Source organism: Caldimonas caldifontis, assembly GCF_002930615.1.
Taxonomy (GTDB): domain Bacteria; phylum Pseudomonadota; class Gammaproteobacteria; order Burkholderiales; family Burkholderiaceae_C; genus Caldimonas; species Caldimonas caldifontis.
Window position 1 is genome coordinate 1 of the sequence record NZ_PSNX01000008.1, and the last position, 55,447, is coordinate 55,447.

Genomic DNA, 55,447 nt, shown 5'->3' on the forward strand with positions numbered 1-55,447 from the left:
GCATCACCCTGCAGGCCTCAGGCCTCACCGTGGAGTGCCCCGGCACGATCCGGGTGCAGGCGGGGAGCAGGAGGATGGTGGGGGCGGAGAGGGTGAGCTATGGGCTGCAGCAGATGCCGAAGTACGCTTGCGTTTCGTGCCTCCTCGCCGCATTGAAGTCAGGTTCAGCCCTTGCATCGATCTGAAAAACACTACTACGCTGTAGACGCGATCGACAAGCAGGTCCTAGTCGATCAAGTGCTGATGGCAATTTCAGCTGCCACCGGTTCTGTGGCGAGCGGCGAGACCATTTGTGCCTTGGTCGACGAAGCGTTCGACTACGGCAGCAGACGACTTCAGATCCACTATCCCTGCGTGCGTCTGTACTCGGAAGGCCGTTGGGAACAATTCTCAGAGGTGAGCCCGCTTTTGATTCGGTTGCCAGTTGAGCGCATCGAAGAACTTCGTCAAGCAGTCTGGCGGTTGGTGCACCATTGCTCTGGGCGCCCAATGTTCAGCATTGTCGTGACCCGTTGGTCGCTTCCTGACCTGGCTTGCCACTTGCGTCAGTGCATGGCGCCGAAAGTGGAGGGGATGGGGTCGTTGCTGCTGAGGTTTGCCGACACGAGGGTCGCGGCGACCCTCCCTCTGCATCTCAAGCCAGCAAACTGGTCCCGGCTAACTGATCCGATAGACCGATGGTGGATTGTTGATCGCACGGGGTCCCTCATCGAACTCCATAAACCCGAAGCGTTCCAGGAACACGAATCGCGCGAAGTTCGTGAATTTGCTTTGAGCGATGATGAAGTGAATGGTCTCGTTCATGCAGGCATGCCTGACGCTTTGATACAGACCATGTCGGACCAGCTACCGGAACTCCTCCCGAAAGACGGACGCGTGCTCTTCTACGGATCGATGGTAGAGGTTGTGGAACTGGCGCGTCGCTGCCGAATTGATGCCTATCCGGACATCTATGCACTCGCGGTATTCCGCCGCGTGACGGGGCGTGAAGCGCTTCTTGAAGCATCGACCGTGGCGATGTTGAATGCCAGAGACTGGCCGCAAGGACAGCTCGCCAGCAAACTGATGGAGAAGGTGTGATTGGCGGAAAGACAATCAAGAAGCTATGCGCTCTTCGCGCTAACCGAGGACTGCATCGGTCGGATCAAGGAGCATAGCGATGAGCGTAGAGCGAACCGGCACCTTGCTGGCGATGGCACAACGAGTTCACCGAGGCTTAGGTATGGTTTCCGGCATCGGTGTGCTGGTAGGCGCACTATCGGCGTGTGCAAAGGATGACAAGGTCTCCACAAACTACACGGTGGTCAACCACACACGCGGTGGAGTCGTCTACATCACTGTCGATCAGCAAGGCGGGATCCTGGTTGCGGGGCCGCACAGCCAAAGCGGTGATGCATGTTGCGTCACTATTCCCAAGCAGTGGAGACCTGATTTCAGGGTGACTATCGGCTGGCAGGATGACAGCACTGAACAGCTTGATGCCGATGGAAAGCCAATATTGCGGGACGGAAGGCCCGTGCTCGTTCCGGGCGAGAAGTACCTCCGAACAGTACCTATTGAGGAGTACGCCTCAAACAACCTCGGCACCATGAAGATTCACATCCTGCCAGACAAGAATGTGATCGTTGTAGTCAGCTTGCTTGCGCCCTTTCACCCAGATTACCTGCCAAAGAACCCTTTGCAGGGTCCGAGACAGCCATGACGACCCAAGCCGCCAAACCCTTTCCCAGCCGAGGATTGCGTAGCCTGAGCCCGCGTGAAGCGCTACAAAGAACAGCAGCGCTTGCCTGTACTCTTCCGCAAGACGGGCAGCCCCGCTGTTCGGGCCAGGTGCACGTGGGCATCTTCTTTGACGGCACTGGGAACAATTTGGCCAACGATTTTGATGGGCCGCCCCCGGAGCAACGCAAGCACAGCAACGTGGTGCGTCTTTTTCAGGCGCATCGAGTCAACCCAAGCGAAGGCTTTTTCGCCTACTACGCGCCTGGTGTTGGAACCCCGTTCCCGGACATTGGTGACGATGGGCAGTACTGGGGGCCCAATCGCGGTTCGGCTTTCGCTTCGCGCGGTGAGCGGAGAATCACCTGGGCCTTCATGCAGCTGCTGAATGCGCCGCACGTGTATGTCAAGGGTACGGCGCTGCTTCCCGCCGAGCGTGCCAACCACATTGCAAGGACGCTGGGTTCTACGGGCAGCCCAGCGATGCAACGCCGGTCTGCGCTTCGCTACTGGCAAGACCAACTCAGTGCGGCATTAAAAGGCCAGAAGCCAACGGTGACGCAAATCAATGTATCGGTCTTCGGGTTTTCGCGCGGTGCGGCGCAGGCGCGTGCGTTCGTGAATTGGTTGTTTGAGAGCTGCGAACAGCAAGGTGGTGGCTACACCTTTGCCGGAATGCCGATAAGGCTGCATTTTCTGGGCATCTTCGACACCGTGGCCTCTGTGGGAATTGCGAACCTCTACGAGAACGAGGTGTTCACCGGTCACCAGGCCTGGGCCGACCGCAACATGCGCATTAATCCCGGTGTTGAGCAGTGTGTGCACTTTGTAGCCGGGCATGAAGTAAGGGCGTGCTTTCCCTTGGACTCCGTGCGGGTGGATGGTACCTACCCGGACAATGCCATTGAGATCATGTACCCAGGTGCGCATTCAGACATTGGCGGCGGCTACGCTCCGGGCGATCTGGGTGTTTCGCCCGTGCAAGGGGATTTCATCAGCGTCATCACTGGCCAACACATGTACCACGAGGCCCGCAAGGCCGGCGTACCTTTGCTAGCTTGGGAACAGTTGAGTGCGGTCGTGAGGGACAGCCTAACGCCCTCTGAAAAGGCTATCGCTACGTTCAACAACTACGTCACAGCATCCGCACACGGTAGCGGCTCTGTTGAAGCCCTGCACAAGGCGCACTGGAAGCAGTATCTCAGCTGGAGATTCAAGCATCGCATAGCGTATGCATCGCGCGCCCCTGTGACTTCGGCCAACGGCGCGCAACGCGAGCACATGTGCAAATCTCAGTCTGATTTCATGCTTCGACTGCGCAGACTGGGAGTGGGAGGTAATCCCGAAGATCCCACTTACGACCCGAAACGGGCCGCTCGGCTATTCAAGGAGATGCACCGTGCTTCAGGACTGCCCATCAGCAGGGGCGAACAAGAGCTCCTCGATATTCTCGAGTTGATCGAACCTAACGAACTGCTGCCCAACGTGGAGAAACTGTTCGAGTCATACGTTCATGATTCGGTCGCTGGGTTCATGAGTCAGCTGGACGAGTTCGATCGCAACGGGCTGGGCATTGGGAAGTTGCGAACTGTGTTCAAGGGCCAGCACTGAGAGGCTGAAGGGTGCAGCGCATCCCCCGGGTTGTACAGGTGAGTCCAGAGACCTACATACACCCCACCACCTCCCGATGCCCCACCTGCAACGACAGCCCCTCGACCTGTGATTGCCTCCGCGCCGCCCAGGCGCGGAAGGTGGTGGCCTGGTCGGGTTGCTGCTCGCAGGCGGCGATGCTGATGCCATCGATCAGGGCCTGACGCAGGGGTGCGGCGGTGGGGCCGTCGAGTTGCCAATCCGAGTGGGCGGTATTGACGCGGTAGCCGACTGAGGCCAGGCGTTGTTCCAGCACGGCTGGGGCCTGCGGGCCCAGGGCGGGGCCGAAGCCTTTGTTGCGGTGCTGGTGGGCCTGGAAGGCGGCCTGCACCGCGGCGTCGGCGGGATCGCTGGGGGCCCAGCGGTCGCGGCCGTCCACGCTGAGGGCCATCCACACGGCGGCGCCGTGGGTGCGGCAGGCCTCCACCAGGCGCTGCAGCCAGGTGTCGGAGACGAGGTCGATCAGGGCCGAGGCCGTGAGGAGCTGCACGCCCTCCCACGGCAGGCGGTCGAGCTCGGTGACGAGGTCCAGGCGCCGGGCCTGCCAGTGCACCTGCCAGCCGCCCTCGGTGCTGCGCAGGGTGCCGCTGCGCCCGCTGGGGTCGATCTGGCATTGATGGCCGTGCGTGTGCGCCCAGTGCTGCAGCTTCAGGGGCAGGGCCTCCAGCAGGGCCGGGTCGTGGTCGATGAGGGTCCAGCGTTGCTCGCCGCCCAGGCGGACGCTGAGGTCGCGCAGGTTGGCGCCCGTGCCGCAGGCGAGGTCGAGCACGCCCAGGGGGCCGCCAGGGGCGCGCAGGCCGCTGGCCAGGGCGGCGGCGTCGAGGCTGCGCGCGGCGGCGTTGCGGGCGGCGTGGTCCCAGGGTTCGCGCAGGCTCAGCCAGTCGGCGGAAAAGCCGCTCATGGCCGGGGGCCCACGTCGAGCAGCAGCCGGGCCATCTGTTCGACGGACTGCTCCCAGCGAGGCAAGCGGTCGCGCACCTGGAGGGCACCCTTGGCCAGCTTGGCGCGCAGCCGTGAGCCGGTGAGCCAGCGCTGCAGGGCCTCGCGCAGGGCGCGCACGTCGCCGGGCGGCACCATCAGGCGGGCGGCTTCGGGCACGGTCTCGGGGCTGGCGCCGCCGCTGGTGCACACCACCGGCAAACCACGCGCCAGGGCTTCGGTGTAGACCATGCCATAGCCTTCGTACCACGAGGGCAGCACGAAGAGGTCGGCGCCGGCGTAGAGCGCATCGAGGTCGGTGTCGTCGACCACCCCGGTGAGCCGCACGCGGCTGGCCAGGGCATGCCGTTCGATGGCGGCCAGCACGGCCTGCGTGGCTTCGGGGTCGCGCGTCATGCTGCCCGCGCACACCAGGCGCCAGGGCAGGTCGGTGAGGCCGGCCAGGGCTTCGATGAGTTCGGCCTGGCCCTTGCGCACGCTCACGCTGCCCACGCACAACAGCTGCGGCACGCCGCCTTGTGCGAGGCTGCCGGTGGCCACGGGGGCGGGGGTCACACCGGGTTCGATCACCTGGATGCGGCTGGGTGGCACGCCCCAGCCCTGGCGGCCAGGGGCGCTGAGGGTGCGGGCGGTGGTGGGGCTGGTCACGACGACGCGCCGCGCGTGCGAAAGCGCCCGCGATTCGCTGTCGCGCAAGACGGTCTGGAGGTCTGGCTGCAGGCCGGTTTCCAGCGCGAGCGGATGATGGACCAGCGCCACCCAGCGCAGCCGGGCCGCATGGTCGGCCGCAAGGCAGGGCAGGGCGCCAAAGGCCAGGCCGTCGGCCACCACGCACTCGCCATCAGGCAGGGCGGCCACGGCGTCCGCGGCGGCCTGCACGGCCTCATCGGTGGGCCAGGGGTAGGTGCCGGGCAGGCTGATGGTGTCCACACGCCAACCCGCCTCGCGCAGTCCATGCACCAGGGCGCGGTCGTAGCGATAGCCGCCGGTGGGCGTGTCGAGGTCGCCGGGGAAGAGGAAGGTGCAGCCGGGCACGATCAGGCCTGCAGCGGGGGACGGGGCACGGGCAGTGCAGCCTCGTAGGCCGCCCAGGCGACGTGCGATTCGTGCAGCGTCACCTTGGCATGGGTGAGCCCTGCGGCGCTCGCGCCGAGGTCGCCCCGGGCGATGCGCTCGGCCACGCGGTCGAAGATCACGCGGGCGAGAAATTCGGTGGTGGTGTTGCGGCCGCGGAAGACGGCCTCCTCGTCGAGGTTGCGGAAGTTCAGCGCAGAGAGGATCTCGCGCAGCACCTCGGTGGCGCGGCCGATGTCGACCACGATGCCGTCGGCATCGAGTTCGGGGCGGCGCAGTTCCAGGTCGACCACGTAGGTGGCGCCATGCAGGCGCTGGGCGGGGCCGAAGACGGCGCCCTGGAAGCTGTGGGCGATCATGAAGTGATCGCGGACGTTGACGCTGTACATGGACAAGAGAGCTTTCGTGGGTCAGTCGTAATCGATGCGGTGGCACAGCACACCGCGGGCGTCGTGCGCGAGCTGCTTCAGCACCTCGGGCAATTCAACGAAAGGAGCGTGGTGGGTGATCAGGGCCTCCAGGCGGTCGTCGGCCAGCAGCGCCAGCGCCCGCTCGAGGCGCCGACGGTGGGTCCAGCGTGCCCGCATGGGCGCCGCCACCTGGCCCACCTGCGAGCTGCGCAGCACCAGCCGTTGGGCATGGAAGGCCTGGCCGAGCGGAAGTTCCACCGCGCGGGTGCCGTACCAGCTCAGTTCCAGCACGGTAGCCTCGAAGCCGGCCAGGGCGAGGGCGGTGCGCAGGCCGGCCGGCTGGCCGCTCGCATGCACCACCAGGTCTGCATCGCCGCGCGCGACGTCGGGCGAGGCAAAGCCCAGGCCCAGGCGGGCGGCCACACCGGCGCGTGCCGGGTCGGTGTCCACCAGCTCCACCTCGCAGCCGGGCGTGCGTGCGGCCAGCCAGGCCACCAGCAGGCCCACCACGCCGCCGCCCACCACGCTGACGCGCCCGCCAGGCGGCGCGGGCGCATCCCACAGCGCGTTCAGGGCGGTTTCCATGTTGGCGGCCAGCACCGCGCGCGCCGGGGGCAGGCCTGCGGGCAAGGGCACCACGGTGTCGGCCGGCACCACATAGCGGCTCTGGTGCGGATACAGGCAGAACACCGTGTGCCCGATCAGGGCTTGTGCGCCGGCCTCCACCACGCCGACACTGGCATAGCCATACTTGAGCGGCGCCGGGAAGTCGCCGGCCTGGAAGGGCGCGCGCATGCGATCGTGCTCAGAGGCCGGCACCTCGCCGCGGAACACCAGCGTCTCGGTGCCGCGGCTGATGCCGCTGTGCAGGGTGCGCACCTGAACCTCCGTGGCCCCGGGCGCTCGAAGGGGTTCGGGCCGCAACTCGGCGCGCCCCGGCTCGGCCAGCCAGCAGGCCCAGGCCTGGGGGGTGTCGAGGGGGGGCGGTGACGAAGGATGGGAAGAAGGCATAGCCGCGAGCATCTTATGTCGGAGACGATGGACACAGGCACACCAGGGACGTCGGCACCCGCAAGCGCGGGGGCTGCGGCCTTGCGGCGCGACGCCCATCGCTCGCTGCTGGCCGGCGCGGTGCTGGTGGTTGCGGCGGGCTGGGGTCTGCATGCGGCCTGGCCCGCGCTTTTTGGTGCGGGCTATGCCGGCAAGGCCATTGCCCTGTACGGGATGGCGGCCGGCTTGCTGCTGCACGGCCTGCGGCACCACCGCAATGCCCGAGGTGAGCTGCACCCTCGCTTCGGTGCGGCCAACCAGGTGAGCCTGCTGCGGCTGGGCATGCTGGCGATGCTGGCCGCCCTGGTCGGCGAGGGGGCGGCGCGTGCCGGCCAACCGGGCGCGGCGGTGCTGGGCTGGGCCATCGTCGTGTGGGCCACGGTCGGGGCGGTGCTCGATGCGGTCGATGGGCCGCTCGCGCGCCGCAGCGGCCTGGCCAGCGACTTCGGCGCGCGCTTCGACATGGAGACCGATGCGGCCCTGATGCTGGTGCTGTGCCTGTTGATCGTGCAGTTCGGCCAGGCCGGGCCCTGGGTGCTGGCCGTGGGCCTCATGCGCTATGCCTTCGTGGCGGCCAGCTGGGCCTGGCGCTGGCTCGCACGGCCCCTGCCGCCCAGCACACGCCGCAAGACGGTGTGCGTGGTGCAGATCGTCACCCTGATCACGGCCCTGGGCCCCATCATTCCCCCGGCCGGGGCCGCCCTCATCGCCGGCGCGGGCCTGGTCCTGCTCGTGTATTCCTTTGCTGTGGACGTGCGATGGCTGGCTCAGCGACGTCACCTTCCCCTGGAGAACGCACCATGACCCTCACTCCCCTGCATCGGCGTGCCTGGATGCTGGCCGCCTCGCTGTTGTTCCTCACCGGGGGCGCCGCGGCCCAGGCCCCCCGCTACGTGCTCGACGCCGAGCACCTGTCCATCGGCTTCATGGTCGACCACATCGGCTACGCCAAGGTGCTGGGCATGTTCCTCGAGGGCAAGGGCTCCTACCGTTTCGACGAAGCCACCGGCACGCTCAGCGATGTGCGCATCGAGGTGGCCACCAACAGCGTCTTCACCAACCATCGCGCGCGTGACAACCACCTCAAGGGGGCGCAGTTCCTGAACGTGAAGGAGTTCCCGGCCATGGTCTTCACGGCCGACAGCGCCAAGCGCGTGGGCGACCGCCAGTACGAGATCACCGGCCAGCTCGAATTGCTGGGCCAGCGCCAGCCGCTCACGCTGCGTGCCACCTGGAACAAGAGCAACACCTACGAGATCCCCGGCCAGGGCCGGCCCTATGTGATGGGTGTGTCGGCCCGCGGCAGCTTCAAGCGCAGCGCCTACGGCATGAACTATGCCGTGGCCAACGGCTGGGTGGGTGACGAGGTCGAGCTGATCCTCGAGTTCGAGGCGCGTCGCCAATGACGGTGCAGCGCGAGTCCAGCACCCTGCCCTGGGTGTGGCGCACGGGGGCGGCGTTTCTGCTGCTCAATGCACTGATCACCTTCGAGACCCTGTGGCCCGGCCCTTGGGTGCGCCCGGGCCTGCGCCTGTCGTTCGAGCTGTGCCTGGGCGTGCTTGTGCTGATGGCCTTCGTCGCCTGGCGAGGCCGTGCACCGGGCCCGCGGGCGCTGGCGACGCTCGCCGCGGGCTACACCGTGCTGGTGCTGATGCGCTATGCCGACGTCACGGCCCCGGCGGTGTTCGGCCGCGACGTGAACCTCTACTGGGACGGACCGCATGTCGTCGAGGTCCTGCGCCTGGCGGCGCAGTCCTTGGGATGGCTGCCCGTGGTCGGCGCGCTGCTGGCCCTGGCCCTGGGGCTGGGCCTCGTCTGGCTGCTGTCGCGCTGGGCCCTCGGGCAACTCGCGCACAGCCTGCTCTGGCACCGTCCACGCCCCTGGCTGCTGGCCGTGGGATTGGGCTTGAGCGCCAGCTGGACCGTGCACCCCCATGTGCCCCAGGACACACGCTGGTTCTTTTCGTTGCCCGTGAGCCCGACGCTGGCCCGCCAGGCGGCCCTGCTGCCGGCGGCCTGGTCCACCCAGACCACCGAGACGCGCCTGTCACCCAGTCCGGCCTTCGACACCGACGTGATGCGCCTGCGCGGCGCGCCGGTGCTGCTGCTGTTTGCCGAAGCCTACGGTGCCACCACCTTCGACCACCCCCAGCATCGCGAGGCCCTGGCGCCCGCGCGCGAGGCGCTGGCCGACGCGCTGGCGGCGAGCGGCCGCCACGTGGTGTCGGCGCGCTACCGCTCGCCCACCTTCGGGGGCTCGTCCTGGCTGGCCCACGGGGCGCTGCTCACCGGCGTGGACACCCACAACCCGCGCGATCACGACCTGCTGCTCACCAGCCGCCGGCCGCACCTTGTGCAGCACTTCGCCCGCCACGGCTACCGTACGGTGGGCTGGATGCCGGGCCTGCAACGCCCCTGGCCCGAGGGGCGCTACTGGGGCTATGAACGCTATGCCGATGCCGATGGCGTGGGCTACACCGGCCCCCACTTCGGCTACTGGCGCATCCCCGACCAGGCCGCGATGGCGCTGCTGCACACCCAGGAACTGGCCACCGAGGGCCCCGCGCGCTTCGTGGTCTTCCCCACCGTGACGAGCCATGCCCCGTTCCGGCCCGTGGCCCCGCTGCGCGACGACTGGACCGGGCTGCTGCAACCCACCGCCTACCGCGACGACGAACTCCAGGCCGCACTGGCCGAGCCCGTGTCGTGGACACGCCCGACCGAGGCCTACCTGCAAAGCATGCGCTACACCCTGGGCTGGCTCGCGAGCTACCTGCGCGACCACGCGCCGGACGACCTGCTCACTCTCGTGGTGGGCGACCACCAGCCCATCGCCAGCGTGACCGGCCCGAATGCGTCCTGGGACGTGCCGGTGCACATCATCAGCCGCGATGCCGCTCTGCTGCAGCGCTTCGAGGCCGCAGGCTTCACGGCGGGCCTGGAGCCCTCGCCCCACAGCCTCGGGCCGCTGCACGCCTTGACGCCCCTGCTGCTGTCAGCCTTTGATGGCTGCGGCGGTCAGGCCGCCTGCCTGAGCGCCGGCCTCGCCGTCGAGCCGGGCGAGGATGTCGCCGGAGGGCGCGTCGTCCGGTAGGCCGCGCAGCCAGGCCCGCATTGCATCGGCATCGAGCGCCACCTCGGGCTGCAGCCGCAGCTGCTCGCCCACGCTCCACTGGTAGCGGTAGCGCCCCAGGGCTTCCAGCCGGTCGATGCAGCCCAGGGCCAGGTCGCGCACGGGAGCCAGGAACTCGAAGGACAGCGCCGGCACCGGCTGGCTCAGGCCCTGCAGCACCTCCAGTTCGAAGCCTTCGACGTCGATCTTGATGAAGTCGGGCCGGCCATGCTGCGCCATCAGCGCATCGAGCGTGGTCACCGGCACCACCGGCCCGGGCGACCAGCGCACGCCCTGGAACGAGGCGGTGGCCCCCGCGCGCTGCGCCCAGTCGGCCGACAGCGTGCTCACCGTGGGCGTGGCCTCGCTGGCCAGCAACTGCGCCTGACCGGCTTCGCGCCCCAGGGCCACCGGCAGCACCGTGACACCCGCATCGCGCGCAAACCAGCGCGACAGCAAGGCCACGAAATCGGGCTGCGGCTCCACCGCCACCACCCGCGCGCCCAGTGCGCGAAAGGCGCGCACCCGGTTGCCCGCATGCGCCCCCACATCGAAGGCCAGCCCACCGGCCGGCACCACGGGCGCATAGAAGCGCCGCAATTGCGCCGCACGCCACGGGATGCCGTGGTAGATGGCCAGCGATCGCAGGAGGCCCCAGGTGCGAGAAAAGAAAGGCATGCGGCGATTGTGCTCGGCCGCCCGGCACAATCCCTCCATGCCCCCATCACCTGCCGGCCTTGCGCCCGTCCCCGGCCATTTCCAGCCCCGCCTCACCCTCCAGACCCTGGGCCAGGGTGACGGCCTGCTGGGCCTGAGGCCCGAAGGGCCCTTCGGGCCGCGCGGTGAGCAGGTGACGGTGGCCTGGGTGGATTGGACCTACACGGTGGAGCCGCCCGGGGGGGGTGCGCCTTTGCGCTGGGAAGCGCCAGCGCCGACGCGGGCCCTGGGCCGGCGGGCCGAGCCGGTGGAGGTGCTGCGCGGTGCCTGGGGCGTGCAGGTGGCGATGGCGCGCGATGCCGTGGCCGAGGCCGATGCCATCGACGTGGTGCGCACCCTGGGCCTGCGGCCGCTGCCCGAGCAGGCGCTGCAATGGCGGCACCGCGAGGCGGCCGCGGGCGTGAGCGGGCCGCTGTGGAGCCTCGTGCAGGAAGCCCACTTCGCCGACCTGTGGGCCGACGAGGTGCCGCGCCTGCAGGCGATGGGTTGGCGGGTGGTGGTGCGGCCCGGCTTTGCGCACGAGAGCGTGCCTGTCACTGCGTGGCGCATGGTGATGGCGCCGGGCTCGGGTGAGCCCGCCCGCGAGCCGAAGGATTTTGCGCCGCAGGTGCCTTCGCTCGATCCGCTGGGCCTGCCGCGGCGCGAAGGCTCGTGGCTGCTGAGCCTGGGCGTGGAGGTCGATGGCCAGACGCTGGACCTGGCCCCCCTGGTGGCCGACCTGCTGCGCCGCGACAAGCGCTGGCTGCATGCCGAGGAGATCGCCGCGATCGACGACGCAGCGCGCATCCGGCTGCGCGCGCCCGGAGGCCGGCGCATCGAGATGCCGGCCGCGCCGCTGAAGGCCATCGTGGGGGCCATGGTGGACCTGTTGGTGGACCGCGATGTGGAAGAGGGCCCGCTGGTGCTGTCGGCCTGGGACGCCCACCGCATCGAGTCCCTGCAGGCGCAGCGTGCGGGCGCAGACGGGGCCTGGGCGCTGCAGGGCGACACGGGCCTGGCGCAACTGGCCCAGCGCCTGCGCGACAGCGGCGGCCTGCGTCCCGTGCCGCCGCCCACGGGCCTGGGCCTCACATTGCGGCCCTATCAGCTGCAGGGCCTGGCCTGGCTGCAATACCTGCGCGAGCAGCGCCTGGCGGGCATCCTGGCCGACGACATGGGCCTGGGCAAGACGGCACAGACCCTCGCCCACCTGCTGGTCGAGCAACAGGCCGGGCGGCTGGACGTGCCCGCGCTCGTGGTGCTGCCCACCTCGCTGCTCTTCAACTGGCGCGCCGAGGCGCGGCGCATCGCGCCCGCCTTGCGGGTGCTGGTGCTGCACGGCGCACAGCGCCACCGCCACTTCGAGCGCTTGGCCGACCACGACCTGGTGCTCACCACCTACCCCCTGCTGTGGCGCGACATCGACACGCTCGCCGGGCAGGCGTTCCACACCGTGATCCTCGACGAGGCCCAGACGGTGAAGAACGCCGGCAGCCGCGCCGCACGCGCGCTGCGCCGCCTGCGCTCGCGCCACCGCCTGGCGCTCACCGGCACGCCGCTGGAAAACCACCTGGGCGATCTCTGGGCGCATTTCGATTTCCTGATGCCCGGCTTCCTGGGCGACGCACGCCATTTCGTGCGGCACTGGCGCAAGCCCATCGAGACCCACGGCGAGACGCTGCGCGCCCAGTTGCTGGCCCAGCGCGTGCGGCCCTTCATCCTGCGCCGCCGCAAGGACGACGTGGCGCCCGAGCTGCCGCCCAAGACCGAGGTGATCCGCCGCGTGGCGCTGCAGGGCCGCCAGCGCGAGCTGTACGAAAGCGTGCGCGTGGCGGCCGACGAGCAGGTGCGTCGCGCACTCAAGCGCAGCGGCTTCGACGGCGCACAGATCAGCATCCTCGATGCCCTGCTCAAGCTGCGCCAGGCCTGCAACGACCCGCGTCTGCTCAAGCGCGTACACCCCGGGGAGGTGCCGCCGGAGAGCGCCAAGCGCGAATGGCTGCGCGAAATGCTGCCCGAGCTGATCGACGAAGGGCGCCGCGTGCTGCTGTTCTCGCAGTTCACCGAGATGCTGGGCCTGATCGAGGAAGACCTGGCCGCGCTGCACCTGCCCTGGGTGAGCCTGACCGGCGACACCCCACCCGCGCAGCGCGGCGAGGTGGTGCGCCGCTTCCAGGACCGCGAGGTGCCGCTGATGCTGCTCAGCCTCAAGGCCGGCGGCGTGGGCCTGAACCTCACCGCGGCCGACACGGTGATCCATGTGGACCCGTGGTGGAACCCGGCCGTGGAAGAGCAGGCCACGGCGCGCGCCCACCGCATCGGCCAGGACCAGCCGGTGTTCGTCTACAAGCTCGTGGCCGAGGGCAGCATCGAGGAGCGCATGCTCGCCTTGCAGGCGCGCAAGACGGCGCTCGCCGAAGGCGTGCTGGGGCGTGATGCCGCCGAGGCCGCCAAGTTCGGCCCTGACGACCTCGAAGGTTTGCTGGCGCCTCTTCCCGCGGACCTCTGAGTAGACTGCCGCGATGCGATTGCAACTGCTGTCCGACCTTCACCTCGAGAACGACCCGGGCTTTGTGCCGCAAGCTGCGCCGGGCGCCGACCTGCTCGTGCTGGCCGGCGACGTGGGCTCCTACCAGGCCGGCTCGCGCCTGGACGAACCCGACTTCGGGCTGCGGCGCTTTTCGCCGCGCCACGGCCCCTGGGGCACGGTGCTCTACGTGCCGGGCAACCACGAATACGACGGCCTGGAACACGACGAGGCCCACGCCCGGCTGCAGGAGGCCTGCGCGCGGCTGGGCCTCACCTGGCTGGAACGCGAGACGGTGGTGATCGATGGCGTGCGTTTCGTGGGCACCACGCTGTGGACCGATTTCGAAGCCCTGGTGGACCCGCTGGCCGACGTGACACGCCAGCACCAGCAGCGCGAGAAGGCCCACCGCGCCGCGAACTTCTACCTGCGCAAGAACACCAGCCTGCGCGGCGGCCAGCCCCGCCTCGCCGAGGACCTCGCCGAACTCGGGCGCGAGTGCCAGCACTGGCTGCGAGACGCCCTGGCCACGCCCTTCGACGGCCCCACGGTGGCGGTGACGCACTTTGCGCCCTCGCTGCGCAGCGCCGACCCACGCTATGGCCTCGTGCCGGGCACGGCGGGCTTCTGCAATGCGCTGGATGACCTGCTGCCCCACGCCCAGCTCTGGATGCACGGCCATCTGCACTGCCCGGTCGACTACACGGTCGAGGGCACGCACGGCGGGCGGGCGTGGCGCTGCCGCGTGGTGGCCAACCCGCTGGGCTATGCCCACAAGGGCGAACAGGCGGGGTTCCGGGCGGGCTGGACCGTGGAGGTGCCGGCTGCCGCTATACTTTGAGGCATAGCGCCGATTTGTTCCGGCTTGCGGGCGCTCTAGAAATGCAGCTAAAGGGGGCACGGCGACCCGGCCTCACCTTCAGCGTGACGCCGGGTTTGTTGTTCTGGGCCCCATGACATCCATATCGATCGGACACGTCGTCCCGCAGTCCCTGCACTTCGCCGAGCCGCTGCCGCTGCGCAGCGGGGCGGTGCTGGCCGACTACACCCTCGTCTACGAAACCTACGGCACGCTCAACGCCAGCAAGAGCAATGCCGTGCTCGTGTGCCATGCGCTCAATGCCTCGCACCACGTGGCCGGCACCTACGAAGGCCAGGAGCGCAGCGAAGGCTGGTGGGACAACCTCGTGGGCCCCGGCAAGCCGCTGGACACCGACCGCTTCTTCGTGATCGGCGTGAACAACCCCGGCTCCTGCTTCGGCTCCACCGGACCGATGCACACCAACCCCGCGACCGGCCAGCCCTATGGCGCCGACTTCCCCGTGGTGACGGTGGAGGACTGGGTCGATGCGCAGGCCCGGCTGCTCGACCGCCTGGGCATCGAGCAACTGGCCGCGGTGATGGGCGGCAGCCTGGGCGGCATGCAGGCCCTGGCCTGGACGCTGCGCTATCCGCAGCGCGTGCGTCACTGCATCGCGGTGGCCACCGCGCCCAACCTGTCGGCGCAGAACATCGCCTTCAACGAGGTCGCCCGCCGCGCCATCATTTCCGACCCCGACTTCCACGACGGCCACTACCAGCGCCACGGCGTGATCCCCAGGCGCGGCCTGCGCGTGGCACGCATGATCGGCCACATCACCTACCTCAGCGACGACGTGATGGAGCAGAAGTTCGGCCGCCAGCTGCGGGCTGCCGAACTGGGCTACAGCACGCAGGACATCGAGTTCCAGATCGAGAGCTACCTGCGCTACCAGGGCGACAAGTTCAGCGAATACTTCGACGCCAACACCTACCTGCTCATCACCCGCGCGCTCGACTACTTCGACCCGGCCCGCGACCACGGCGGTGACCTCACCCGCACGATGGCCGCGGCGACGGCGAAGTTCCTCGTGGTGAGCTTCACCACCGACTGGCGCTTCTCGCCTGCGCGCTCGCGCGAGATTGTCAAGGCGCTGGTGGACAACCGCCACGAGGTGAGCTACGCGGAGATCGATGCCCCCCATGGCCACGATGCCTTCCTGCTCGACGACGCGCGCTACCACGGGGTGGTGCGCGCCTACTACGAGCGCATCGCGAAGGAGCTGGCATGAGCGAAAGGAAAGACCTGGAGCTGATCGCCGAGCTGGTGCCCGCGGGCTCGCGCGTGCTCGACCTGGGCTGCGGCGGCGGCGAGCTGCTGGCGCTGCTGCGCGACCGCAAGGGCTGCACCGGCTATGGTGTGGAGATCGATGACACCAAGCTGCTGGCCTGCGTGCAGCGTGGCGTGAACGTCCTCCAGCTCAACCTCGAGGAGGGGCTGGCAATGTTCGAGGATGCGAGCTTCGACGTGGTGCTCCAGCTCGACAGCCTGCAGCACATCCGCAACACCGAGACCATGCTGCGCGAGACCGCGCGCGTGGGCCGCATCGGCATCGTGAGCTTCCCCAACTTCGCGCACTGGCCCAACCGCCTGCAGGTGGCCCTGGGCCGCATGCCGGTCACGCGCGTGCTGCCCTACGAGTGGTACGACACGCCCAACATCCGCGTGGGCACCTATGCCGACTTCGAGGTGCTGGCGCGCAAGAACGGCCTGCAGGTGCTGGACGCTTTCGGCATCCAGGGCGGGCGCGTGGTGCGACGCCGGCCCAACCTGATGGCCAGCGTCGCGGTGTTCAAGTTCACGCGCGGGTGAACGTCGGCCTCAGTCCACCGTGGCGCCCGAGGCCTTCACGACCGGCGCCCACTTGGCCACTTCGGCCTTGATGAACTTGTCGTAGGCCGCCGGCGACATCGGGCTGGCCACGGCGCCCAGTTCGGCCAGGCGCTTTTGCACGTCGGGCAGGGCCAGGGCCTTGTTCACCTCGGCGTTGAGCTTGTCGACGATGGCCTTGGGCGTGCCCTTGGGGGCATTCAGGCCGAACCACGACTGCACGTCATAGCCCGGCACGCCGGCTTCGGCCAGGGTGGGCACGTCGGGTGCGGCGGCCGAGCGTTGCGCGCTGGTCACGGCCAGGGCACGCAGCTTGCCGCCTTGCACGTGGGGCAGGGCCGAGGGCATGTTGTCGAACATGCTCTGCACCTGGCCGCCGATCAGGTCGGAGATGGCCGGCGCGCTGCCGCGGTAGGGCACGTGGGTCATGTCCACGCCAGTCATCTGCTTGAAGAGTTCGCCCGACAGGTGGATGGACGAGCCGTTGCCCGACGAGGCAAAGGTGACCTTGCCCGGGTTGGCCTTGGCGTAGGCGATGTACTCCTGCACGTTCTTCACCGGCACGCTGGGATGCACCACCAGCAGGTTGGGCACCTTGGCGAACAGGGCCACGGCGTCCATGCCGTTGGCGAAGTCGTAGCCCGGCTTGGCGAACAGGCTCATGTTGATGGTGTTGGCCACCGAGCTCGCGTAGAGCGTGTAGCCGTCGGCATCGGCCCGGGCCACGGCCTGGGCGCCCAGGTTGCTGCCGGCGCCGGCCCGGTTCTCGATGATGAACTGCTGGCCCATCGACTCGGACAGCTTCTGGGCCACCAGGCGGGCGATCACGTCGGTGGTGCCGCCGGCGGCAAAGCCCACCACCACGCGCACGGGCTTGGTGGGGTAATTGGCTTGGGCGAAGAGGCCACCAGAGACGGCCAGCAGCGCGGCGCCAGCCAGGAGCTTGAGGGTGGGACGCTTGGACAGGGAGGGTTTCATGGACGGCTTTCCTCTCGGGTTCACACAGGGAAGACAGGTGGAAACCCTGATTGGAGGGGCTGCACGTCGGGTTGCTGCTAAGTAATTCCCGAACAATTGGGCGTTAATCGCGCAAACGGCGTGTGCCGGCCCGCTGTGCAGGCCGGACGGGAGGAGGAACGGGGGTCAGCGCCGCAGGAGCGTGACCAGTTCGTCCGCCCCGATTACGCGAATGCCCTGGACGCGGGCGTGGTCCTGGGCGGCTTCGCTGAGTTCGCCCAGGCTCAGGTACCAGGCCTGCTGGGCCTCGCGGGCCTCGGCGGCAGCCTGCAGTTCGCGCAGCGGCTCGATGCCGGTGCGAGCGGCCTTCCAGCGGCGCGCGGCCAGCACGATCTTGCGGTGGCCTTCGGTCCATTCGAAATCGGCGCCGGGCGTCTTCAGTTCGGTCACGGCCACGCCCTGCTTTTCCAGCGCGGCGCGCAGGCGCTGCGAAAACACGGGCCAGCTCAGCCGGCCCAGTTCCTCCACCGCCTGGGCCAGTTGGGCGGCGCTCGGGCGGTGGCGCTGCTGCCAGGCGGCCATGCCGGCAATCACCCAGAAGGGCATGGGCATGAAGATCGCCATCAGCGCCAGGTCGCGTGGCAGCAGGGCGCCGCTGACCAGGGCGATGGCCACGCCCACGCCAAAGCTCACCCACCAGCGCTGGCGCAGCAGGATGGCGAAGAGGGAATTGCGGGCCATGCGCAACTTCATGCAGAACTCCGGGGATCAGGACAAGGGCAGCGGGACGGGAGGATACTCCCCGTCATGAAGATCGATTTTGTCTCCGACATCGTCTGCCCCTGGTGTGCCATCGGCCTGAGCGCCCTGGAACAGGCGATCGAGCGTGTGGGCCCCAGCGTGCCGGTGAGCCTGCATTTCCAGCCTTTCGAGCTGAACCCCGACATGCCACCCGAAGGCCAGGACATCGGCGAGCACCTTGCGCAGAAGTATGGCCTCACGCCCGAGCAGGTGGCGGCCAACCGCGAGATGATCCGCCAGCGCGGCGAGGGCGTGGGTTTCACCTTCCGCATGGAGCAGCGTGGCCGCATCGTCAACACCTTCAACGCCCACCGCCTGCTGCACTGGGCGGGCGAACGGGGCGGCGACGCCCAGCACCGCCTGAAGAAGGCCCTGCTGGGCGCCTACTTCACCGAGGGCCAGGACCCGAGCGATGCGGCGGTGCTGCTGCGTGTGGTGGCCTCGGTGGGCCTGGACGAAGGCCGTGCGCGCCAGATCCTGGAAGGCGATGACTACGCCGAAGCGGTGCGCGAGCGCCAGCGCTTCTACGGCCAGCACGGCATCCGTGCGGTGCCCTCGGTCATCCTCAACGACCGCCACCTGATCCAGGGCGGCCAGCCGGTCGAGGTGTTCGAACAGGCCCTGCGGCAGGTGGCGGCGGCCGAGGTCTGAGCCCTTGCGTGGACAATGCGCCCTTTGCCCCGACCTTGGGGCGCCAGAGGGTTGTCCTTGTTCAAGAACCTGAGCTTGTTTCGCATCGGGGCCGCGTGGTCGGCCTCGTCCTCGCAGGTGGAAGACCTGCTGCAGAAGGATGTGTTCCTGCCCTGCGGGGCGTCGCAGCCGCAGTCGGCCGGCTGGGTGCCGCCCCGCGGCGAGGCCCATGGGCCGCTGCTGGAGGTGGTGGATGGCCAATGGGTGCTGCGCCTGAAGGTCGAGCGCAAGCTGCTGCCCGCCTCGGTGGTGCGTGAGCGCGCCGACGAGATCGCCGAGGGCATCGAGCACAGCACCGGCCGCAAGCCGGGGCGCAAGCAGATGAAGGAGCTGCGCGAGCAGGCCGCACTGGAGCTGCTGCCGCAGGCCTTCGCGCGGGCCTCGGCGCTGTGGGTGTGGATCGATCCGGCGCGGCACCTGCTGGCGATCGACACGTCGAGCGCCGCTCGTGCCGAAGAAGTCATCACCCTGCTGGTGAAGGCCCTGCCCGGTTTCGAAGTCCGCCAGATCCACACGGCGCAATCGCCCCAGGCGCTGATGTCGGACTGGCTGGTGAGCGGCGAGCCGGCGGCCGGGTTCACCGTGGACCGCGAATGCGAGCTGAAGTCGGCCGACGAGATGAAGTCGGTGGTGCGTTATGCCCGCCACCCGCTCGACACCGATGAGGTGCGTGGGCACATCCAGGCCGGCAAGCAGCCCACAAGGCTGGCACTGACCTGGGCCGAACGCGTGTCCTTCGTGCTCACCGAAGGCCTGCAGCTCAAGCGGCTGGATTTCCTGGACGGTGTGTACGAAGGCCGCCCCAGCGTGGGGGCTGACGAGGCCTTCGATGCCGATGTGGCGATTGCCACCGGCGAGCTGCGCCGCCTCATTCCCGACCTGATCGAGGCGCTGGGCGGCGAACAGGAGCCTGGTGTGACGGCGGCGGCCCCGGCCCCCGTGCTCGACACCACGCCGGTGGAGGCCGACGCGGCGCCCTGGTGAGCGCTCAGCCCTGCTGGGCCTCTTCCTCGCCGTGGTGGAGCATCTCGGTGAGCTTCAGCCCGGTGAGCGCCTTGGCGCCGTGCACCAGGTAGTACAGCACGCCGGCCATCATCAGCATCGAGGGCAGGGCGATCATCGGGTAGCTCACGAGCGTGAGCCGCCCGAGTTCCTCGTTGAAGGCCTCGGTGCCTGAGGGGCTGGTGACGATCCAGCGCGCGAGGATGTAGTTCATTGCCGACGAGAACGCGAAGGTGCCGGCCACCAGCAGCGTGCCGGTGCGCAGTCGCGCTTCGAAGGCGTTCACATTGCCGCGCTCTTCCAGGTGGCGATGCACGCGGTGCACGTCGAGCACGGTGTCGTTGTAGACCAGGGCTCGGATCAGCGGCGTGCGCGTGAAGGCCGAAGCGAACACCACCAGGCCGATGATGCCGGGTACGGCGGCTTCCTTGACGGCCAGCCACTGGGTGTCGAGCTGCATCACGCCGATGCCGCCGGTGAGCAGCGTGCTCACCAGGCCCAGCGCCGCAATCCAGCTCAGATGCCGGTTGCGGATGCCGTCGTACAGGCCCCAGCCCAGCGGAAAGGCCAGGGCCAGCAGCAGGGCACGCACGGGGCCCAGGTGCTCGGCCCCGCTGAGCTTCATCAGGATCACTGCCGGGATCACGATCGCGATCACGACTTCGAGCAGCGGGTTGTTCTGGCGCTTGGGTTTCATCGGACGGACTTCAGGACACAAACCCCGTAGCTTAGCCGCCGGGACGGGATGACCCAGCGTCTTGCAGGGCGATCACCCCTGCCTCGCGCAGCGCCTCGATCTCGCCGTTGCGGTAGCCCAGCTCGTGCAGCAGCTCGTCGCTGTGTTCGCCGATGGACGGTGGCGCGCGCCGCAAGGGCAGGCGCTGTCCGTCGAGGGTGAGCGGGAGCAGGGGCACGGCGGTGTCCACGGCGTGGCCGCCGCCGTGGGTGTCGCCGGCCAGGTGCACCGGGGCCAGGCCGCCCGTGGCGCGCAGGTGGGGGTCGTCAAAGAGCTCGTGCGGGCGCGTGATGGGCGCAAACGGCAGGCCGTGGGCCTCGAAGCGGCGGGCGATCTCGTCAGCCGGCAGGTCGGCCAGGTGCTCGCGCAATCGTGGGATCAGCCAGTCGCGCGCGCGCACGCGGTCGTTGTTGCTGCGCAGCCGCTCGTCAGCCGCCAGCGTCTCCAGGCCGAAGGCGGCGCAGAAGGTGGCCCACTGCGTATCGGACACCACGGCCAGGAAGATCTGCCCGCCGTCCCGCACGGTGAAGACGTCGTAGAGGCCCCAGGCCGAGATGCGCGCGGGCATGGGGGCGGCGGGGCGGCCCGTCACCGCGAACTGCATCATGTGCTGGGCCACGAGGAAGACGTTGTTCTCGAAGAGCGCGGCCTGTACCTCCTGGCCGCGGCCGGTCTTCTCGCGCCGGGCCAGCGCCGCCATCGCGCCCAGCGCCCCGAAGAGGCCGCCCATGATGTCGTTCACGCTGCTGCCCGCGCGCAGCGGCTGGCCCGGCGGGCCGGTCATGTAGGCCAGCCCGCCCATCATCTGCACCACCTCGTCCAGCGCGGTGCGGTGTTCGTAGGGGCCGGGCAGGAAGCCCTTGTGCGACACATACACCAGCCGGGGGTTCAGGGCCGAGAGCGAGGGGTAGTCGAGCCCCAGTGCCGCCATGGCGCCGGGCTTGAAGTTTTCGCAGAACACGTCGGCCGTGGCCACCAGCCGCAGCAGCACCTCGCGCCCGCGCGCATCCTTCAGGTCCACCGCAAGGCTGCGCTTGTTGCGGTTGAACATCGCAAAGAAGCCCGCACCCGAGCCCAGCAGCCGGCGCGTGGGGTCGCCGCCGGGCGGTTCGATCTTGATGACATCGGCGCCCAGGTCGCCCAGCAGCAGGCCGCAGCTCGGGCCCATCACCATGTGCGTGAGCTCGACCACCCGCAGGCCGGCATACGGCAGGTGATCGTCGGAGGACGCCGTCGGGTTCATGGGGCTGGACAGTACGGTGGCATGCAAGCATAGTCCAGCCGGTTCCATTGAATGTGCACACCATGACGAAAGCCTCCACCGCCACCGTGTCCACACTGTCCGCCTACGACGGCACCCTGCTGAGCCTGCGCACCTGGCCGGCCCCTGAGGGCCGCGTGCGTGCCACCGTGCTGATCGTGCACGGGCTGGGCGAGCACAGTGCGCGCTACGAGCACGTGGCCACGCGTCTGCGCGAGTGGGGCTTCCAGGTGGTGGGCTACGACCATCGGGGCCATGGCCTGTCGCTGGGGCCGCGTGGCAGCCTGCAGAAGGACGACGACCTGCTCACCGACCTGGCCACCGTCATCGACCTTGTGCGCGAGCAGCATCCGGGGCCTCTTGTGCTGTTCGGCCACAGCATGGGCGGGCTCACCGTGGCGCGCTTCGTGGCGGGCGAACTGCGCCCGGTGGACGCCGTGATGCTGTCCTCGCCAGCGCTGGACATCGGCCTGTCCACGCTGCAGCGCGGGGCGCTCAAGGCCAGCTACAGTCTCACGCCCACGCTGCAACTGCCCAACGGCCTGGACGCGAACGGCGTTTCGCGCGATGCCGACGAGGTGATCGCCTACAAGAACGACCCGCTGGTGCACGACAAGATCACCCCGCGCCTGGTGAACTTCCTGCTGCAAGGCGGCGAGTTCGTGCGCGCCCGGGCTGCACAGTGGAAACACCCCACGCTGCTGATGTGGGCCGGGGCCGACCGCCTGGTGCGCCCCGCCGGCAGCGCCACCTTTGCGGCCCTCGCACCGAAGCATCTGGTGCAGGCGCACCCCTTCGAGGGCTACTTCCACGAGCTGGTGAACGAGCCGCTGGAGGCCCGCGAGAAGGTCTTCGACACGATGCGCGGCTGGCTGGACGAGCGCTTCCCGCGCACCCAGGGATAGTTCACACCTGAAACATCCCCGGATAGGCACATCCGGGGTTGCCGGCCTACACTGTGCGGATTCCTCCTGACGTCGTTCCAAGGAGTACCGCATGAACGCCCCCGACCGCCTGCCGCTCAACCCCCTGGCCGACCCCGACGGCCTGCAAGCCTTCGTCAACGAGACCTGGGACCGCGAGATCGTCCCGCTGCTGTCCGACTACATCGCGATCCCCGCGAAGTCGCCGGCCTTCGACCCGCAGTGGGTGCAGAACGATCATCTCGAGACCGTGGTGCGCAACGCGGCGGCCTGGGTGGAAAGCAAGAAGGTCGCGGGCCTCACGCTGGAGGTGGTGCGCCTCGCCGACGCCGCCGGGCGGCCGCGCACGCCGGTGATCTTCTTCGAGGTGCCCGCCACGAAGACGGGCAGCACCGACACCGTGCTGATGTACGGCCACCTCGACAAGCAGCCCGAATTCAGCGGCTGGCGTTCCGATCTCGGCCCCTGGACGCCCAAGTACGAGGACGGCAAGCTCTATGGTCGCGGCGGGGCCGATGACGGGTATGCCGTCTATGCCTCCATCACCGCGCTGCTGGCCCTGCAGCGCCAGGGCATCCCGCACCCGCGCGTGGTGGGGATCATCGAGACCTGCGAGGAAAGCGGCTCCTACGACCTGCCGGCCTACATCGACGCCTTGCGCCCACGCCTGGGCGAGGTGAGCCTGGTGGTGTGCCTCGACTCCGGCGCCGGCAACTACGACCAGCTGTGGCTCACCACCTCGCTGCGCGGCATGGTCAGCGGCGTGCTCAAGGTGGAGGTGCTCACCGAAGGCGTGCACTCGGGCGATGCCAGCGGCCTGGTGCCCTCGAGCTTCCGCATCCTGCGCCGCCTGCTCGACCGGCTCGAGGACAGCGCCACCGGCCGCCTGTTGCCCGAGAGCTTCCACTGCGAGATCCCGGCCGAACGCATCGACCAGGCCCGGGCCACCGCGCAGATCCTGGGCGATGAAGTGTGGAAGCGCTTCCCCTGGGCCTGCGGCGCGGATGGCGCCTTCACCCTGCCCACCACCACCGACCCCGCCGAAGCCCTGCTGCGCCGCACCTGGAAGCCCACGCTCAGCGTGACCGGCGCCGAAGGCTTCCCCGCTCTGGGCAATGCCGGCAACGTGCTGCGCCCCTACACGGCCTTCAAGCTCTCGCTGCGCCTGCCTCCCCTGGTGGATGGCGCCAAGGCCGCGCAGGAACTCAAAGCCCTGCTCGAAGCCGACCCGCCGTACCAGGCCAAGGTCACCTTCCACAGCGACCACGGCGCGGCCACTGGCTGGAACGCGCCCACGCTCGCGCCCTGGCTGCACCAGGCGCTCGATTCGGCCTCGCAGTCCTTCTACGGTGCGCCGGTGGGCTTCATCGGCCAGGGCGGCACCATTCCCCTGATGAGCTTGCTGCAGCAGGGCTTCCCCAAGGCGCAGATGATGGTCTGCGGTGTGCTGGGCCCCAAGAGCAATGCCCACGGGCCCAACGAATTCCTGCACGTGCCCTACGGCAAGAAGCTCACCGCGGCCGTGGCCGGCGTGATCGCGGCCATGCCTTGAGGGGGTGGCGATGAAGCTGATGCGCTACGGCGAACCCGGCCGCGAACGCCCGGCCCTGGTCGATGCACAGGGCCAGGTGCGCGACCTCTCCGGGGTGATCCCCGACATCACCGCGCAGACGCTCACGCCCGAAGGGTTGGGCCGGCTGCGACAGGTCGATCCCTCCACGCTGCCGCTCGTCGCCTCGCCCGGGCGCATCGCTCCGCCCTGGTCGGGCCTGGGCAAGTTCGTCTGCGTGGGCCTGAACTACAGCGACCACGCGGCCGAGGCCGGCATGCCTGTGCCCAAGGAGCCCATCCTCTTCCTCAAGCCCAACGACTGCGTGGTGGGCGCGAACGACACCGTCGTGCTGCCGCAGGGCTCGCTCAAGGGCGACTGGGAGGTGGAGCTGGGCGTCGTGATCGGCCGCACGGCGCGCTACGTGAGCGAAAGCGACGCGCTGCAATTCGTGGCCGGCTACTGCGTGGTGAACGACGTGTCCGAACGCGAGTACCAGCTCGAACGCGGCGGCCAGTGGGACAAGGGCAAGGGCTGCGACACCTTCGGCCCGGTGGGCCCCTGGCTCGTCACCGCCGACGAGGTGGGCGACCCTCAGGCCCTGGACCTCTGGCTCGACCTCAACGGCGAGCCGCGCCAGCGCGGCAGCACCCGCACCATGGTCTTTGGCGTGGCCCCGCTCGTGAGCTACATCAGCCGCTTCATGACCCTGCGCCCCGGCGACCTCATCAGCACCGGCACGCCCCCCGGCGTGGGCATGGGCGCCAAGCCTCCGCGCTTCCTGCGCGACGGCGACGAACTGCGCCTGGGCATCACCGGCCTGGGCGAGCAGCACCAGCGCGTGCGCGCCTGGGACGCCGCGCTGCTGCGCGACTGAAGCGCAAGATCAGGCCGCGGCCACGCGCCGCTGCGCCGTCAGCCACACGATGCCGCCGGCCACCAGGGCCACGGGCAGCAGCGAGCCCCAGTTCAGCCAGCTCCAGCCCTGCGAGGTGATGAGCGCACCCGAGGCAAAGGAGGTGACGGCCATCGTGCTCATCACCCAGAAGTCCATCGCGGCCTGGGCGGTGGTGCGTTCCTCGGGGCGGTAGGCCTCGGTGAAGAGGGTCGTGCCCCCCACGTAGAGGAAGTTCCAGCCCACGCCCAGCAGCAGCAGCGCGATGAGGAACTGCATCAGGTCCACCCCCGACAGGGCCACGGCGATGCAGCCCAGGTTGAGGGCCACGCCGGCCCACAGCACTTTCACCGCACCGAAGCGCTTGATCAGGTGACCCGTGAAGAAGCTGGGCACGAACATGCCCAGCACATGCCACTCCAGCACCAGCGCGGTGTGGCGGAACTCGTGGTGGTGGTGCTGCATGGCGATCGGCGTGGCGGCCATCAGCAGGTTCATCACGCCAAAGCCCAGCGCGGCACACATCACCGCCACGATGAAGACCGGCTGGCGCGCGATCTCGCGCAGGGGGCGTCCGGGGTGGGCCGGGTCGGCCTGGGGCAGGGCGGGGAAGTGGATGAAGCTCAGCACGGCGAGCGACAGCAGCGCCACACCGGCCAGCGCGGCATAGGCGCCGGCAAAGGGCACGCTGAACCAGTCGCGGGTGTGATGAGCGAGGTTGGGGCCGATCACCGCGCCCAGGATCCCACCGGCCAGCACCCAGGAGATGGCTTTTTCCTTCGCGGCCGGTGGCACCAGCTCGACGGCCGCAAAGCGGTAGAGCGCGGCATTGGCGTTGTAGTAGCCGGCCATCACCGTGGCGGCCACCAGCAGCCAGAACTGGCTTGTGGCCGCTGCATAGGCGCACAGCGCGGCCGCGCCGATGGCCACCAGGAGCCCAGCCTGGAAGGAACGCTTGCGGCCCCAGGCCCGCTGCGTGCGGGCCACCACCCCGGTGGCCAGGGCCCCGCCCACCACATAGCCCATCACCGGCAGGGTGGCCATCCAGGCCACCGGCGCCAGCGCCAGCCCCACCAGCCCGTTGATGGCGATGAAGGTGACGTTGTTGGTCATGAAAAAGCCCTGACACAGCGTCAGGAGCCAGAGATGGTGGTTCATGGCGGCGGTTGGAGATGGGGAGCCCCAAGTGTCGCCGCAAACGTGAACGGCCGTCAGACCACGGCAAGGGCCGCCAGCACGGCCAGTGGCGCGGTTTCGGCGCGCAGCACGCGCGGGCCCAGGTTCACGGGGCGATGGCCGAGCGAGCGGGCCAGGTCTTCCTCGGCGGGGCTCAGGCCGCCTTCGGGGCCGCTCAGCAGGACCAGGGAGCCCTCGGCCGGCAGTTCGCGCAGCGCCTGCGGCAGCGGCAAGGCATCGTCCCGCAGGCTGAGCACCCAGCGCGTGGCACCGGCATCGAGGGCCGCCAGGCCCTCCCGCAGGGGCTGCACCCCATGCACGGCGGGCACGCGGGTGCGTCCGCTCTGTTCGGCCGCAGCCACGGCCACGCCCTGCCAGTGGGCCTGCTTCTTCTGCGCGCGCTCGCCGGCCAGGCGCAGCACCGAGCGCTCGCACACCAGGGGCGCGAAGGCGGCCGCCCCAAGTTCGGTGGCCTTCTCCACGAGCCAGTCCATGCGCTCGTTGGCGGGCATGCCTGCGGCCAGAGTCACCCGTCGCGGCAACTCTCGATCGGTGCGCAGGTGTAGATCGACGCGGACGTCCACGTCCTGGCGACCCATGCGGGTGACGGTGGCGGCCCATTCGCCCCCCTGACCGTTGAAAAGCACAAGACCGTCACCGGGCTGCAGGCGAAGCACCTGCACATGCCGGGACGGTCCGGGAGGGAGGGTGAGGAGAAGGTCCCGAGCGAGGGGGGCATCCACGAAGAGGCGGGGCATGGGCACACAGTGTGCCAAAACCCCTGCCCCCCGGCTCGGGCGGGACTGGGCGATCAGCTGCCGGCGCGCTGGCTGCGCAGGTGCTGGATGGCCTCGGCGCGCACTTCCTCGCGGGTACGCACGCTGGCGAACTGCTCTTCGGGGAAGTAGGTGGCTTCACCGCCGAAGCTGAAGCCGTCGCGCAGGGCCTGGCGAGCCTCGGCACGCACTTCGGCGCGGCTGCGGGGCTGGGCCGCCACGGTGGTTTGCGGGAACACGGTGGCTTCACCGGCAAACACCACGGCGCGGTCGGCGGCATCGGCCTGGGCCTTGACTTCGGCGCGGGTCAGCTGGGACGTGGTGGGAATCTCGAAGATCGTGGCTTCCTGGGCGAAGGCACCGGCAGCGAAACCAGCGGAGAGGACGGCGGCGATCAGGGTCTTGGCGTTCATGATGAGGGCTCCATAGTGAGGGTTTCCGAATCGGGCCGACCGGGCTCATCCTGAGCGGCCCCTCGGTGAACCGACCGTCTTGCGGAGGGCATCGGTTCATCGATGGGATGAACTTTAGGTGTTAACCCTGAGCCGAAAAACGTCTTGGACTTCAATGAACAATTGCGAAATCTGCAAGGAACTCAGGACTTGAAATGGATCGATTGCATTCCATGCGCATATTCGCGAAGGTGATCGAGGTCGGCGGCTTTGCCGCTGCAGCGCGAGCCCTGGACCTCTCGGCCGCCGTGGTGACCCGGGCGGTGGCCGATCTGGAGGCTCACCTGGGCGCCCGGCTGATCCAGCGTACCACGCGCCGCCTGAGCCTGACCGACACCGGTGAGGCCTACCTCGAACGGGTGCGCCAGATCCTCGCTGACGTGGAGGAGGCGGAGGCACTGGCCCAGGCCGCCGTGCGGGAGCCGGCCGGTCACCTGCGCGTGGTGTGCCCGCCCGCTTTCGCGGTGCACCAGCTGGCCAAGCACCTGCCACGGTTTCGGGCGCGGTATCCGCAGGTGTCGCTCGAACTCACCGTGCCCGGGCCGGTGGAAACCGTCCACGAATCCCACGACGTGAGCATCCTGATGCTGGGCTCCAAGCCGCTGGACGGTCATTTCGTCGCCCGGCGTCTGGCCCGCTCCGAGGTCATCACCTGTGCCTCTCCCGACTATCTCGAGCGCCGTGGCCGACCCCGGCATCCGTCGGAGCTGATGGGTCACGATTCGCTTCTGCCACCGTCGAGCATTCTGCAAGGCGGCATCAGTTTCCAGCGCGGGATCGATGCCCGAGGGCATGCCGAGGAAACCGTGGTGCATGAACCGCAGGCCACCGTGCTGAGCACCGCCCACCTGGACACCACCTATGCTGCGGCCCTGGCCGGCATGGGCATCGCCGGCTTGCCCTCCTTCGTGGTCGCCGACGCCCTCCTGGAGCATGCCCTCGAGCGGGTGCTGCCCGAGTGGCAGGTCCTCACGACGCAGATCTATGCGGCCATCCCCACGCGCAAGCACCTGCCGGCCCGCACGCGGGCCTTTCTGGATTTCCTGGTCGAGACCTTCGGCGGGGAGGACCACGATCCCTGGCTCGCCGCAGCGGGCTGCGAGACCCCGGGGTATGGCTGCGGCCCGGCGGTGGGCGACATGGCGCTGAGAGCCGCGATGGCCTGACTCAGAAGGTGTAGCCCACCCGACGCTGTTCGCCCGCCACCTTCTCGAGCAGCTGGGCCAGCGCTGCGAACTCGCGGTAACGGCTGGCCACACGGTGGGCATGGCGCCACACCAGCGGCAGATCCTTCAGGTAGCCCTCCTTGCCGTCACGGTGATAGAGGCGGCAGAAGATGCCCAGCACCTTGAGGTGGCGTTGCAGGCCCATCCACTCCAAGTCGCGCCAGAACTCGCCGAAATCGGAGCGCACCGGCAGGCCGGCGTGGCGGGCACCTTCCCAGTAGCGGACGGCCCAGTCGATCTGCTGGGCTTCGTCCCATTCGACATAGGCGTCGCGCAGCAGCGAGACCAGGTCGTAGGTGATGGGGCCCCAGACGGCGTCCTGGAAGTCGAGCACGCCGGGATTGCTCGCGCTGCCGGGTTCGCCGCACAGCATCAGGTTGCGGCAGTGGTAGTCGCGGTGCACCAGCACGGCCGGCTGGTCCAGGGCGTTGGCCAGGAGGTGCTCGAAGCTGCGTTCGAGCACGGCCTGTTCCTTCTCGCTCAGCACCAGGCCCTGATGGCGGGTGATGTACCAGTCGGGGAAGAGCTGCATCTCGCGCAGCAGCAATGCGCGGTCATAGGCCGGAACCTGCGTGCGGACCTCGAGGCCTTGCAGCCGCACCAGGGCGGCCAGGGCGTCGCGGTAGAGCGCGTCGGCCTGGTCGGGGCGGTCGGTGAGCGCCTGCAGGTAGGTGGTGGAACCGAGATCGGACAGCAGCATGAAGCCCTCGGCTTCGTGCCAGGCCAGGATTTCAGGGGCTTGCAGGCCGGCGGCGCGCAGCAGGCGGGCCAGCTGGACGAAGGGGCGGCAATCTTCGTGGCTGGGCGGGGCGTCCATCACGATGCGCGTGCCGTGGGCAGTGTCGATGCGCAGGTAGCGGCGAAAGCTCGCGTCCGCGCTGGCCGGGCGCACCGAGCCGGGCACGAGCCCCAGGCCTTGCAGGCTGTCCAGCCAGGCGTGGAAGGAACGCTCCCGCGCGGGGTCGCTCCACGACACGGTCGAGACGGGGGAGGACGCGGGGGAGACGGGCTCGATGGGGCTCATGCACGGGTCGTGAAATAATCGATCGATTCTACAAACCCCCGCCGGCGCCTTCGGCGGACAAAGCCCGCAGCTTCGCTTTGCCACGCCTCGTACTGTCTGCTCGTCTTCCGTTGCTGGCCTGGACGCTGGCGGGCGCCTGCGCGACGGCGGCGCCCGCCGGGGAGGCGCCCGTGCCCATCGTGTTGCGTGCGCAGGAATTGAGCGGCCAGGTGGGAGGGCCGACGGTGGCCCAGGGGGAGGTGGCGCTGTCGCAGGGACCGCTGGAGATCGAAGCCGATCGCCTGGAATACGACCCCGATACCGGCGTGGCCAAGGCCCAGGGGGGCGTGGTCGTGCGTCGCGACGGCAACGTCTTTCGCGGCCCGGAGCTGCAACTGCAGATCGAGCGTTACGAAGGCTTCTTCCTGCACCCGGCCTATCACTTCGACGTCACCGGCGCCGGCGGGCAGGCCGCGCGGCTGGATTTCCTCGGCCGCAACCGAGTGGCGGCCATCGACGCGACCTATTCCAGCTGCACGCCGGACGACACCGGCAGCTACGCCTGGGTGCTCGAAGCCAGTGGCGTGAAGCTCGATTTCGAGAACAACGAAGGGGTGGCCACCGGCGCCGTCCTGCGCTTCTACGGTGTGCCCATCCTCGGGGCACCGGTGCTCAGCTTTCCCATCACCGACGCACGCAAGTCGGGCTGGCTGCCGCCGTCCATCAACCTCGACAGCCGCAGCGGCCTCGAAGTGGCGGTGCCCTACTACTGGAACATCGCACCGCAGCTGGACATGACGCTCACTCCCAGCCTGTCCACGCGCCGCGGTGCCGGGCTGGGCAGCGAGCTGCGCTACCTGCTGCCGAATCACTCGGGCGAGATGCAGCTCGAACTGCTGCCCAATGACCGGACAACCGGCGAGCGGCGCGACCTGCTGCACCTGCAGCACCGTGGTGCACTTCCGCTGGAGGGACGCTACCGCTGGACCCACACCCGGGCCTCCGATGACGAGTACTGGAAGGATTTCGAGCGCAACATCCCCAGCCTCACGCCGCGGCTGCTGGCCAGCGATCTGCGCACCGACTGGGGCGGGCGGGGGCGCTGGCAGGCTTACGCCCGTGTGCAGCGCTGGCAGGTGCTGCAGGACCTGGAGGCGCCGATCGATGCCCCCTACGCCCGGGCCCCCCAGCTCGGGCTGCGCCGCAGCTGGGGCGAGGCTGTGGGGCCGCGCTTCGACCTCGAACTCGAATACAACCGCTTCGAACTCCCCGACGCTGCCGCCGGACGGCCCGAGGGTCAGCGCACGCATGCGCTGGGGCGCCTGTCCTGGCCGCTGCTCGACACACCCGGTGCCTTCCTCACCCCGCGCCTGGACTTCAATGCCGCGAGCTACCGCCTGGACGAGCCCAGCCTGAGCGGTGGGCGCGATCGCGCGTCCCGGTTCATCCCCAGCGTCAGCCTCGACGGGGGCTTGCGCTTCGAGCGCGATGCCACCTGGTTCGGCCGCAACTACCTCCAGACGCTCGAGCCGCGGCTGCTCGTCGTCCACACCCCCTTCCGCGAGCAGGCCGACCTGCCCAACTTCGACAGCGCGGGCAAGGACCTGAACTTCACCACCTTGTTCGATGCCAACCCCTTCTCAGGGGTGGACCGGGTGGCCGACGCGCGCCAGGTCACGGCCGGTGTCGATTCCCGCCTCATCGATCCTTCCTCCGGTGCCGAGGTGCTGCGTCTGGGCGTGGCCCAGCGCTACCTGTTCGCCGACCAGCGCATCACCCCGGAAGGGGTGCCCTTCACCCAGCGCTCCAGCGACCTGCTGCTGCTGGGTTCGACCAGCGTCATCCCGTCCTGGACCCTGGGCGGGTCGGTGCAGTACAACCCGGAGATCAAGCGCACCGCCCGCTCCACGCTGTCGGCGCGCTACTCGCCCGGCCCGTTCCGCACGCTCAGCGCCCGCTACAGCCTGGTGCGCAACGCCAGCGAACAGATGGATGTCGGCTGGCAGTGGCCGGTGTACACCGGGTCGGGGCGCGGCGCCGGGGACGGTTGCAGCGGTCGCTGGTACAGCGTGGGTCGCTTCAACTACAGCCTGGCGGAATCTCGCATCACCGATTCTCTGCTGGGCTTCGAATACGACTCGGGGTGCTGGATCGGGCGGGTGGTGGCCGAGCGACGCTCCACAGGCCAGCAGGAAGCCGTGACGCGGCTGATGCTGCAGCTGGAGTTCGTGGGCCTGTCGCGGCTGGGCAGCAACCCCTTGCGGACCTTGAAGGACAATATCCCCGGTTACCAGCTGCTGCGCGAGTGAACGCGCGGTCGGCTTCTGCATCTCATGCCCATGACCCCACACTTTCTGAGGCGTCTCCTTCCGCATGGCCTGCGCGTCCTGGCCGCTCCCCTGTTGCTGACCGGCGCGCTGCTCGCCCCTGCGGTGTCCGTGGCCCAGCTGAGCGCGCCTGCGCGGGGCGACTACATCGTGGCCGTGGTCAACCAGGAGCTCGTGACCTACAGCGATGTCATGCGCCGCCTGCAGGCCATCGAGCAGGACGCGGCACGCAGTGGCGCACGCCTGCCGGCGCGTGAGCAACTGCTCAATGACGTGGTCAATGCCCTGATCGATGACCGCGCCCAGCTGTCCCATGCCCGGGACACCGGCCTGCGCGTGGACGAGGCCGAACTCGACCGGGCGGCTGCCAACGTGGCGGCCCAGAACCAGCTCACCCTGCCCCAGTTCCGCGAGCGGCTGGCCGCCGAGGGGCTCGACTACGCGCGCTTTCGCAACAATCTGCGCGACCAGATCCTGCTTCAGCGCGTGCGCGAGCGCGAGGTGCAAGGCCGCATCCGGGTCACCGAGGCCGAGATCGACGACTATCTCGCCGAGCAACGCAACCAGCGGGCTGGCGCGCAGGAGTACGACATCGCCCAGTTGCTCGTGGCGGTGCCCGAAGGGGCCAGTGACGCCGTCGTGGCCGAGCGGCGTGCCAGGGCCGAAGCGCTGCTGGCCCGGGCCCGCGCCGGTGAAGACTTCGCCGCGCTGGCCCGTGCGCATTCGGAGGGTGCGAATCGTGAAGAGGGGGGGCGCCTGGGCATGCGGCCGGCGTCGCGTCTGCCGGAGCTGTTCCTGACGGCCGTCGAACCGCTGAAAGCCGGTGAGGTGGCGCCCGCGCTGGTGCGCTCTGGAGCCGGTTTCCATGTGCTCAAGCTGCTCGATCGCCGGGGCGGCAGCGCGGACACCATCACCCAGACGCGGTCGCGCCACATCCTGCTGCGCCTGTCGCCCCAGCTCACTGCGGAAACCGCCTTGCGCCGGCTGGCCGAGTACAAGCGCCGGGTGGAGCAGGGGGAGGCGGGCTTTGCCCAGCTTGCTCGCGAGTTCTCCGAGGATGGCAGCGCTGCGCAGGGTGGCGACCTGGGTTGGGCCAGCCCCGGGCAGTTCGTCCCTGAGTTCGAGCGCGTGATGACCGATTTGCCGACCGGGCGCATCTCCGAGCCCTTCCTGTCGCGTTTCGGCGCCCACTTGATGCAGGTCACCGACCGCCGCCAGGCCCAGGTGGATCCGCGCGAACAGCGTGAACTGGCCCGCAACGCCCTGCGCGAACGCAAGTACGAGGAAACCTACGAGGAGTGGGCCCGCGAGATCCGCGAGCGTGCCTTCATCGACATCCGCATCCAGCCGCAGCTGTGAAGCACGCTCCGCGCAAGCGCTTCGGCCAGCACTTCCTCACCGACACGTCGGTGCTCGATGCCATCGTGCGCGCCATCGACCCCCGTCCCGGCGAGGCCCTGGTGGAGATCGGCCCGGGGCTCGGCGCCCTGACCGACCCGCTGGTGTCGCGCTGCGAGCGGCTGACGGTGATCGAACTCGACCGCGACCTGGCCGCGCGCCTGCGCAAGCGCACCGAGCTTGAGGTGATCGAGGCCGACGTGCTCACCGTGGACTTCAGTGCGCTGGCCCGTGAACGCGGGCAGCGCCTGCGCGTGGTGGGCAACCTGCCCTACAACATCTCCTCGCCGATCGCCTTCCACCTGCTTGCGCATGTGGAGGCCATCGCCGACCAGCACTTCATGCTGCAGAAGGAAGTGGTCGATCGCATGGCGGCTTCGCCGGGCGACAAGGACTACGGGCGCCTGAGCGTGATGCTGCAGTGGCGCTACGACATCGAATCGCTTTTCGAGGTGCCGCCGCAGGCCTTCGATCCGCCGCCGCGCGTCGATTCAGCCGTGGTGCGCATGCTGCCGCTGCCCACCCCCCCGGCCCTCGATGCCGCGCTGCTGGGCGAACTGGTGGCCGTGGCCTTCTCGCAGCGGCGCAAGCTCCTGCGTCATACCCTGGGCCGCTGGCTCGAGGCGCGTGGCTTCGGCGGCAACTTTGACGTGCAGCGTCGCGCCGAGGAGGTGCCGGTGGCCGAGTACGTGACGCTGGCCCAGGCCTGCGCAGGCTGAGCAAAGAAAAAGCGGCTCGAAGGAGCCGCTTGGGAGAGGTGGGTGGCGCCGTGACTGGTCAGGCGGCCACCAGCCACGCCGAGGTATCGAACGCGCTGCTCATCATCGGCATGTGTGTGCCGAAGCTGGGGCCGGTGGTCTTGACCGCCTTGGCGGCCGGCTTCACCGTGATCTCGCTTTGGGCCATCTCGCTGGCCCGCTCCCATGACCCGATTTCCTGGGAGCGGGCTACAGAAAAGAATAGAAACATCGGAAGGGGACTTTCCGATCGCCCCAGAAGTCGGCCGCATCGCGGAAGACATCGAGCAGCTGCTCGCGGGCCTCCCGGTCGAAGCGGGGGTTGTCGGGAATCTGCTCCAGCACCACGATGAAGCCCGGCTGCGGGCCCGACTTGTTCACCAGGTCGGTCAGGCAGTCGTACAGGGCGTCAAAGTTCTTGCCGAAATGCGCCGGGAACAGAAAGGCCTCGGCGATGCCTTCCAGCACCTCTTGCTTGGTCTGGGCCTGGCCCAGGTTGGCATACAGGAAGTGCTGACCGGTGTCTTGTGCGGCCCGCATCAGGTCCTCCACCCGGAAGGCCCGGATGGACTGGACGATGTTCGGACGGACGGTCTGCAAAAGCATGGTCACGATCCTCTTTGCTTCAAAAGCGGCTCATTCGATGATCCGGCGAAAACTCGCGTAATGGTCATCGGTGTAGTAACAGACTTCAGGCTTCGTGGGGGGCTGACCGCCGCAGACGATGCGTCGCGCACCGCGGTGACGCACCCCCGGCGTCCTGACCGTGTACTCGCGATAATGCCCGCGAGGCTTGGCCGGCAACAACCGCTCGCGGTTGAAGAACACGGTTCCGTCCTTGTCGTACGGGAAGGGGCCTCCCGCGAGGATGAGACGGTGGGTGTCCTGAGCTTGCCGGGGCAAGTCGGTCAGCGCGACGACAGCGCTGTCGGCCGGTCCGCTCGGTGCGGGCCCCTTGGCCCATGGCGCACCATGCCCCAAGGCAATCACTGCGACTGCGGCGGTAGTGACTCCTAACTTGCGGAGCGACTGCCACCGAAGTGACCATGCAGCGGTTGCCACGGGTTTTCCCTGAATCCTGAAGCTGTCATGGTACCGAAACGGCACCAAAACCACAAGGCTGTGCCTCAAATTTCAGCAGAACCGAAGGGCCTTCGGAAGCAAAAATGTGAGTGCACACTGAACAAGAAACATCGGTGAACAAATGTTCTTCTGGTGGCGTGCGGGTGCTGTCGGACACGCCAGCCTCCCCGGGGCACCGCCTGGGTGCGCCTCGGGGTGACCCAGGCTGGGGCGTACTGGGTCAGCGGCTGGAGTTCGCGTCGGCCACGGCCAGGGCCGTCATGTTCACGATGCGCCGCACGGTGGCCGAGGGGGTGAGGATGTGCACCGGCTGGGCCGCACCCAGCAGCACCGGCCCGATGGCGATGCCCCCGCCGGCGGCGGTCTTGAGCAGGTTGTAGCTGATGTTGGCCGCGTCGATGTTGGGCAGCACCAGCAGGTTGGCCTCGCCGCTGAGGGTGGTGTTGGGCATCAGGGCCTTGCGCGCGGCCGCATCCAGGGCGACATCGCCATGCATCTCGCCGTCGATCTCGAGCCAGGGCGCTTGGGCGCGGATCAATTCCAGGGCCTGGCGCATCTTCACGGCCGAGGGCTGGTTGCTGGAGCCGAAGTTGGAGTGCGACAGCAGCGCGGCCTTGGGCTGCAGGCCGAAGCGCAGCATCTCCTCGGCCGCCAGCACGGTGATCTCGGCCAGCTGCTCGGCACTGGGGTCGTGGTTGACGTGGGTGTCCACCAGGTAGACCTGGCGGCCGGGCAGGATGAGGCCGTTCATGCAGGCGTAGGTGTTCACACCCGCCCGCCGACCGATCACCTGGTCGATGTACTGCAGGTGCATGGCCGTGGTGCCCCAGGTGCCGCACAGCATGCCGTCCACCTCGCCCTTGTGCAGCAGCATCGCGCCGATGAGGGTGAGCCGGCGGCGCATCTCGATCTTGGCGAGCTGCTGGGTCACCCCCTTGCGTTCGGTCATGCGGTGGTAGGTCTGCCAGTAGTCGCGGTAGCGGTGATCGAACTCGGTGTTGACCACGTCGTAGTCCCGGTCTTGCTGCAGCCTCAGGCCGAAGCGTTCGATGCGCTGCTTGATCACCTCGGGGCGGCCGATCAGCGTGGGGCGGGCCAGGTTTTCATCCACGACCACCTGCACGGCGCGCAGCACGCGCTCTTCCTCCCCTTCGCAGTACACCACGCGCTTGTTCCTGGCGCGCTTGGCCACGTTGAAGATGGGCTTCATCGTGGTGCCTGAGGCGTAGACGAAGCTTTGCAGCTTCTCGCGGTAGGCGTCGAGGTCGGCGATGGGGCGGGTGGCCACGCCCGAGTCGGCCGCGGCTTTCGCCACGGCCGGGGCGATCTTGATCATCAGCCGCGGGTCGAAGGGCTTGGGGATCAGGTACTCGGGGCCGAAGCTCAGGGTGGCGCCGGCGTAGGCGGCCGCCACCACCTCGCTCTGCTCGGCCTGGGCCAGCTCGGCGATCGCGTGCACGGCCGCCACTTCCATCTCATCGGTGATGGTGGTGGCCCCGCAGTCCAGGGCGCCGCGGAAGATGTAGGGGAAGCACAGGACGTTGTTGACCTGGTTGGGGTAGTCGGTGCGGCCGGTGGCCATGATGGCGTCGTCGCGCACGGCCTTCACGTCCTCGGGCAGGATCTCCGGGGTGGGGTTGGCCAGGGCCAGGATGAGGGGCTTGGGGGCCATCTTCGCCACCATCTCCGGCTTGAGCACGCCGCCGGCCGACAGGCCGAGGAAGATGTCGGCGCCCTCGATCACCTCGGCCAGCGTGCGCGCCGAGGTGGCCTGGGCGAACTGGGCTTTGTCCGGGTCCATCAGCTCGGTGCGTCCCTGGTACACCACCCCCGCGATGTCGGTGACCCAGATGTTCTCGCGCGGGATGCCCAGCTTCACCAGCAGGTTCAGGCAGGCCAGCGCGGCAGCCCCGGCGCCGGAGGTGACGAGCTTGACTTTGTCCAGCGGCTTGCCCACCACCTTCAGGCCATTGATGATGGCCGACCCGACGACGATGGCCGTGCCGTGCTGGTCGTCGTGGAAGACGGGGATCTTCATGCGCTCGCGCAGCTTGCGCTCGACGTAGAAGCAGTCCGGTGCTTTGATGTCTTCGAGGTTGATGCCGCCGAAGCTGGGCTCGAGCGCGGCGATGATGTCCACCAGCTTGTCGAGGTCGTGTTTTTCGTTGATCTCGAGGTCGAAGACGTCGATGCCGGCGAACTTCTTGAACAGCACGCCCTTGCCTTCCATCACCGGCTTGGCTGCCAGCGGGCCGATGTCGCCCAGGCCCAGCACGGCGGTGCCGTTGGTGACCACGGCCACGAGGTTGCCGCGGGAGGTGTAGCGGAAGGCGTTGGCCGGATCGGCGACGATTTCCTCGCAGGCGGCCGCCACCCCGGGGGAATAGGCGAGTGCCAGGTCGCGCTGGTTGACCAGCTGCTTGGTGGCGGCGATGGCCACTTTGCCCGGCGTGGGGAACTCGTGGTACTCGAGGGCGGCCTGGCGAAGTTCGGCGCGTTTGTCTTCGGCGGAGGGCATCGTGATCCTTCGTGAGCTCGGGCGAATGGTGCGCTGCGGACCGCAGGCGGTGGGCAAGGATTGTAGGAGCGGGGCATCGGCCCGGCGTGCGCTTCGCGCATGGCCCGATGCCCTTTGCACATGGGCTGCCAGTGTGGCAAAGGGCAGCCGGTGGCGTGATTCGCAAAAGTGCGTAGGCCCGCGGCCCGCCGCGCGGTGGATAGTGCAGGAGCCGGTGCCACCCGCCGCGCGCCGCCGGGCGCCGCACAGGTCACAATCCCATGATGTCCACCGAGCTGCCTTCGCCCCTGCGGCCGCGCCCCCGGCGCCGGCTGATGCTCTGGGGCGCCCTGGTGGGCCTGCTGGTGGTGGCGCAGACGGCGCTGGTCAAACTGACGGTGGAGTACGAGACGGCCCGTGCCCAGGACCGGGTCGAGCGGGCCGCGGCCGAGGCCGGGGGCGAGATCCGCCAGAGCCTGTCACGCGACCTGCAGAGCCTGCAGGCCCTGCTCTGGAACGAGCCGTCCTTGCCGCAGTGGCGCGCGGATGCTGCCGATCTGCTGCGCTCGCGCCGCGAGCTGGTGCGCATCGAGCGTCGCGCGTTGGACTTCAGCCTCCTGATGGGTGTGGACAGTCCGTACCGCAACCCTCTGTTCACGGTGATCCCGCGCGACGAATTGCGCGTCGATGCCGAGGTGGCCTGCGCCAACGCGCGCCGCCTGGCCGGACCGGCGTACTCGCGCAGCTATTTCGTCCCCTTGCCCGGCGGCCTCGGGCTGGAGGTCATGGATGTGTGCGTGCCGGTGACCGAGCGGGCGCAGCCCACCGGCTTCATGGTCGCCACCTATGCGCTGCACAGCCTCCTCGTGGAGGCTGTGGCCGCCGAGACCGCCAAGGGGCATGAGCTGGCCTTCGTGGAGGGCGACGGCACGCGGCTGGCGCGTGCGGGTTCGGTGCCGCGAGGCCAGGGGGTCTTCGTGGCCCAGCGCCTCATCGACCTGCCTGGCGCCACCTTGCAGCTGCGCCTGGACAGCGGCGCCGGCCAGCCGGCGCTGATCCCCAACCTCGCCGTGGCCCTGGTGCTGGGCCTGTCGCTGGCCCTGGCGGCGGTGGTGGCCCTGCTGGCGCGCGACGTGCGCCGCCGTGCGCAGGCTGAGCAGGACCTGGCCGAGGCCCTGGCATTTCGCAAGGCGATGGAGGATTCACTGGTCACCGGCTTGCGCGCGCGCGACCTGGAGGGGCGCATCACCTATGTGAACCCGGCCTTCTGCGCCATGGTGGGTTTCGAGCCGCATGAGCTGATCGGCAAGACGATCGGCCCGCACTCCCCACCCTACTGGCCGCCGGAGATGGTGCAGGAGTACACGCAGCGCCAGCAGGTGCGCCTGTCCGGCACGCTGCCGCCGCGCGAGGGCTTCGAGACCACCTTCATGCGTCGCAACGGGGAGCGCTTTCCGGTGATGATCTACGAGGCGCCGCTCGTGGATCGTGAGGGCCACCAGGCCGGCTGGATGGGCGCCGTGCTCGACCTGAGCGACCAGAAACGCGTGGAAGAGGTGTCGCGCCAGCAGCACGAGAAGCTGCAGGCCACGGCCCGGCTGGCCACGGTGGGCGAGATGGCATCGCTGCTGAGTCACGAGCTCAACCAGCCGCTGGCCGCCATCTCCAGCTACGCCACGGGGTCGGTCAACCTGATGCGAGACGGCCAGGTCGATGCCGGCACGCAGGCCATGATTCTCCAGGCCTTGCAGCGCATCGCCGAGCAGGCCGAACGTGCCGGTCGTGTGATCAAGAGCGTGCACGACTTCGTTCGCCGGCGCGAACACATCCGTGAAGCCATCCGCGCCGACCAGATCATCGACGCGGTGATGCCGCTGGTGCGGCTGCAGGCACGCAAGAGTGCCACGCGCATCGAACTTGACTGGCCCCAGCCGGTGCCGCGTGTGGTGTGTGATCGCACCATGGTCGAGCAGGTGCTGCTCAATCTCACGCGCAACGCCATCCAGGCGATGGAAGACCAGCCACTCGAGCGCCGTGTGCTGCTCATCCGCGTGCGTCAGCTCGATGCGCGCTGGGTGGCGTTTTCCGTGATCGACCGGGGCCCGGGCATCGCCCCCGAGGTGGCGGCCCGGTTGTTCACACCCTTCTTCACCACGCGCCGCGAAGGCATGGGCCTGGGCCTGAGCCTGTGCCGCACCGTGATCGAGCAGCACGGGGGGGCGCTGGTGTTCGACAATGGCGCCGACGGCGTGGGGACCGAATTCCGCTTCACCCTGCCAGCCGAAGGACCGGGCGCGCGCCGGCCCCAGGCGGCCACCCCGGCGCCGAGTGCAACCGAGGAAAGCTCACCATGACCACCCCCGTGGCAACCGGCATTCCCACCGTCTATCTGGTGGACGACGAGGATGTGTTGCGCGATGCGCTGGCCTGGCTGCTGCGTTCGCGCCGCCTGCTCTCGGAAGGCTATGCCTCGGCTGAGGCCTTCGAGGCCTGGCTCGACCAGCGACGCATCATCGGCCCCCTGGATCTGCGCGACCCGAGCTGTCTGCTGCTGGATGTGCGCATGCCCGGCATGAGCGGACTGGCGCTGTTCGATCGGCTGATCGAGCGCGGCCTGGTCGAGGCCCTGCCGGTCATCTTCCTCACGGGCCACGCCGACGTGCCCACGGCCGTGGCGGCGGTCAAGCGTGGCGCCTTCGATTTCGTCGAGAAGCCGTTCTCCGACAACGCCCTGGTCGATCGCGTCGAGCAGGCCCTGGCGCGCAGTGCCGAAGTGCTGGGGCGACTGCGTCATGCCCAGACCATCGAGCGTCGCCTGGCCGAGCTCACCGACCGTGAGCGCGATGTGATGCGCCTGGTGGTGGAGGGCCGGCCCAACAAGCTCATCGCCGACGAGCTCGACATCAGCGTGCGCACGGTGGAGGTTCACCGCGCCCGGGTGTTCGAGAAGATGGACGTGAAGTCGGCGGTCGAGCTGGCCAACCTCCTGCGCGAGCTGCCCTCCTACTCTGCCTGACCATGTCCCTGGGCGAATTCGACCTGATTGCGCGCTACTTCACGCGCCCCGTGCAGCGTGCCGCGCTGGGCGTGGGCGATGACTGCGCCTTGCTGCGCATCGAGCCGGGCATGCAGCTGGCGACCTCGGCCGACCTGCTGATCGAGGGCCGGCATTTCCTGTCCACCGTGGCGCCCGACCGGCTGGGCCACAAGGCCCTGGCGGTCAACCTGTCCGACCTGGCCGCCTGCGGGGCCCGGCCCCTGGCCTTCACGCTCAGCCTGGCCCTGCCCCAGGCCGAGGCCGCGTGGCTGGAAGGCTTCTCGCGCGGCTTGTTCACCCTGGCCGATGCGCACGGCTGCGAGCTGGTGGGCGGCGACACCACGCGTGGACCGCTGGCGATCAACGTGAGCATCTTCGGCGAGGTGCCCGCCGGGCAGGCCCTGCTGCGCAACGGCGCCCGGCCGGGTGACGACGTCTACGTGAGCGGTCGCCTGGGCGATGCCCGGCTGGCGCTGGAGGTGTTTCGGGGCATGGTGAGCCTGCCTGGCGAAGACTTCGACCGGGTGCGCCTCGCGATGGAATGCCCGCAGCCGCGCGTGGCCCTGGGCCTGGCCCTGCGCGGGGTGGCCCATGCCGCGATCGACCTGTCCGACGGCCTGCTGGGCGACCTGGGCCACGTGCTGCAGCGCTCCGGTTGTGGCGCACGCCTGGACGTGGACGCCGTGCCGCGCAGCGACGATCTGGCCGCCCAGCCGCTGGCCCTGCAGCGCCTGTGCACCCTGGCCGGTGGCGACGATTACGAGTTGCTGTTCACTGCCCCGGCCGCCAAGCGCGAGGCCGTTGCCCGAGCCGCCAGGGCGGCTGGTGTGCCGGTGACCCGCATCGGCCAGGTGGAGCCGGAGCCCGGCCTGCGCCTGGTGGATGCTTCGGGGCAGGCCCTGCCCAACACCTGGTCCTCCTTCGACCATTTCCTGGATCCATCCCGATCGTGAACGCTGCCGTCCCCGACATGAGCCTGGCCTCGCCGCCCCCCGAGGGCCCCGTGCGTCCCACGGGGCGCTTCCTCTGGTCGCATCCGGCGCATGCGATCGCGCTGGGTTTCGGCAGCGGCTTGAGCCCCTGGGCGCCCGGCACCGTGGGCACCCTGTGGGCCTGGCTGAGCTTCCTGGTGCTCGATCGGTGGCTGGACGATCGCCAGTGGGCACTGCTGCTGGGCGCCGGCCTGCTCGTCGGCTGGTGGGCCTGCACGCTCACGGCCCGTCACCTGCACACCAAGGACCCCGGCTGCATCGTGTGGGACGAGATCCTCGCCTTCTGGGCGGTGCTGTGGCTGGTGACGCCCACGACCGGCGAGGCGCTGTGGTCGCGGCATCTGGCGGCCTTCATCCTCTTCCGCGCCTTCGACTCCATCAAGGCCGGCCCGGTGGGCTGGGCCGACCGCGTGTTCCGGGGAGGCGGCTGGCGCGGCGGATTCGGTATCCTCTTTGACGATCTGGTGGCGGCCCTGTGCACCCTGCTGGTGGTCGCGCTGTGGGTGTTCTTCAATTGATTCATGGACAGTCTCGGACTCGACCGCCTCGTGGAAGTGCAGGCCCTTGAAGGCCTGCTCACGGCGCTCGCCCAGGGCTTGAGGTCACAGCGCTGGCGGCTCGTCACGGCCGAGTCCTGCACCGGGGGGCTCGTGGCCGCCGCCTGCACCTCCATCGCCGGCTCCAGCGACTGGTTCGAGCGGGGCTATGTCACCTATTCCAACGAGGCCAAGACCGAGTCGCTGGGCGTGCCGGCCGAACTGATCGAGCGCCACGGCGCCGTCAGCCGCGAGGTGGCCATGGCCATGGTGATGGGGGCGCTACAACGCTCGGGGGCCCAGGTGGGCGTGGCCACCACCGGGATCGCCGGTCCCGGCGGCGGCAGCCCGCGCAAGCCGGTGGGCACGGTGTGGTTCGCCTGGGCGCGTGCCCAGGACTTCGTCGAGGCCGAGTGCCGGCATTTTCCCGGCGACCGCACCCGGGTGCGTGCTGCGGCCACCCGCCATGCCCTGCAGCGGGTGCGTTCCTTGCTGGAAGCCACTGCATGACGATCCTGCTGGCGGCGGCCTTCGATGCCGAGGAGGCGGCGCAATGGCAGGCCTGCCTCGAGGCCGCCCTGCCCGGCGAGCGCTGGGTGCGCCACCGTGAGGGGGCCGATGACATCGACATCGCCGTGGTGGCCAACCCGCCGCCGGGCAGCCTGGACGGCCTGTCCGGCCTGCGGCTGATCCAGTCGCTGTGGGCCGGGGTGGACAAGCTGCTGCGCGACCCGACGGTGCCGGCCGGCGTGCCGCTGGCGCGCATGGTCGATCCGGCGATGAACACGGCGATGGCCGAAACGGCGCTCTGGGCCGTGCTGCACCTGCACCGCGACCACGACCTCTACACCGTCCAGCAGCGCGAGAGATCCTGGCGGCAGCACCCGCAGCGCCGTGCTGACGAGGTCCACGTGGCGGTGCTCGGCCTGGGCGAGATGGGCCGCACCACGGCGCTGCGCCTGGTGGGCAACGGCTATCGCGTGAGCGGCTGGAGCCGACGCGGCGCCGAGGTGCCGGGCGTGATGGTGGCGCAGGGCCCGGAGGGCCTGCGTCGTGTGCTGGGCGAGGCCGACATCGTCATCAACCTGCTGCCGCTCACGCCCGACACGCAGGGCCTCTTCAACGCCACCATGCTGGCCGCGATGCGGCCGGGCGCTTCGCTCGTGAACCTGGCGCGGGGCGGGCATGTGGTGGAGGCCGACCTGCTGGCCGCGCTGGATGCCGGCCACCTGCGCCATGCGGTGCTCGACGTCTTCCGAGAGGAACCTCTGGCGCCGGATCACCCCTTCTGGGCCCACCCGCGTGTGACCGTGCGCCCCCATGTGGCGGCCGCGACCGATCCGCGCTCGGCGGCGCAGGTGGTGGCGCGCAACATCCTCGCGCTGCGCGAGGGCCGCCCCCTGGCCCACCTGGTGGACCGGTCCGCCGGTTACTGAGTCAGAGGCTTCAGCGCGAGGCAGCGCGGCCCCGCGGGTGTGGCCGGCCCGGTGATGCCGGCGCAGGGTTCGGCCAGCATCAGCGCCAGGCGGCGCAGGGCCTGCCAGGGTTCGGCGGGCCAGTCGGGGTGGGGCAGGCCCTTGACCAGGCCATCGCAGACCTGGGCGGCGTGCAGCAGCGCGGCCAGGGTGGTGTCGGTGAGCCGCGGCAGGGCCCGCTCGTAGAGCTTCTCCTTCACACCCCAGACCCGGTTCTCGCGCAGCGCCATGGGCAGCGGACGGCCCGCGGCCACGGCGTCCTTCACGCGCTTGAGTGCGCGGATGTCCTCGGCCAGCGTCCAGTGCACCAGCACGGCGGCCTCGCCCTCGGCCTCCAGGCCGTCGAGCATGCGCAGCACGCGGCCCACCTGGCCGGCCAGCACGGCTTCGGCGAGCTTGAAGACGTCGTAGCGCGCCACGTTCAGCACGGCCGCCTCCACCTGCTCGAAGCTCAGCTCGCCTTCGGGGTAGAGCAGGGCGAGCTTCTGGATTTCCTGGTGGGCGGCCAGCAGGTTGCCTTCCACGCGATCCGCGAAGAAGGCGAGTGTGCGCTGCCCGGCCTCGCCGGCCTGCACGCGCTGGCCCTGGGCCGACAGGCGCTGGGCGATCCATTGGGGCAGCACTCGGCGCTCGATGGGGTCGATGCGCAGGCTCACACCGGCAGCGTCGAGCGCGCTGAACCAGGCGCTGGCCTGTGTGGCCTTGTCCAGCCGCGGCAGCGTGACGAGCGTGACTACGTCCTCGCCCAGCCCGCCCTGCACGGCTTGCGCATAGCGCTGCAGGGCCTCGGAGCCTTCCTTGCCGGGCTTGCCGCCGGGGATGCGGATCTCGACGATGCGCTTGCTGGCGAACAGCGACAGCGCCTGCGCGCCGGCCAGCAGTTCGCTCCAGTCGAAATGGGCGCCGGCCACGGTGTAGACGCTGCGTTCGGTGTGCCCGGCGGCGCGGGCGGCCGCACGGATGGCATCCGCCGCCTCCTGCGCCAGCAGGGGTTCGTCGCCATGCAGGGTGTAGAGCCCGCGCAGGCCCTGGCGCAGGTGCTGGGGCAGTTGATCGAGGCGCAGCTGCATGGGGCTCAGCGCTGCAGGGCGGCCAGCCGCCGCACCACCTGGGCAGCGATGTCTTCGCGCATGCTGCGGGCCAGCTGCGCTTCTTCGCTTTCCTTGGCCAGGGCGGCGGTTTCGCTGTAGCTCATCAGCTGGTTCTGCTCGATCATGGTCTCGCGCAGCCACTCCTCGCCGTCGCCGGTGCGCAAGCGAAAGCGCAGGCGGGCCGTCAGCGACAGCTCGCGCACCTGGCCCGCGGCCGTGCGGCTGCTCACGGTGCGGTTGAAGCTGTCCTCGAGCACGTCGAACAGGGCATCGGCCTGGCGCGGGTCGTCCACGAGCTGCAGGTCGGGCACCGTCGCCAGCTGGCGGCGCAGCTCCTGACCCAGCGGCGAGAGGGGATCGAAGCCCAGACGCAGACGCCGGAAGGGCAGGGCCGTGGTGCCACGCAGCCGGAAGCCGCAGCCACCGAGCAGGCTCAGCGCGATCAGGCTGGACAGGGAGCGGCGGGAGACACGCAGCCCCACGGCTCAGACCACCACGTTCACGAGACGGCCCGGCACCACGACGATCTTCTTGGGCGGCTTGCCCTCGCCGAACTTCGCGAACTCGGGCGCGGCCAGCGCGGCGGCCTCGATCGTGGCCTTGTCGGCGTTGGCTGCCACCTTGATCGCCCCGCGCAGCTTGCCGTTGACCTGCAGCACGAGCTCGATCTCGTCCTGCACCAGCGCGGCCTCGTCCACCAGCGGCCAGGGTGCGTCGAGCAGGTCGCCGAAGCGTGCGGCATAGCCCAGCTCGCTCCACAGGCTGTGGGTGAGGTGGGGGCAGGCCGGGTAGAGCACGCGCAGCAGGATGCCCAGGCCTTCGCCCACGGCCCAGGCGGCGTAGTCGGCGTCCTGGGGGGTGCGCGCGTCGAAGCTTTCCAGGGCATTGAGCATCTTCATGCAGGCCGACACGACCGTGTTGTACTGCATGCGCTCGTAGTCGTGCGTGGCCTGCTGCAGCAGCCGGTAGATCTCCAGGCGCAGCTTCTTCACCTCGGCCGGCGCGGCGTGCCAGATGATCTCGGTGGCCAGCCCCGGCATCAGCATCTTCGCCGGCAGGTCGCGGTGGGCCTGGGCGTAGTTCCAGACGCGGCGCAGGAAGCGGTGGGCCCCCTCGACGCCGGCGTCGTTCCACTCCAGCGTGGCCTCCGGCGGCGAGGCGAACATCGTGAACAGGCGCGCGGTGTCGGCGCCGTAGCGGTCGATCAGTTCCTGCGGGTCCACGCCGTTGTTCTTGCTCTTGCTCATCGTGCCCACGCCCTCGTAGGTCACGGCCGAGCCGTCGCTCTTGAGCTTGGCGCCGGTGATGCGCCCCTGGTCGTCGTAGAGGTTCTCGACGTCGTGGGGCCAGAAGTACTCGATGCCGCCCTTGTCGGTGCGGCGCGAGTAGATGTGGTTGAGCACCATGCCCTGGGTGAGCAGTTTCGTGAAAGGCTCATCGACCTTCACCAGCCCCAGGTCGCGCATCACCTTGGTCCAGAAGCGGGCGTACAGCAGGTGCAGGATGGCATGCTCGATGCCGCCGATGTACTGATCCATCGGCATCCAGTACTGCGCCCCTTCGGCCACCATCTTGTCGTCGCGCTTCGGGTCGCAGTAGCGCATGAAGTACCACGAGCTGTCCACGAAGGTGTCCATCGTGTCGGTCTCGCGGCGCGCGGGTTGGCCGCAGCGGGGGCAGTCCACCTTCAGGAAGCTCTCGCACTTGTTCAGCGGATTGCCCGAGCCGTCGGGGATGAGGTCCTCGGGCAGCACCACAGGCAGGTCCTGCTCGGGCACCGGCACGGCGCCGCAGTCGTCGCAGTGGATGATGGGGATCGGTGTGCCCCAGTAACGCTGGCGGCTGATGCCCCAGTCGCGCAGGCGCCAGGTGGTCTTCTTCTCGCCCAGGCCCTTGGCAGCCAGCAGCTCGGCCACCTTGTCGACGGCGGCCTGGTAGGGCAGGCCGTCGAGCACACCCGATGCAATGCAGCGGCCCCGCTGCTTGTCGGCATACCACTCGGCCCAGGCTTCGGTCGAGTAAGTCTCGCCCTCGACGGCCACGACCTGCTGGATCGGCAGCGCGTACTTCTTCGCAAAGGCAAAGTCGCGCTCGTCGTGTGCCGGCACGCCCATCACGGCACCGTCGCCGTAGCTCATCAGCACGTAGTTGCCCACCCACACCGGGACGGGCTGGCCGGTCAGTGGATGCGTGACCGTCAGCCCCGTGGGCAGACCCTCTTTGTCCTTGAGCGCCAGCTCCGCCTCGGTGGTGCCGCCTTGCTTGCAGCGTTCGATGAAGGCGGCCAGTTCAGGGTTGCCGGCCGCGGCATGCGTGGCCAGCGGGTGTTCCGGGGCCACCGCGCAGAAGGTCACGCCCATGATGGTGTCGGCGCGCGTGGTGAAGACGTACAGCCGCCCGTCCTGGATCAGCGCGCCCGAGGCATCGCGGATCTCGTGCGGGAAGGCGAAGCGCACGCCCTCGCTCTTGCCGATCCAGTTCTCCTGCATCAGGCGCACGCGCTCGGGCCAGCCGGGCAGGTGGTGCTGCACGTGGTCGAGCAGCTCGTCGGCATACTTCGTGATCTTGAGGTAGTAGCCGGGGATCTCGCGCTTTTCCACCAGCGCACCCGAGCGCCAGCCGCGCCCGTCGATCACCTGCTCGTTGGCCAGCACGGTCTGGTCCACCGGGTCCCAGTTCACCACCTGGGTGCGGCGCTCGGCGATGCCGGCTTCCAGCATCTTCAGGAAGAGCCACTGGTTCCACTTGTAGTAGTCGGGCGAGCAGGTGGCGACCTCGCGGCTCCAGTCGATGGCCAGGCCCATGGCCTGCATCTGGCCCTTCATGTGCGCAATGTTGGCGTAGGTCCATTGCGCCGGCGGCACCTTGTTCTTCATCGCGGCGTTTTCGGCCGGCAGGCCGAAGGCGTCCCAGCCCATGGGCATGAGCACGTTGTAGCCGTTCATGCGCAGGTAGCGCGTCAACATGTCGTTGATCGTGTAGTTGCGCACATGGCCCATGTGCAGCTTGCCCGAGGGGTAGGGCAGCATCGAGCAGGCGTAGAACTTCTTCCTGCTCGCATCTTCGGTGACGCGGTAGGCGTCGCGGGCTTGCCAGTGGGCCTGGGCGGCCTGTTCCACGTCGCGGGGGTTGTATTGGTCTTGCATGGCGAGAGGGGGGATCTGAAGGGCGCTCGTTGCGCCTTCCCGGGGTCCGCTGGATTGTAGGAGTTCTGGTTCCTCGACCTGAAAGCGGTGCAGCCGCCGTCCTGGCCTGAGGTTGGAAAACAAAAGAAATCTAAGTTGTTGTCAGAAAAAAAGATTTTTCGAGGTTCCAGGTTGTTTTCTGACGTTCAGGATAACAAGTCTGGGCGTCCGTTGGTCGCATCCCCGGTGGGTTTGCTGTAAACCATGTTGCGCTTGCCTCGGTTCGGATCCGCCACCAGCAGGCCTTGTTCAACCCAGCGCCTCAACTGCTTGGAAGCCTTCAGGGTATCGAGGTTGGCGATCCGACATAGATCGCCATTGGCGATCGGGCCGTTCCGGTCGATCCAATCGCTGACCTGCTCCCAGACAGGGGGGCGCTCTTCGTTGAGCAGCGTGACAATGATGGCTTCCTGCGCCTGCTCGCGCAGTTCGCGGTACTGGGGTGGATAGAGGTTTCCAGCACGCATCAGGCTGAACATCATTCGAACGCCCTCGCCCGCGTCGACATTTGGGGGCTCGGGGAACTCCCGAAGGTTGGTCGCAATGAGTGGGTTGCGGGCGAAGGACCCGGCGCGGTGAACGGTCGCCGGCGTGATTCGTCCCGGGAAAAGGCCGGGACTGAGCACTTCGATCCGGTTGTCAAAGATGCGAACCTCGATTTCGCGGTTCAGTCGATAGTCGCGGTGGATGACCGCATTCGTCAAGGCTTCCTTGATGACGCGTTCTGGATAGCGATGGATCGTGCGGAAGCCGGATGCAGCAAGGGTGAGGCCGCCCGCCAGTTCGTCGAGCACGTGGGCGTGCGTCTGGGAGATCAAGTGATAGAGTGGACCTGAGAGTGTCTTTGGAGGCTTTCTCAGATTGGGCACTTCCTCGTTCGCGATCATGTTGCCGCGATAGTGGAACACCCGCACATCGGCGCGGGTGCCGCCCGCTGCCAGCAAGGCGCCTGGATGATCAGCGAACAGGAGCACAGCCGCGCGCAATGGCCGCAGTTCACCGCCCACCTTCTTTGCCAGTCCGATCCGGTAGAGCTGGTCGGCGATACCAGTGGGGGCCAGTCCTCTGCCGCGCAGGTACAGACGCCATGTGTCCGTCACCAGCAGATCGAAGTCCACATCGACGGGTTCGGACTCTGCGCTGCGGACGCCACGCCGATACGACAGTTCGGTGATCTCGGATGCGGACATCTCGCGGTTGCTGGCCTGACCCCTCGTCCAGGTGCCGTCATCGAGAATGGAGTGCACTTTGTCGCTTGCGGGAACGTGCAATGCCACCAAGGACCCCTGGCTGCCGTCGCGCAGAGTGCAAGGAACGCGGAAGATCTGGGTGCCGTCAACGGCCGGCAGGAGATGAGTGCCCAGCTTGCGTATGAGCTCATCAACAGCTTCCTGGTTCTCTTCGACGCCATAGAGCCGTTGAGGGCCTCGGGCTTTCGACGGGTCCTCGACACCCAGCACCAGCCAACCGCCAGTCGTGTTGGCGAATGCGCAGACAGTTTCCAGCGCTTTGCCAACCATCTTGCCCGAGACGCGCTTTGTCTCAAGACGAATGGATTCATGCCCCGAAAGCACCCAGGAGATCAGCGAGCCGATCCAGGCTTCATCGGTCACGAGGTTCATGCGCGGGGCGACAAGTCAGCGCATGCCCAGCACGTCGTCCATGCCGAACAGGCCGCGCGGCTGCGTGGCCAGGAAGCGCACGGCGCGCAGGCTGCCCTGGGCGTAGGTGGCGCGGCTGCCGGACTTGTGCGTGATCTCGATGCGCTCGCCGGTGCCGGCAAACAGCACGGTGTGGTCGCCCACGATGTCGCCGCCACGCACGGTGGCAAAGCCGATGGTGGAGGGGTCGCGCTCGCCGGTCACACCTTCGCGGCCGTAGACGGCGCATTGCGTGAGGTCGCGGCCCAGAGCCTGTGCCACCACCTCGCCCATCTTGAGCGCGGTGCCGCTGGGGGCATCGACCTTGTGGCGGTGATGGGCCTCGATGATCTCGATGTCGTAACCCTGCGCGAGCGCCTTCGCGGCTGTCTCGAGCAGCTTGAGCACCACGTTGACGCCCACGCTCATGTTGGGGGCCATCACGATCGCGATGTCCTGTGCGATGCGGGCGATCTCGGCTTTTTCGGCCTCGGAAAAGCCGGTGGTGCCGATCACGGCCTTCACGCCCAGTTCGCGGCACACCTGCAGGTGGGCCAGCGTGCCCTCGGGGCGGGTGAAGTCGATCAGGAAGCGCGCATCCTTCAGGCCCGCGCGGAGTTCGGCGCCGATGGTCACACCGGTGGTCTTGCCCAGGAAGGCACCGGCGTCCTGGCCGAGCGCCGGACTGCCGTCGCGGTCGAGTGCGCCGGTGAGCTGACAGTCATCGGCGGCCAGCACGGCTTCGATCAGCATGCGGCCCATGCGGCCGGAGCTGCCGGCGATGGCGATGCGGTGGGGAGCAGGGTTCAGGGACATCGGGGTCTCATTCCAGGGGCGGGTAGCTGCGGGTCGGGCCTTCGGGGGCCTGGGAGGCGGGGGGCGCGGCCGGCTTGGGCGCCGGCAGGGCGCGCAGTTGTTCCTCGGTGAGTTGCAGCGTGGGGGTGTTGCGTGCCTTGCGGAAGTTGTCGATGGAGGCGACGAAGGCCTCCTCGCTGGGCAGTTCGCCCGCATCCAGCCGGCTCAGGCGATCGCCGTCGAAGTAGGCGGTCACGCGGCGCTGCTGAGGCTCGGTGCCCTGGCGACGGATGGTGAAGATGTAGTCCCAGCGGTCGGCGTGGAAGGGGTCGGTGAGCAGGGGCGAGCCCAGGATCTCGCGCACCTGGGTGCGGCTCATGCCGGGGCGCACGGCCCGCGCCATCTCTGCGGTGATCACGTTGCCCTGCACCACCTCGGCCCGGTAAGGGGTGATGAGGCCCAGCACGCGGTCGCCGCCGGACGAGGCACAACCGGACAGCACCGCCAGGGCAGCGAGGGAGAGGGCCGCAAGCCCGTATCGCACAGCGAAAGGCATAAGGGTATTTCTCAGGAGGGGCGCACGCCCGGGATCGGGCCCGATATCATCGGAAGATTCTACCCAGCCGGTCCGGCGCGCCCTGGCGGCGCCCTCGATGACCACACGCCTTCGGAGCGGCCATGACCACCCTGGAAGAACTCAAGAGCAGCGGCCTGAAGGCCACCCTGCCCCGCATGAAGATCCTCGAGATCTTTCAGAAGGGGACGATGCGCCACATGACGGCCGAAGATGTCTTCAAGGCCCTGCTGGCCGAGGGCTCGGACATCGGCCTGGCCACGGTCTACCGTGTGCTGATGCAGTTCGAGCAGGCCGGCATCCTCTCGCGCAACCACTTCGAGGCGGGCAAGGCCGTCTTCGAGCTCAACGAGGGCAAGCACCACGACCACCTGGTGTGCGTGGTGTGCGGCCGGGTCGAGGAGTTCTATGACGCCGAGATCGAGCGGCGTCAGCAGCACATCGCCAAGGAGCGTGGCTATGAGCTGCAGGACCACTCCCTGGCCCTGTACGTGGTGTGCGGCCGCGAGGGCTGCAAAGGCCAGCACGGCGGCGGCGAGCGTTGAGGGAGCCTAGAGCCCGGCGTCGTCCTGCGCCATCGCGCGCTGGTGGCGTTCGATGAATTCCTTGTAGGTGTCGATGCCGCGCAGCTGCAGGATGGTGTTGCGCACGGCAGCTTCCACCAGCACGACACCTTGCGCACCGGCAGGCCCAGCACGTCTTCGTACAGCGGCTCGTAGGGCAGGCGCTCGAAGTCGCGCTCCATGGTTTCCTTGCGCACCAGGTGCACGATGAGCTTGAGGCGCATCTTGCGGCGCACGGCGGTCTCGCCGAAGATGGCCTTGATGTCGAGCAGGCCGATGCCGCGCACCTCCAGCAGGTTCATCAGCAGCTCGGGGCAGCGGCCTTCGATGGCCGTCTGCGAGACGCGGTACAGGTCCACCGCATCGTCGGCCACCAGGCCGTTGCCGCGCGAGATCAGCTCCAGGCCCAGTTCGCTCTTGCCCAGCCCCGATTCCCCGGTGAGCAGCACGCCGAGCCCGAGGATGTCCATGAAGACGCCGTGGCGCGTCGTGCGCTCGGCGAAGTGCAGGGCCAGGTCGGTGCGCACCACGTCGATCACGAAGCCGGCCGATTCCTGGGTGACGAACAGCGGGATGTCGGCGCGCTCGCACATGGCCACGAGCTGGTCGGGCGGGGTCATGCCGTCGGCCACCACCAGCACGGGCGGCTCCAGCGTCACGATGCGCGAGATGCGGCGGGCCTGGTTCTCGGGGTCGGCGTTGGCGAGATAGTCCACCTCGCGCTTGCCGACGATCTGCAGCCGGTAGGGATGGAGGTAGTTGAGATAACCCACCAGGTCGGCGGCCGACTGGGCGTCGCGCACGGCGACCTCGTCAAAGCGGCGCTCAGGGTGGGCGTGGCCGGCGATCCACTGCCACTTCAGCTGGGTGCGGTGGGCCTCGAAGAGGGCCTCGGCGCTGATGACGGTGGGTTTCATGGCCGAGGAGTCGTCCTCACGCCACCGATTTGAGCGGTTCCCAGTTGGAGATCAGTTCGTGCACCTTCGCGGCCTCGGGCTCGGTCTTGAGGCGCTCGCGCAGTTCGCGGTCGCTGAGCAGCTCGGCGATCTCGGAGAGGATCTCCAGGTGGCGCTGCGTGGCCGCTTCGGGCACCAGCAGGAAGATCAGCAGGCTGACCGCCTCGTCGTCAGGGGCGTCGAAAGGAATGGGCTGCTGCACCCGCACCACGGCGGCCAGGGGGTTCTTCAGCCCCTTGATGCGCCCGTGGGGGATGGCCACGCCGTGGCCGAGGCCGGTGGAGCCCAGGCGTTCACGCGCGAAGAGGTTGTCCGTCACGGTCGCCCGGGCGATGGCGTGCTGGTTCTCGAACAGCAGACCGGCGTGCTCGAAGGCCCGCTTTTTGCTGGTGGCTTCCACGTTCACCAGCACGTTGCTGGCGGGGAGGATGGCTGCGAGACGGTTCATGCGGTCACCGCGACGGGCTTGACGGCGCTCAAGCGCCTGTGCCCACGCGTCTTCGTGACAAAACGTTGAATTATAGGAAGCCCAGTGCTCACGTATAGAGCGGGCTCCCCACCGATGCGTTTCATTGTGCACACCTTGCTGCGGCGCAGCAAGCGATAGCGCCTGGGTGACAGATGGCAAAAGGCGGCCCGCAGGCCGCCACGCTCGTTTGAATGTTGGTGTTCACTTAACTCAGGGGTTCGCCCAGATCGCCATTGAGGCGCTTGGGCGACTGGTGGTGATGGTCCTGGAGACGATCCTTGTGCTTGACCACCTGGCGGTCGAGCTTGTCCATGAGTTCGTCGATCGCGGCGTAAAGGTCTTCGTGCGAAGTCTCACAGAAGATGTCCTTGCCCTTGACGTGCAGATTGACCTCGGCTTTCTGGCGTCTTTCCTTTTCCTTCAGTTTTTCCACGGTGAGCAGCACGCTGACGTCCACCACCTGGTCGAAATGCCTCGTGACCCGGTCGAGTTTGGTGAGCACATACTCACGCAGGGCGGGCGTCACTTCCAGATGATGGCCACTGATCGTCAGATTCATAGAACCTCCTTTCCGAGGGTATCCGGGGGGCCGCGCCCCGAGGTGGTGCGCCGGCCCAGGCGGGTGCCTGGATCCAGTGTGCTCCTGCACCACCCCCGTGACAAGACAGTGACGCAATACCTGAAACTGCCACGAGGCCGCTGTGGGCAGCCGGCCTGAACTGGGGCATGATTCAAGGCTTGACGGGGGCCTGCCAGACACGCAGGCGCGAGGCCAGCCACAGGGCGGCCACACTGCACCCCAGGGCCACCCAGCCCGCGTTGCCATAGCCGGCCACATGGCCATGCGCATCGCGCGAGATCAGCAGGCCGCCCACCAGGGCCGCCACGCCCATGGCAGCCGACTGCACCGATCCGTTCAGGCTGAGGAAGCTGCCGCGCAGCTCGGGCCGCGCCGCCGCACTGATCAGGGCCATGCCTGGCACGTTGCGGCCCGAGACGAACACGAAGAAGCCGGTGGTGACGATCACCATGACCCACAGCGGCACCGGGCCCAGGTGGGTGAGCGTCATCATCGGCACCACGGCCACCAGCGCCAGTGCCTGGAACACCTGGCGCTTGCCGAAGCGATCGGCCAGCACACCCCATAGCCGCGCCGTGAAGAAGGTCGCCACGCCGCCCACCAGGTAGATGGTGGGGACATCGGCTTCGGCGATGCCCACGTTGGCGGTGCCGTAGAGCGTGATGTAGGGAATGATGACGAAGCTGGCCCCCATCACCATGGCCGACAGTGCAAAGGCCGTCCAGTGGTTGGGCTCGGCGAGCACCCGGCCAAGGGCACGCAGCGCCGAGACACCGCGCTGGGCCTGCAGGTGGCCGTCCAGCCGTGGCAGCACGCGCAGGCTCATGGCCCAGATGCCGGCGGACAGCGCGGCGATGGCGACGAACGGCGCATGCCAGTCGAACTGCTGAGCCAGCCACAGGGAGGCGGGAACGCCGGCCACCGTGGACAGGGCGAACGAGGACATCACCACGCCCATGGCGCGTCCCCGGCGCTCGAAGGGCACGGCGTCGGCCACCATGGTCTGCACCAGGGCGCCCAGCACGCCGCCGAAGGCGCCTGCGGCGATGCGGGCGGCCATCAGCAAGGCATAGCTGGGCGCCAGCCCGCAGGCGAGCGTGGCCAAAGCGAAGCCGGCGTAGAGCCCCAGCAGCAGGCGCTTGCGCTCGAAGCGGTCGATGTAGGTGACGGCCAAAAGGCCCGAGGCGCCAGCGGACAGGGTGTAGGCCGACACCAGCAGGCCGAACTGGGCATCGCTGATGGCGAACAGCCGCGTGAGCTGCGGGCCCAGCGGCATCATCACCATGAAATCGACGATGTGGGTGAACTGCACGCCGGCCAGGGCCAGCAGCAGCCAGCGTTCCCGCTGGGGAGCGAAGGAGGAGTCGGGCATGGGGCTGCACTCTAGCAAGGCTCGGCGATGGATGCGGTCTTGACAGGCATCAAGCCCTGAGCCGGCCATCCCGACACACTGCCTCTTTAGACTTGCAGCGACTTCGGCCCATCGCAAAGGATCCCCGTGAGCATCCGCAACCTCGACGCTTTGTTCCGTCCGTCCGCCGTGGCCGTCATCGGCGCGTCCGAGCGTGAGGGCAGCCTGGGACTGCTGGTGATGCGCAACCTCCTGCAGGGGGGCTTTGCCGGACCGGTCTGGCCGGTCAACCCGAAGCGGGAGTTCGTGGCCGGGGTGCGCGCTTACCCGGCCGTGGCCGCCCTGCCCGGTGTGGCCGATCTGGCGGTGGTGTGCACGCCCGCGTCCACCGTGCCTGGGCTGATCGCGCAGCTGGGACGCGCCGGCACGCGGGCCGCCGTGGTGCTCAGTGCCGGCCTGGGTGAGCCGGCTCACCCCGGGGGGCCGACACTGCGTCAGGCCGCCCTCGACGCCGCGCGGCCCCATCTGCTGCGCGTGCTGGGGCCGAACTGCGTGGGCCTGCTCGTGCCGGGCCACGGGCTCAACGCGAGCTTTGCTCACACGCAGGCGCGGGCGGGCCCGCTGGCCTTTGTGTCGCAGTCCGGGGCCCTGGCGACGGCCCTGCTGGACTGGGCGAACGAGCGCGACCTCGGCTTCTCTCACTTCGTGTCGCTGGGTGACAGCGCCGATGTGGACTTCGGCGACCTGCTCGACTACCTGGCCTGCGATGCCAGCACGCGGGCCGTGCTGATGTATGTCGAATCCATCCAGGCGCCGCGCAAGTTCATGTCGGCGGCTCGCGCGGCGGC

Annotated in this window: 54 protein-coding genes, 1 pseudogene and 1 riboswitch (1 of these 56 cut by a window edge); of the genes and pseudogenes, 28 read left to right on the top strand and 27 right to left on the bottom strand. The window is 68.8% G+C overall.

The features are described from left to right. From C1704_RS17660 to C1704_RS09540, 4 genes are all read left to right on the top strand, one after another. The coding region (locus C1704_RS17660; RefSeq protein WP_211286916.1) for a hypothetical protein at positions 1–185 on the top strand (185 nt) is incomplete at its 5' end. Further along, complete coding sequence (locus C1704_RS09530; RefSeq protein WP_104302497.1) at positions 172–1,080, top strand: DUF4123 domain-containing protein; 909 nt, start codon at positions 172–174, stop codon at positions 1,078–1,080. The genes C1704_RS17660 and C1704_RS09530, both read left to right, overlap by 14 nt. A gap of 79 nt (positions 1,081–1,159) precedes the next feature. Continuing rightward, positions 1,160–1,702 carry a DUF3304 domain-containing protein gene (locus C1704_RS09535; protein WP_104302498.1) on the top strand — a complete coding sequence of 181 codons (543 nt, stop codon included), beginning with the start codon at positions 1,160–1,162 and terminating at the stop codon, positions 1,700–1,702. Next, positions 1,699–3,330, top strand: coding sequence for a T6SS phospholipase effector Tle1-like catalytic domain-containing protein (locus tag C1704_RS09540; RefSeq protein ID WP_104302499.1), 1,632 nt, complete (start codon positions 1,699–1,701; stop codon positions 3,328–3,330). Before C1704_RS09535 ends, C1704_RS09540 begins: the two co-directional genes overlap by 4 nt. Positions 3,331–3,382: 52 nt before the next feature. On the opposite strand, the gene C1704_RS09545 is transcribed toward C1704_RS09540, so the two are convergent. Genes C1704_RS09545 through C1704_RS09560 form a run of 4 tightly spaced genes read right to left on the bottom strand, consistent with a single transcriptional unit; the run spans position 3,383 to position 6,803 of the window. Further along, a complete protein-coding gene (locus C1704_RS09545) occupies positions 3,383–4,270 on the bottom strand; it encodes a class I SAM-dependent methyltransferase (RefSeq protein ID WP_104302500.1) in 888 nt (295 codons plus the stop codon). Further along, a complete protein-coding gene (locus C1704_RS09550) occupies positions 4,267–5,343 on the bottom strand; it encodes a glycosyltransferase family 4 protein (RefSeq protein WP_211286917.1) in 1,077 nt (358 codons plus the stop codon). Before C1704_RS09550 ends, C1704_RS09545 begins: the two co-directional genes overlap by 4 nt. Before the next feature lie 2 nt (positions 5,344–5,345). Continuing rightward, positions 5,346–5,771, bottom strand: a complete 426-nt coding sequence (locus C1704_RS09555) for a 6-pyruvoyl trahydropterin synthase family protein (protein WP_104302501.1) — start codon at positions 5,769–5,771, stop codon at positions 5,346–5,348. 21 nt (positions 5,772–5,792) lie between these two features. Further along, positions 5,793–6,803: a zinc-dependent alcohol dehydrogenase gene (locus C1704_RS09560; protein ID WP_245876441.1), complete on the bottom strand. Its 1,011-nt coding sequence runs from the start codon at positions 6,801–6,803 to the stop codon at positions 5,793–5,795. A 27-nt stretch (positions 6,804–6,830) separates the two neighbouring features. Between C1704_RS09560 and C1704_RS09565 the strand changes: the two genes are divergently transcribed. Genes C1704_RS09565 through C1704_RS09575 form a run of 3 tightly spaced genes read left to right on the top strand, consistent with a single transcriptional unit; the run spans position 6,831 to position 9,936 of the window. Then, a complete protein-coding gene (locus C1704_RS09565) occupies positions 6,831–7,646 on the top strand; it encodes a CDP-alcohol phosphatidyltransferase family protein (protein ID WP_170064666.1) in 816 nt (271 codons plus the stop codon). Beyond that, positions 7,643–8,248 carry a YceI family protein gene (locus tag C1704_RS09570; RefSeq protein WP_104302503.1) on the top strand — a complete coding sequence of 202 codons (606 nt, stop codon included), beginning with the start codon at positions 7,643–7,645 and terminating at the stop codon, positions 8,246–8,248. Before C1704_RS09565 ends, C1704_RS09570 begins: the two co-directional genes overlap by 4 nt. Beyond that, the gene (locus C1704_RS09575; RefSeq protein ID WP_104302504.1) at positions 8,245–9,936 is read left to right on the top strand and encodes an LTA synthase family protein; all 1,692 of its coding nucleotides are present in this window, start codon (positions 8,245–8,247) and stop codon (positions 9,934–9,936) included. The genes C1704_RS09570 and C1704_RS09575 overlap by 4 nt, the downstream gene beginning before the upstream one ends. Here C1704_RS09575 and C1704_RS09580 read toward each other — a convergent pair. Continuing rightward, the gene (locus C1704_RS09580) at positions 9,838–10,632 is read right to left on the bottom strand and encodes an FkbM family methyltransferase (RefSeq protein ID WP_104302651.1); all 795 of its coding nucleotides are present in this window, start codon (positions 10,630–10,632) and stop codon (positions 9,838–9,840) included. The genes C1704_RS09575 and C1704_RS09580 overlap by 99 nt on opposite strands. 37 nt (positions 10,633–10,669) lie before the next feature. Here C1704_RS09580 and C1704_RS09585 point away from each other — a divergent pair, with 37 nt between their 5' ends. The 4 genes from C1704_RS09585 to metW all read left to right on the top strand — a co-directional run bounded on the left by C1704_RS09585 (position 10,670) and on the right by metW (position 15,848). After that, positions 10,670–13,159 carry a DEAD/DEAH box helicase gene (locus tag C1704_RS09585; RefSeq protein WP_245876442.1) on the top strand — a complete coding sequence of 830 codons (2,490 nt, stop codon included), beginning with the start codon at positions 10,670–10,672 and terminating at the stop codon, positions 13,157–13,159. Between the two features lie 13 nt (positions 13,160–13,172). Then, positions 13,173–14,018, top strand: a complete 846-nt coding sequence (locus tag C1704_RS09590; protein ID WP_104302506.1) for a metallophosphoesterase — start codon at positions 13,173–13,175, stop codon at positions 14,016–14,018. Beyond that, positions 14,015–14,090, top strand: a riboswitch (SAM riboswitch). Its footprint overlaps the gene before it by 4 nt. Positions 14,091–14,130: 40 nt before the next feature. Beyond that, complete coding sequence (gene metX / locus C1704_RS09595) at positions 14,131–15,267, top strand: homoserine O-succinyltransferase MetX (protein WP_104302507.1); 1,137 nt, start codon at positions 14,131–14,133, stop codon at positions 15,265–15,267. After that, positions 15,264–15,848, top strand: coding sequence for a methionine biosynthesis protein MetW (gene metW / locus C1704_RS09600; protein WP_104302508.1), 585 nt, complete (start codon positions 15,264–15,266; stop codon positions 15,846–15,848). The genes metX and metW overlap by 4 nt, the downstream gene beginning before the upstream one ends. A gap of 9 nt (positions 15,849–15,857) precedes the next feature. Here the strand turns inward: metW and C1704_RS09605 are convergent, their stop codons facing one another. Both C1704_RS09605 and C1704_RS09610 read right to left on the bottom strand, forming a co-directional pair. Next, positions 15,858–16,844, bottom strand: a complete 987-nt coding sequence (locus C1704_RS09605; RefSeq protein WP_104302509.1) for a tripartite tricarboxylate transporter substrate binding protein — start codon at positions 16,842–16,844, stop codon at positions 15,858–15,860. A 165-nt stretch (positions 16,845–17,009) separates the two neighbouring features. Then, on the bottom strand, positions 17,010–17,564 hold the full coding sequence (locus tag C1704_RS09610; RefSeq protein WP_170064667.1) for a restriction endonuclease: 555 nt from the start codon (positions 17,562–17,564) through the stop codon (positions 17,010–17,012). Positions 17,565–17,630: 66 nt separating this feature from the next. Here C1704_RS09610 and C1704_RS09615 point away from each other — a divergent pair, with 66 nt between their 5' ends. Together C1704_RS09615 and C1704_RS09620 are read left to right on the top strand one after the other, a co-directional pair. Beyond that, positions 17,631–18,275 (top strand): DsbA family oxidoreductase, encoded by a 645-nt coding sequence (locus tag C1704_RS09615; protein ID WP_104302511.1) that lies wholly within the window; start codon positions 17,631–17,633, stop codon positions 18,273–18,275. A gap of 57 nt (positions 18,276–18,332) precedes the next feature. Further along, positions 18,333–19,298, top strand: coding sequence for a recombination-associated protein RdgC (locus C1704_RS09620; protein ID WP_104302652.1), 966 nt, complete (start codon positions 18,333–18,335; stop codon positions 19,296–19,298). Between the two features lie 4 nt (positions 19,299–19,302). On the opposite strand, the gene C1704_RS09625 is transcribed toward C1704_RS09620, so the two are convergent. Beyond that, entirely contained in the window at positions 19,303–20,013 is a 711-nt protein-coding gene (locus C1704_RS09625; protein WP_104302512.1) for a VC0807 family protein, read from the bottom strand. Between the two features lie 31 nt (positions 20,014–20,044). Beyond that, the gene (locus C1704_RS09630; RefSeq protein ID WP_104302513.1) at positions 20,045–21,295 is read right to left on the bottom strand and encodes a CaiB/BaiF CoA transferase family protein; all 1,251 of its coding nucleotides are present in this window, start codon (positions 21,293–21,295) and stop codon (positions 20,045–20,047) included. 62 nt (positions 21,296–21,357) lie between these two features. On the opposite strand from C1704_RS09630, the gene C1704_RS09635 reads away from it, so the two are divergent. The 3 genes from C1704_RS09635 to C1704_RS09645 all read left to right on the top strand — a co-directional run bounded on the left by C1704_RS09635 (position 21,358) and on the right by C1704_RS09645 (position 24,662). Then, positions 21,358–22,218 carry an alpha/beta hydrolase gene (locus C1704_RS09635; RefSeq protein ID WP_104302514.1) on the top strand — a complete coding sequence of 287 codons (861 nt, stop codon included), beginning with the start codon at positions 21,358–21,360 and terminating at the stop codon, positions 22,216–22,218. 91 nt (positions 22,219–22,309) lie between these two features. Further along, complete coding sequence (locus C1704_RS09640) at positions 22,310–23,788, top strand: M20 family metallopeptidase (protein ID WP_104302515.1); 1,479 nt, start codon at positions 22,310–22,312, stop codon at positions 23,786–23,788. Between the two features lie 10 nt (positions 23,789–23,798). Then, on the top strand, positions 23,799–24,662 hold the full coding sequence (locus tag C1704_RS09645) for a fumarylacetoacetate hydrolase family protein (RefSeq protein ID WP_104302516.1): 864 nt from the start codon (positions 23,799–23,801) through the stop codon (positions 24,660–24,662). A gap of 9 nt (positions 24,663–24,671) precedes the next feature. Here C1704_RS09645 and C1704_RS09650 read toward each other — a convergent pair whose 3' ends face one another. Genes C1704_RS09650 through C1704_RS09660 form a run of 3 tightly spaced genes read right to left on the bottom strand, consistent with a single transcriptional unit; the run spans position 24,672 to position 27,045 of the window. After that, positions 24,672–25,838 (bottom strand): MFS transporter, encoded by a 1,167-nt coding sequence (locus C1704_RS09650; RefSeq protein ID WP_104302517.1) that lies wholly within the window; start codon positions 25,836–25,838, stop codon positions 24,672–24,674. A gap of 53 nt (positions 25,839–25,891) precedes the next feature. Continuing rightward, positions 25,892–26,614: a 16S rRNA (uracil(1498)-N(3))-methyltransferase gene (locus C1704_RS09655; RefSeq protein WP_104302518.1), complete on the bottom strand. Its 723-nt coding sequence runs from the start codon at positions 26,612–26,614 to the stop codon at positions 25,892–25,894. Positions 26,615–26,667: 53 nt separating this feature from the next. Further along, positions 26,668–27,045 (bottom strand): DUF4148 domain-containing protein, encoded by a 378-nt coding sequence (locus C1704_RS09660; RefSeq protein WP_104302519.1) that lies wholly within the window; start codon positions 27,043–27,045, stop codon positions 26,668–26,670. Between the two features lie 212 nt (positions 27,046–27,257). Here C1704_RS09660 and C1704_RS09665 point away from each other — a divergent pair, with 212 nt between their 5' ends. Further along, positions 27,258–28,250, top strand: coding sequence for a LysR family transcriptional regulator (locus tag C1704_RS09665; RefSeq protein WP_245876443.1), 993 nt, complete (start codon positions 27,258–27,260; stop codon positions 28,248–28,250). 1 nt (position 28,251) lies between these two features. Here C1704_RS09665 and C1704_RS09670 read toward each other — a convergent pair whose 3' ends face one another. Next, positions 28,252–29,334 carry an aminoglycoside phosphotransferase family protein gene (locus tag C1704_RS09670; protein ID WP_104302521.1) on the bottom strand — a complete coding sequence of 361 codons (1,083 nt, stop codon included), beginning with the start codon at positions 29,332–29,334 and terminating at the stop codon, positions 28,252–28,254. Positions 29,335–29,411: 77 nt separating this feature from the next. On the opposite strand from C1704_RS09670, the gene C1704_RS09675 reads away from it, so the two are divergent. Genes C1704_RS09675 through rsmA form a run of 3 tightly spaced genes read left to right on the top strand, consistent with a single transcriptional unit; the run spans position 29,412 to position 33,757 of the window. After that, positions 29,412–31,622, top strand: a complete 2,211-nt coding sequence (locus tag C1704_RS09675) for an LPS-assembly protein LptD (RefSeq protein ID WP_104302522.1) — start codon at positions 29,412–29,414, stop codon at positions 31,620–31,622. A 30-nt stretch (positions 31,623–31,652) separates the two neighbouring features. Then, a complete protein-coding gene (locus C1704_RS09680) occupies positions 31,653–32,999 on the top strand; it encodes a peptidylprolyl isomerase (RefSeq protein ID WP_104302653.1) in 1,347 nt (448 codons plus the stop codon). Continuing rightward, a complete protein-coding gene (gene rsmA, locus C1704_RS09685; protein ID WP_104302523.1) occupies positions 32,996–33,757 on the top strand; it encodes a 16S rRNA (adenine(1518)-N(6)/adenine(1519)-N(6))-dimethyltransferase RsmA in 762 nt (253 codons plus the stop codon). Before C1704_RS09680 ends, rsmA begins: the two co-directional genes overlap by 4 nt. A 58-nt stretch (positions 33,758–33,815) precedes the next feature. Here rsmA and C1704_RS17860 read toward each other — a convergent pair whose 3' ends face one another. The 4 genes from C1704_RS17860 to C1704_RS09700 form a co-directional block, all read right to left on the bottom strand. Then, complete coding sequence (locus C1704_RS17860; RefSeq protein WP_259371315.1) at positions 33,816–33,944, bottom strand: hypothetical protein; 129 nt, start codon at positions 33,942–33,944, stop codon at positions 33,816–33,818. A gap of 41 nt (positions 33,945–33,985) precedes the next feature. Next, positions 33,986–34,381, bottom strand: coding sequence for a barstar family protein (locus C1704_RS09690; RefSeq protein WP_104302524.1), 396 nt, complete (start codon positions 34,379–34,381; stop codon positions 33,986–33,988). A 30-nt stretch (positions 34,382–34,411) separates the two neighbouring features. Beyond that, positions 34,412–34,762 carry a guanyl-specific ribonuclease gene (locus C1704_RS09695; RefSeq protein ID WP_104302654.1) on the bottom strand — a complete coding sequence of 117 codons (351 nt, stop codon included), beginning with the start codon at positions 34,760–34,762 and terminating at the stop codon, positions 34,412–34,414. 316 nt (positions 34,763–35,078) lie between these two features. After that, positions 35,079–37,376 (bottom strand): NADP-dependent malic enzyme, encoded by a 2,298-nt coding sequence (locus C1704_RS09700; protein WP_104302525.1) that lies wholly within the window; start codon positions 37,374–37,376, stop codon positions 35,079–35,081. A gap of 260 nt (positions 37,377–37,636) precedes the next feature. On the opposite strand from C1704_RS09700, the gene C1704_RS09705 reads away from it, so the two are divergent. The 6 genes from C1704_RS09705 to C1704_RS09730 are packed head-to-tail and all read left to right on the top strand — an operon-like array spanning position 37,637 to position 43,356. After that, on the top strand, positions 37,637–39,709 hold the full coding sequence (locus tag C1704_RS09705) for a two-component system sensor histidine kinase NtrB (protein ID WP_104302526.1): 2,073 nt from the start codon (positions 37,637–37,639) through the stop codon (positions 39,707–39,709). Beyond that, positions 39,706–40,371 (top strand): response regulator transcription factor, encoded by a 666-nt coding sequence (locus C1704_RS09710; protein WP_104302527.1) that lies wholly within the window; start codon positions 39,706–39,708, stop codon positions 40,369–40,371. The genes C1704_RS09705 and C1704_RS09710 overlap by 4 nt, the downstream gene beginning before the upstream one ends. An 8-nt stretch (positions 40,372–40,379) precedes the next feature. Beyond that, positions 40,380–41,345: a thiamine-phosphate kinase gene (gene thiL / locus C1704_RS09715; RefSeq protein WP_104302655.1), complete on the top strand. Its 966-nt coding sequence runs from the start codon at positions 40,380–40,382 to the stop codon at positions 41,343–41,345. Between the two features lie 17 nt (positions 41,346–41,362). After that, the gene (locus C1704_RS09720) at positions 41,363–41,902 is read left to right on the top strand and encodes a phosphatidylglycerophosphatase A family protein (protein WP_104302528.1); all 540 of its coding nucleotides are present in this window, start codon (positions 41,363–41,365) and stop codon (positions 41,900–41,902) included. A gap of 3 nt (positions 41,903–41,905) precedes the next feature. Beyond that, complete coding sequence (locus C1704_RS09725; protein WP_104302529.1) at positions 41,906–42,430, top strand: CinA family protein; 525 nt, start codon at positions 41,906–41,908, stop codon at positions 42,428–42,430. Beyond that, on the top strand, positions 42,427–43,356 hold the full coding sequence (locus C1704_RS09730; RefSeq protein ID WP_104302530.1) for a 2-hydroxyacid dehydrogenase: 930 nt from the start codon (positions 42,427–42,429) through the stop codon (positions 43,354–43,356). The genes C1704_RS09725 and C1704_RS09730 overlap by 4 nt, the downstream gene beginning before the upstream one ends. Here the strand turns inward: C1704_RS09730 and holA are convergent. From holA to C1704_RS09760, 6 genes are all read right to left on the bottom strand, one after another. Then, a complete protein-coding gene (gene holA / locus C1704_RS09735) occupies positions 43,350–44,465 on the bottom strand; it encodes a DNA polymerase III subunit delta (RefSeq protein ID WP_104302531.1) in 1,116 nt (371 codons plus the stop codon). The genes C1704_RS09730 and holA overlap by 7 nt on opposite strands. 5 nt (positions 44,466–44,470) lie before the next feature. After that, a complete protein-coding gene (locus C1704_RS09740) occupies positions 44,471–44,968 on the bottom strand; it encodes an LPS-assembly lipoprotein LptE (protein WP_104302532.1) in 498 nt (165 codons plus the stop codon). A gap of 3 nt (positions 44,969–44,971) precedes the next feature. Next, the gene (gene leuS / locus C1704_RS09745; protein ID WP_104302533.1) at positions 44,972–47,632 is read right to left on the bottom strand and encodes a leucine--tRNA ligase; all 2,661 of its coding nucleotides are present in this window, start codon (positions 47,630–47,632) and stop codon (positions 44,972–44,974) included. Positions 47,633–47,817: 185 nt separating this feature from the next. Next, a complete protein-coding gene (locus C1704_RS09750) occupies positions 47,818–49,293 on the bottom strand; it encodes an ATP-binding protein (protein WP_211286918.1) in 1,476 nt (491 codons plus the stop codon). Between the two features lie 15 nt (positions 49,294–49,308). Then, on the bottom strand, positions 49,309–50,127 hold the full coding sequence (gene dapB, locus C1704_RS09755) for a 4-hydroxy-tetrahydrodipicolinate reductase (protein WP_104302534.1): 819 nt from the start codon (positions 50,125–50,127) through the stop codon (positions 49,309–49,311). 7 nt (positions 50,128–50,134) lie between these two features. After that, positions 50,135–50,662, bottom strand: a complete 528-nt coding sequence (locus tag C1704_RS09760; RefSeq protein WP_104302535.1) for an outer membrane protein assembly factor BamE — start codon at positions 50,660–50,662, stop codon at positions 50,135–50,137. Between the two features lie 122 nt (positions 50,663–50,784). Between C1704_RS09760 and fur the strand changes: the two genes are divergently transcribed. Next, a complete protein-coding gene (gene fur, locus C1704_RS09765; RefSeq protein WP_104302536.1) occupies positions 50,785–51,225 on the top strand; it encodes a ferric iron uptake transcriptional regulator in 441 nt (146 codons plus the stop codon). 6 nt (positions 51,226–51,231) lie between these two features. Here fur and hprK read toward each other — a convergent pair. The 4 genes and pseudogenes from hprK to C1704_RS09785 form a co-directional block, all read right to left on the bottom strand. Beyond that, a pseudogene (gene hprK / locus C1704_RS09770) lies at positions 51,232–52,160 on the bottom strand (HPr(Ser) kinase/phosphatase). A gap of 16 nt (positions 52,161–52,176) precedes the next feature. Then, the gene (locus C1704_RS09775; protein ID WP_104302537.1) at positions 52,177–52,647 is read right to left on the bottom strand and encodes a PTS sugar transporter subunit IIA; all 471 of its coding nucleotides are present in this window, start codon (positions 52,645–52,647) and stop codon (positions 52,177–52,179) included. A 226-nt stretch (positions 52,648–52,873) separates the two neighbouring features. Further along, positions 52,874–53,227, bottom strand: a complete 354-nt coding sequence (hpf, locus tag C1704_RS09780; protein WP_104302538.1) for a ribosome hibernation-promoting factor, HPF/YfiA family — start codon at positions 53,225–53,227, stop codon at positions 52,874–52,876. A gap of 172 nt (positions 53,228–53,399) precedes the next feature. After that, on the bottom strand, positions 53,400–54,620 hold the full coding sequence (locus C1704_RS09785) for an MFS transporter (RefSeq protein ID WP_104302539.1): 1,221 nt from the start codon (positions 54,618–54,620) through the stop codon (positions 53,400–53,402). Positions 54,621–54,746: 126 nt separating this feature from the next. Between C1704_RS09785 and C1704_RS09790 the strand changes: the two genes are divergently transcribed. Further along, a protein-coding gene (locus C1704_RS09790) for a bifunctional acetate--CoA ligase family protein/GNAT family N-acetyltransferase (protein ID WP_104302540.1) crosses the window boundary here: on the top strand, positions 54,747–55,447 show its beginning. 1,975 nt of this gene lie beyond the right edge of the window; only the first 701 of its 2,676 coding nucleotides appear in the window; the start codon lies at positions 54,747–54,749; its stop codon lies beyond the right edge, outside the window.

Bases quoted from the DNA above. Each gene is read 5' to 3' on its own strand.
- C1704_RS09535 (WP_104302498.1), top strand. From the start codon at position 1,160: ATGAGCGTAGAGCGAACCGGCACCTTGCTGGCGATGGCACAACGAGTT.
- C1704_RS09540 (WP_104302499.1), top strand. From the start codon at position 1,699: ATGACGACCCAAGCCGCCAAACCCTTTCCCAGCCGAGGATTGCGTAGC.
- C1704_RS09545 (WP_104302500.1), bottom strand. From the start codon at position 4,270: ATGAGCGGCTTTTCCGCCGACTGGCTGAGCCTGCGCGAACCCTGGGAC.
- C1704_RS09555 (WP_104302501.1), bottom strand. From the start codon at position 5,771: ATGTACAGCGTCAACGTCCGCGATCACTTCATGATCGCCCACAGCTTC.
- C1704_RS09560 (WP_245876441.1), bottom strand. From the start codon at position 6,803: ATGCCTTCTTCCCATCCTTCGTCACCGCCCCCCCTCGACACCCCCCAG.
- C1704_RS09565 (WP_170064666.1), top strand. From the start codon at position 6,831: ATGGACACAGGCACACCAGGGACGTCGGCACCCGCAAGCGCGGGGGCT.
- C1704_RS09570 (WP_104302503.1), top strand. From the start codon at position 7,643: ATGACCCTCACTCCCCTGCATCGGCGTGCCTGGATGCTGGCCGCCTCG.
- C1704_RS09575 (WP_104302504.1), top strand. From the start codon at position 8,245: ATGACGGTGCAGCGCGAGTCCAGCACCCTGCCCTGGGTGTGGCGCACG.
- C1704_RS09580 (WP_104302651.1), bottom strand. From the start codon at position 10,632: ATGCCTTTCTTTTCTCGCACCTGGGGCCTCCTGCGATCGCTGGCCATC.
- C1704_RS09585 (WP_245876442.1), top strand. From the start codon at position 10,670: ATGCCCCCATCACCTGCCGGCCTTGCGCCCGTCCCCGGCCATTTCCAG.
- C1704_RS09590 (WP_104302506.1), top strand. From the start codon at position 13,173: ATGCGATTGCAACTGCTGTCCGACCTTCACCTCGAGAACGACCCGGGC.
- metX (WP_104302507.1), top strand. From the start codon at position 14,131: ATGACATCCATATCGATCGGACACGTCGTCCCGCAGTCCCTGCACTTC.
- metW (WP_104302508.1), top strand. From the start codon at position 15,264: ATGAGCGAAAGGAAAGACCTGGAGCTGATCGCCGAGCTGGTGCCCGCG.
- C1704_RS09605 (WP_104302509.1), bottom strand. From the start codon at position 16,844: ATGAAACCCTCCCTGTCCAAGCGTCCCACCCTCAAGCTCCTGGCTGGC.
- C1704_RS09610 (WP_170064667.1), bottom strand. From the start codon at position 17,564: ATGGCCCGCAATTCCCTCTTCGCCATCCTGCTGCGCCAGCGCTGGTGG.
- C1704_RS09615 (WP_104302511.1), top strand. From the start codon at position 17,631: ATGAAGATCGATTTTGTCTCCGACATCGTCTGCCCCTGGTGTGCCATC.
- C1704_RS09625 (WP_104302512.1), bottom strand. From the start codon at position 20,013: ATGAAACCCAAGCGCCAGAACAACCCGCTGCTCGAAGTCGTGATCGCG.
- C1704_RS09630 (WP_104302513.1), bottom strand. From the start codon at position 21,295: ATGAACCCGACGGCGTCCTCCGACGATCACCTGCCGTATGCCGGCCTG.
- C1704_RS09635 (WP_104302514.1), top strand. From the start codon at position 21,358: ATGACGAAAGCCTCCACCGCCACCGTGTCCACACTGTCCGCCTACGAC.
- C1704_RS09640 (WP_104302515.1), top strand. From the start codon at position 22,310: ATGAACGCCCCCGACCGCCTGCCGCTCAACCCCCTGGCCGACCCCGAC.
- C1704_RS09645 (WP_104302516.1), top strand. From the start codon at position 23,799: ATGAAGCTGATGCGCTACGGCGAACCCGGCCGCGAACGCCCGGCCCTG.
- C1704_RS09650 (WP_104302517.1), bottom strand. From the start codon at position 25,838: ATGAACCACCATCTCTGGCTCCTGACGCTGTGTCAGGGCTTTTTCATG.
- C1704_RS09655 (WP_104302518.1), bottom strand. From the start codon at position 26,614: ATGCCCCGCCTCTTCGTGGATGCCCCCCTCGCTCGGGACCTTCTCCTC.
- C1704_RS09660 (WP_104302519.1), bottom strand. From the start codon at position 27,045: ATGAACGCCAAGACCCTGATCGCCGCCGTCCTCTCCGCTGGTTTCGCT.
- C1704_RS09665 (WP_245876443.1), top strand. From the start codon at position 27,258: ATGCGCATATTCGCGAAGGTGATCGAGGTCGGCGGCTTTGCCGCTGCA.
- C1704_RS09670 (WP_104302521.1), bottom strand. From the start codon at position 29,334: ATGAGCCCCATCGAGCCCGTCTCCCCCGCGTCCTCCCCCGTCTCGACC.
- C1704_RS09680 (WP_104302653.1), top strand. From the start codon at position 31,653: ATGACCCCACACTTTCTGAGGCGTCTCCTTCCGCATGGCCTGCGCGTC.
- C1704_RS17860 (WP_259371315.1), bottom strand. From the start codon at position 33,944: ATGGCCCAAAGCGAGATCACGGTGAAGCCGGCCGCCAAGGCGGTCAAG.
- C1704_RS09690 (WP_104302524.1), bottom strand. From the start codon at position 34,381: ATGCTTTTGCAGACCGTCCGTCCGAACATCGTCCAGTCCATCCGGGCC.
- C1704_RS09700 (WP_104302525.1), bottom strand. From the start codon at position 37,376: ATGCCCTCCGCCGAAGACAAACGCGCCGAACTTCGCCAGGCCGCCCTC.
- C1704_RS09705 (WP_104302526.1), top strand. From the start codon at position 37,637: ATGATGTCCACCGAGCTGCCTTCGCCCCTGCGGCCGCGCCCCCGGCGC.
- C1704_RS09710 (WP_104302527.1), top strand. From the start codon at position 39,706: ATGACCACCCCCGTGGCAACCGGCATTCCCACCGTCTATCTGGTGGAC.
- C1704_RS09720 (WP_104302528.1), top strand. From the start codon at position 41,363: ATGAGCCTGGCCTCGCCGCCCCCCGAGGGCCCCGTGCGTCCCACGGGG.
- C1704_RS09725 (WP_104302529.1), top strand. From the start codon at position 41,906: ATGGACAGTCTCGGACTCGACCGCCTCGTGGAAGTGCAGGCCCTTGAA.
- C1704_RS09730 (WP_104302530.1), top strand. From the start codon at position 42,427: ATGACGATCCTGCTGGCGGCGGCCTTCGATGCCGAGGAGGCGGCGCAA.
- holA (WP_104302531.1), bottom strand. From the start codon at position 44,465: ATGCAGCTGCGCCTCGATCAACTGCCCCAGCACCTGCGCCAGGGCCTG.
- leuS (WP_104302533.1), bottom strand. From the start codon at position 47,632: ATGCAAGACCAATACAACCCCCGCGACGTGGAACAGGCCGCCCAGGCC.
- C1704_RS09750 (WP_211286918.1), bottom strand. From the start codon at position 49,293: ATGAACCTCGTGACCGATGAAGCCTGGATCGGCTCGCTGATCTCCTGG.
- dapB (WP_104302534.1), bottom strand. From the start codon at position 50,127: ATGTCCCTGAACCCTGCTCCCCACCGCATCGCCATCGCCGGCAGCTCC.
- C1704_RS09760 (WP_104302535.1), bottom strand. From the start codon at position 50,662: ATGCCTTTCGCTGTGCGATACGGGCTTGCGGCCCTCTCCCTCGCTGCC.
- fur (WP_104302536.1), top strand. From the start codon at position 50,785: ATGACCACCCTGGAAGAACTCAAGAGCAGCGGCCTGAAGGCCACCCTG.
- C1704_RS09775 (WP_104302537.1), bottom strand. From the start codon at position 52,647: ATGAACCGTCTCGCAGCCATCCTCCCCGCCAGCAACGTGCTGGTGAAC.
- hpf (WP_104302538.1), bottom strand. From the start codon at position 53,227: ATGAATCTGACGATCAGTGGCCATCATCTGGAAGTGACGCCCGCCCTG.
- C1704_RS09785 (WP_104302539.1), bottom strand. From the start codon at position 54,620: ATGCCCGACTCCTCCTTCGCTCCCCAGCGGGAACGCTGGCTGCTGCTG.